We start from the raw sequence: 41,015 nt of genomic DNA on the forward strand, positions 1-41,015 counted from the left end.
GCCGGGTGTTTTTGCGGCTCGCGGGGAGGGGCGCCCCCCAAAATCCCCCGCGAAGAGCGGCGCCGAGGGGCAGCGCCGGGGTTCACCGCGGTTCGGGCCGCCAGTAGCCGACCACCAGCGCCACGACCAGCACGGCCGCGCCGCACCACGCCGTGACGCCCAGCCGTTCCCCGAACAGGGCCGCGGAGAGCACCGCCGCCGTCAGCGGTTCGAGGACCGCCGACAACGCACCCAGCACCGGGTGCGCGTCCGCCAGGCCGCGCAGGTACGCGGCGTAGGCGAGCGCGGTCGGGACGGCGCCGAGGTAGCAGGCCACCACGAGGACGTCCGCGTGCAGCGGCAGCGCCATGCCGGACCAGCTCGCGAGCGGAGTGAGCAGCACACCGCCGACGAGGCAGCCGAACGCCGTCGTGGGCAACGGTTCCAGGCCTTCGACCGGCTTCGCGGTGAGCATCGTCAACACCGCGAAGCCGGCCGCCGCGAGGAGGGCGAACACAAGACCGCCGACGAGGTGGGCGGGTTCGTCGGGCGACCAGCGGAGCAACACCAGCCCGGCGAGGGTGCCGGCCACGGAGACCAGCGTCCAGCCGCGGGGTTTCCGGGCGCCGGCGAGGGTGACGATGACCGGCGCGGCGCCGATCGTCGTCATCGTCGCGAGGCTGACCGAGCTGAGCTCGACGGCGGCGAAGTAGCTCGCCTGGAACAACGCGAACAGGCCACCCACGGCGAGCAGCCGGATGACCGCTTCCCGGCTGCGCGGCAGGGCACCGCCGTTGAGGAGGACGAACAGCGTCCCGACCGCGCCGCCGACGAGCAGCCGGTAGGCGGCGACGGCGAGCGGGTGGAGGTCGGCGAGCCGGCCGAGCAGCGAGCCAGCGAGGCCGCCGGTGCCCCACAGGACACCGGCGAGGACGAGCGCGGCCGACGAACGGGCGCGCACGGGTAGGGCGAGAGACATCGGAAGAACGCTCCTGCGTCGAAGGAAACGGAAGTCGACGACGCGGGGCGGCGGGCACACCGAAAAGCCGCGGGCACTCAGGCCACGCGGCGGAGGACCACCCCGCTCAGGCGCGGGGCGGTGGGGTGACGAACAGGATTCGGCGCACGAGGGCGAACGTAGTGGGGACAGCGGAACGCGGCCACCGGTTTTCCGGTGGCCGCGTCCGCTCGCTCAGTCCAGGTGGGCCAGCTGCTCCCGCAGCGTGTCGAGCCCCATGCCGCCCATCTTCAGGGCCTCCGTGTGGAACCGCTTGATGTCGAACGCGCCGCCGGCCCGGCCCTGGGCCTCCGCGCGCGCCGCCAGCCAGAGGCGTTCGCCGATCTTGTACGCCGGGGCCTGGCCCGGCCAGCCGAGGTAGCGGTCGATCTCGTCGCGGACGTGGGCCGGGTCCGTGATCGTCCTCGTCAGCATGAACTCCAGGCCCAGCTCGGGCGTCCACCGCGAACCCTCGTGGAAGCCGGTGCCCGACGGGATCTCCAGCTCCAGGTGCATCCCCAGGTCGACGACCACGCGCGCGGCGCGGAAGAGCTGCTCCGACAGCATGCCCAGCAGGTCGCCGTCGTCGGAGAGGTAGCCCAGCTCCTCCATCAGGCGCTCCGAGTACAGCGCCCAGCCCTCCGCGTGGCCCGAGGTGAACGCCATCAGGCGCTGGTACTTGTTCAGCACCTCCGACTGGTCGACTGCCGTCGCGATCTGGAGGTGGTGGCCCGGGGCGCCCTCGTGGTAGACGGTGCTCGTTTCGCGCCAGGTGACGAACTCCTCGCGCCCGGCCGGCAGGGACCACCACATGCGGCCCGGACGGGTGAAGTCCTCACTCGGCCCGGTGTAGTACGCGCCGACACCGCCGCCCGGCGGGGCGATCAGGCACTCCAGCGCCATCACCCGGTCGGAGATCTCGAAGTGCTTGCCGCGCAACGACTTCAGCGCGTCGTCGGAGAGGCGCTGCATCCAGGCCTCGAACTCGGCGCGGCCCTGGATGCGGTACCGCGGGTCGGCGTCGAGGTGCGCCGCGGCCTCTGCCGGCGTCGCGCCCGGCTTGACGCGGTTGGCGACCGCGCGCATCTCGGTCTCGATGCGGGCGAACTCCGCCCAGCCCCATTCGTAGGCTTCCCGCAGGTCCAGCGCCGCGCCGACGAAGTACCGCGACCACAGGCGGTAGACGTCCTCGCCGACGGCGTCCTTGACCGGGGCCTTCGGGGCCAGCTCCGCCCGGAGGAACCCGGCGAACTCCGCGAACGCCTCCTCGGCGGCCCTCGCGCCCTGGGCGAGATCGGCCTTCAGCGCTTCACCCTGCGAAGCCGCTCCGCCGATGAGCTCGCTGAAGTAGCCCTTCTCCTCCTGCAGGCCCGCCCACGTCTCGCACTGCTCCGCCACCTTCGCGACCTGACGCAGCGCCGCGACGCGCCCCGCGTCGGCTCCCGCCAGCAGGCCGGTGCGGACGCCCGCCAGCGCCTGCGGCACCTCGCCGATCCGGTCGGCGACGACCGACCAGTCCTGCTCGGTGTCGAGCGGCATCAGGTCGAACGCCATCCGAAGCTCCTGCACCGGGCTGGAGATGACGTTCAGGCTCGCCACGTCGAGGCCGGCCTCGTGGATCTCCAGCTCCAGGCCGACCCGCTCGGTGAAGACGGCTTTCGCGGCGCGCTCGGCGGCGTCCCGCGGCTCCGCGGCGGTCACGGCGGAGAGCGCCCGCGAGGCCAGTGTCGCGCGCTCACCGAACCCGTCCGCCGAGTAGTCGGTCAGCCGGTGGTCGTGCCCGATGATGCCGTGGGACGTCGCCGCGACCGGGTCCGCGGCCGCGTAGTCCTCGACGTAGCGGTCGCAGATGCCGTTTACGCCCTCGGTAGCAGTAGAAGCCATGTGGCGCACGCTACCGGTCCACCACGGGCCGGTGGTACGGACTTAAGTGCGAGCCGGGACCAGTCCGAGCCGGGCGATCACCTCGCGCGTGGCCTTGGATCGGTTGAACGTGTAGAAGTGCAGGTTCGGCACGCCCTCGGCGATCAGCTTCTCGCACAGCTCGGTGATCACGTCGATGCCCGCGGCGCGGAACGCCTTGGGGTCGTCGGCGAGCGGCTCGAGCCGGTCGAGCAGCTTCGCCGGGGCCGGCGCGCCGGACAGCTTGATCGTCGTCTGCAGGGTCCGCAGCGTGGTCAGCGGCATGACGCCGGGCAGCACCGGGACGTCGCAGCCGGTCGCGGCGACGCGGTCGCGCAGCCGGAGGAAGTCCTCGGCGTCGTGGAACAGCTGCGCGATCGCGAAGTCCGCGCCCGCGCGCAGCTTGCGGACCAGGTACTTCGTGTCCGTTTCGAGGTCGGGTGAGCGGGGGTGGCCGTAGGTGGACGCCGAGACGCCGACGCAGAAGTCGCCCAGCTCGCGGACGAGCTGGACCAGCTCTTCGGCGTAGTTGAGGCCTTCGGGGTGCGGGATCCACTCGCCGTAGACGTCGCCCGGCGGGTCGCCGCGCAGCGCGAGGATGTTGCGGACGCCGACCGAGGCGTACCAGCCGATCACGTTGCGCAGCTCGGCGACGGAGTGGTTGACCGCGGTGAGGTGCGCCATCGGCACCAGCGTGGTCTCGGTCGCGACGCGGGCGATGCTGCGGATCGTGCCGTCGCGGCTGGAGCCGCCGGCGCCGTAGGTGATCGACATGTAGGCCGGGTCGTACGGTTCGAGCTCGCGGATCGCCTTCCACAGGACGGCTTCGTCCGCCGTGTCCCGGGGCGGGAAGAACTCGATGGAGAACTTCGGCCCGTCGCCGCGCAACCGCTCGATCACCGATGTCATACCCGAATGTTAAGGGGCCGTGCCCGGCGGGCGGGAGACTAGACTGTGCTCTCACCCTGGGGAGAGCGCGATGAGAGACGACGACGCCGGCTGGGACGAGGATGTGCGCCTCGCCGTTTACCACGCTTTCGCCGATCGGGGCCGCGCGCCGACCGCGCCGGAGCTGGCCGACGCGGCGGGCGGGTCGCTGGCCGTCGCGAAGCAGGCGTTGCACCGCCTCGCCGACGCCCACCACCTGGTGCTCGACGACTGTGAGCACGTCGTGCTGGCGCATCCCTTCGCCGCGAAGTCGCTGGGCTTCTCCGTGATGGGTTCGCGCACGCTGTGGTGGGGCGGCTGCGCGTGGGACTCCTTCGCGATCCCGCACCTGGTCGAGGCCGAACCGGAGGTGCTCGTCGCGACCCGGTGCCCCGGCTGCGAGGAGCCGCACGCGCTGGTCGTGAACCGGGCCGCGCCGCCGGCCGGCGCGCAGGTGGCGCACTTCCTGGTGCCCGCCGCGCGGATGTGGGACGACGTGCTGCACACCTGCGAACACCAGCGGCTGTTCTGCGGCGAGTCCTGTGTGGACGAGTGGCTGGCGCGGACCGGGCAGGACAAGGGGTACGTGATGGACCTCGGCACGCTCTGGCGGCTCGCGCGCGGCTGGTACGCGGGCCGGCTCGAGCGCGGCTACCGGCGTCGCGAGCCCGATGGCGCGGTGGAGTACTTCGCCGAGGCGGGCTTGAGCGGGCCGTTCTGGGCGGCTCCGGCCAGAGTCTGATTCGCCACATCCGGGAGCCCCGGCGGCCCGGCCGGGCGCGGGTTCGGCGAGTATTACGGGCATGGACACGCCCGTTTCCGACGCCGAGCTGCCCGCCCACGTCGAGCGCGCGCTGGCCGGGTTCCTCGGCCGGGCGAGCGCGCGGATCGTCGGGACCGAGCCGACCGTGGCCGCCGGGATCGACGCGCTGAGCGGGTTCGTGCTGACCGGCGGCAAGCGGCTGCGCCCGACGTTCGCCTGGTGGGGCTGGCGCGGCGCGGGCGGCGACCCGGCGGGCCCGGACGCCGAAGGGGTGCTGCAGGCGGTGTCCAGCCTGGAGCTGATCCAGGCGTGCGCGCTGATCCACGACGACCTCATCGACTCCTCCGACTCCCGCCGCGGGTTCCCGACCGTGCACGTCGCGGGTGCGAAGCTGCACGCCGACCAGGGCTGGCTCGGCTCTCCCGCGACGTTCGGCCTGGCCACCGCCGTGCTGGTCGGCGACCTCGCGCTGGCCTGGGCCGACGACATGTTCGCCGACGCGCCGCTGCCCGCCGAGACGCTCGCCGCGGCCCGCCCGGCCTGGCGCGCGATGCGCACCGAGGTGCTCGCCGGGCAGTACCTCGACGTCCGGACGCAGGCCACCGGAGACGCCTCCCCCGAGGCCGCGTTGAAGATCGACCGGCTCAAGACGGCCGCCTACACCGTGCAGCGGCCGCTGCACCTGGGCGCCGCGCTCGGCGGGGCGTCCCCCGAGCTCATCGAGACGCTGCTGGAGTTCGGCGGCGAGGTCGGTGTCGCGTTCCAGCTGCGTGACGACCTGCTGGGCGTCTTCGGCGACCCGTCGGTCACCGGCAAGCCGGCCGGGGACGACCTGCGCGAGGGCAAGCGCACCCTGCTCGTCGCGCTCGGCCTGCAGCTCGCCGCCGAGAAGGGCGAAGAGGCCGCGGCCACCGTGATCGCGGACGCGATCGGCGACGCCGACCTCTCCGACGAGGAGGTCGAGACCGTCCGGATGGCGCTGCAGCAGGTCGGCGCGGTCGACGCCGTCGAGCGGCGGATCGACGAGCTGACCACCGCGGCGATGGCCGCGCTCGAGCGCGCGCACCTGGCCGAGCCCGCGCCGGCGGCGCTGACCGGGCTGGTCGTCAAGGCCACCCAGCGGACGTACTGACGTGCGGCGGACGGACGGGCCCACCGACCACGTGGTCGTGATCGGGGCCGGGCTGGCCGGGCTTTCGGCGACCCTGCACCTGCTCGGCGCGGGCCGGCGCGTCACGCTGCTGGAACAGTCCGACGTCCCCGGCGGCCGCGCCGGACAGGAGAGCTTCGACGGCAACTCCGTGGACACCGGCGCGAGTGTGCTCACCATGCCGGAGCTGCTGGAGGAGGCGTTCGCCGCGGTCGGCGAGCCGTTGGCCAAGAACCTGCGCCTGACCAGGCTCGACCCGGCGTACCGGGCTCGCTTCGCCGACGGCAGCACTCTGGCGCTGCACACCGACGGCGACGCGATGGAGGCCGAGATCCGCGCCTTCGCCGGCGCGCGGGAAGCCGCCGGCTACCGGGCGCTGCGGCGCTGGCTGACCGAGCTGTACACCGTGCAGAAGGACCGGTTCCTGGGCACGAACTTCGACTCGCCGCTCGATCTGGCCCGGCCCGAGCTGGCGAAGCTCGCCGCACTCGGCGGGTTCGGCCGGCTCGGCCCGCGCGTCGGCCGGTACCTGCGCGACGAGCGCGTCCGGCGGCTCTTCTCGTTCCAGTCGCTCTACGCGGGTCTCGACCCGGCCCGCGCGATCGGCGCGTACGGCGTCATCGCGTACATGGACACCGTCGGCGGCGTCTACTACCCCGAAGGCGGGATGGGCGAGATCGGCCGGGCGCTGACCACCGCCGCCGCGCGGGCGGGCGCGGACGTGCGGTTCGGCACCGAGGCCGCGTGGCTCGAGCGCGTCGACTCGCGGGTGCGCGCGGTCCGGACGCGCTCGGGTGAGCGGATCGCCTGCGACGCCGTCGTCCTCGCCACCGAGCTGAGCTCGGCGTACCGGCTGATCGGCGCGCGGCCCCGGCGGCCGGTGCCACTGCGGTACTCGCCGTCCGCCGTCGTCCTGCACGGCCGGACCACGCGGGCGTGGGACCTCGGGCACCACACGATCTTCTTCGGCGACGCCTGGGAGCGGACGTTCGCCGAGATCATCCGCGAGGGCAAGCTGATGAGCGACCCGTCGCTGCTGGTCACGCGGCCGACGGCGACCGACCCCGGCCTGGCCGGGCGCGGCGGTGAGATCGTCTCGGTGCTCGCGCCGGCGCCGAACCTGCGTCGCGGGCCGATCGACTGGGAGCGCATACGCGAGCCGTACCGCGAAGAGCTGCTTCGGACTCTCGAAGCGCGAGGGCTGACCGGGTTCGGCGACGACTTCACCGTCGACGAGACGATCACCCCGGCGGACTGGGCGGCCCGCGGGCTCGCGGCCGGGACGCCGTTTTCGCTGGCGCACACGTTTGCCCAGACCGGCCCGTTCCGGCCGGCGAACCTGGTGCGCGCGGCGGGCAACGTCGTGCTCGCCGGCTGCGGCACCACCCCCGGTGTCGGCATCCCGCCGGTGCTCATCTCCGGACGACTGGCAGCGGAAAGGATCACCGGCCAGTGAACGAACTCGACGCCGCGGGCATCTTCTCGCCGGACCTGCGGGCCGCGTACACGGAGTGCCGCCGCATCAACGCCCACCACGGGCGCACGTTCTTCCTGGCCACCCGGCTGCTGCCGGCGCGGGCCCGGCCGGCCGCGCACACGCTCTACGGGTTCGCGCGGATGGCCGACGAGCTGGTCGACAACCCGTCCCCGGGCAGCGACCCGGCGGCCGAGCTGGACCGCGTCGCGGCGATGGTGGACGTCGTCTTCGAGGGCGGCACCCCGGCCGACCCGGTGCTCGTGGCGCTGGCCGACACAGTGCGTCGCTACGGCATCGCCCGTGGCCTGTTCGACGCGTTCCTCACGTCGATGCGGATGGACCTCAAGCCGCTCGAGTACACGACGTTCGCCGAGCTCGGTGAGTACATGTACGGCTCGGCCGCGGTGATCGGGCTGCAGATGCTGCCGGTGTTCGGCACGGTCGGCGCCCTGGCCGACGCCGAGCCGGGCGCGATCGCGCTGGGCGAGGCGTTCCAGCTGACGAACTTCCTGCGCGACGTCGGCGAGGACCTCGACCGCGGCCGGCTGTACCTGCCGTTGACGGAGCTCGCGGCGTTCGGCGTCACGCGTGAGCTGCTGGAGCAGCGGCGGCCCGACCCGCGGATCCGGGCGGCGCTGGCGTACTTCGTCGCGCGGACGCGGGCGGTGTACCGGCGGGCCGAGGCGGGCGTTCCGTTGCTGCGCCCGGAGTCGCGGCCGTGCGTGCGGACGGCGTTGACGCTGTACGAGGGAATCCTCGACGAGATCGTCGCCCTGGACTACGACATCCTCACGCGGCGCGCGGTAGTGCCGAAGTCCCGCAGGCTGGTGGTCGCACTACCCCCCTTGGCCGTGGTCTGGGCGCGCGAGACCTTCGGGGGCGGTCGTAGGCTCGGCTCATGAGCGAACGACGCATCCGGATCGGCCTGCAGCTCCAGCCGCAGCACGCCGACTACGACGCCATCCGGCGCACCGCTTCCGCCGCCGAGGACCTCGGGGCGGACATCGTCTTCAACTGGGACCACTTCTACCCGCTGTACGGCGACGCCGACGGAAAGCACTTCGAGTGCTGGACGATGCTCGGCGCGTGGGCGGAGTCGACGTCCCGGGTGGAGATCGGCGCGCTGGTGACCTGCAACAGCTACCGCAACCCCGAGCTGCTGGCCGACATGGCCCGCACGGTCGACCACATCTCCGGCGGCCGGCTCATCCTGGGCATCGGCTCCGGCTGGTTCGAGAAGGACTACGACGAGTACGGCTACGAGTTCGGCACGGCCGGCGGCCGCCTCGACGACCTGGCGGAGTCCCTGCCGCGCATCGAGGCCCGCCTCGGCAAGCTGAACCCGGCGCCGACCCGCAAGATCCCGGTCCTGATCGGCGGCGGCGGCGAGAAGAAGACGCTCAAGCTGGTGGCCAAGCACGGCGACATCTGGCACGGCTTCGGCGACCCGGAGGTCGTCGAGCGCAAGGTGAAGATCCTCGACCAGCACTGCGCGGACGTCGGCCGCGACCCGGCCGAGATCGAGCGCTCGTGCGGTGTCCAGGGCGAGCCGGACGAGCTGGGCCCGAAGCTGCTGGACCTGGGTGTCACGACGTTCACCGTGGGTGTCGGCGGGCCGGACCACGACCTGAGCAAGCTCGAGGCGTGGGTCGCCTGGCGCGACAAGAACAACGGCTGAGATTTGTTTCCCGAAGGCCGCCTTGAGGAAGTTCAAGGCGGCCTTCACGGCTTTTGGGCCCGATGCGCCGCAACACGTTCCCGCGTAGCGCACCGCGACGAACAGAACCGCCGCGTACTCCCCCCGCCCGTATGCGCGAACGGCTTCCCGCACGACGCCGACGCGCACAACCCGCCCGGGACGTCCTGGCGCTCCGCCAGCAGCGATGCCAGCCCCAGCGCTGAAGACGTCACCAGCCAAGCTCCCCACGGCCCGTCGTCCGCCGCGTCCGCGTGCAGGTGCCAGCCGTAGCCCTCTTCGTGGTCCGTCAGCCGCGGAGGGCTCGCGTACGCCGCGAACAACCGGTTCAACACCGAAGCCGCCGAAGCCGCGTCGGGCGCCGCGAACACCTCACGCAGCTCGAGCGCCGCCGAACGCAGCTCCGCGACATCCGACGAAGACAACCGGACCGACGGTTCCCCGTGCGCACGCAGGACACGAGCCACCGAAGCCGGGTCGGGGTCCGGAACCAGCAGGACCTCCAGCAGGTCGACGGCGCGCTGGACGGAATCTCGGTGCGGGAAAGCCATACCCCACTGTAACGTCTTGACCATGATAAGGCGTTACCTGCTCGGGGCCACCCTCGCCCGGACCGGGGACGAGCTGTCCGGGCCCGCGCTGCTCCTGCTGGGACTGACCGCCGGTCCGCACGCCGGGTCCGCGCTGCTCGCCGGGCTGACCGCGGCCGCCGCCGTGGGTGGGCCCGTCTTCGGGGCTTTCCTGGACCGCAGTGCCGCGCCGGGACGGCTGCTGGCCGCCGCCCTTGCCGGGTACGCCGGTGGGATCGCCCTGGTCGCCGCCACCTTCGGGCACCTTCCGCTCGTCGCGGTGGTCGCCGTGGCCGTGGTCACCGGGCTGCTCAACCCCGCTGTCGCAGGCGGGTGGACCGCTCAGCTGCCCGGAGTCGCCGGCGCCGGGCTCCAGAAGGCCAGCCGGCTCGACGCGCTGACCTTCACCGCCGCCGCCCTCGCCGGGCCGGGGCTCGCCGGGCTCCTCGGTGACGCTGGGCTCGGGGTCGCCGTCGTCCTGGTCGCCGTGGCCGTCCCGGTGGCGTGGAGGCTCCCGAAAAGCAAGCCCGCGACGAGGACACACCTCAAGGACGGCTTCACGGTTCTGGTCACCAACACGCCGCTGCGGCGGGCGACCCTCGCGTCGACGCTCTCCTGCGCCGGCATCGGGATGGTCACCGTCTGTTACCCCCTGCTGGGCGCGGCGCACTTGCGCGGCCCGGCCGACGGCGCGCTGCTGCTGACCGTGCTCGCGACGGCGTCCCTGCTGGCCAACGCGGTTTTCGCCAAGCACCCGCTGCCGTGGGCGCCGGATCGCACGGTCTGGCTGAGCACGCTGGTCCTCGCGGCGAGCTTCGGCCTGGCCGCGCTCGCCCACGACGTCGTCGCGCTGGTCGCCGCGGCCGCGCTCGCCGGGTTCGCCGAAGGACCGCAGCTCACGGCGTTGTTCGCGATCCGGCACCGTGAGGCGCCCGCGCACGTGCGCGCTCAGGTGTTCACGACGGCCGCGAGTGTGAAGATCACCGGGCTGGCGGCCGGGGCAGCCCTCGCCGGGCCGCTGGCGACGTGGTCGCTCCCGGCGTGCCTCAGCGCCGCGGCGGCCGTCCAGATAGGCGCCGCGGCGGTGTATCTCCGCCGGTCAGAAGGCCATCGCCTGCGCGCGCCGCTTCACCTCGGTGCCGTGGCTGGTGCGCAGCGCGTTGACCGGGGTGCTGCCCGGCAGGGTGTCGTCGGCGGTGAAGAGCCAGCGGAGCATCTCGGTCCGGGAGAACCCGGAGTCGGCGAGCACCGTGATCGTGCCGGCGAGCCCCTTGACGACGCCGTCCTTCACGAAAAAGGCCCCGGGCACGCAGAGTTCACCATCGCGCTTCAGCGCGATCAGCTGCCCGTCGCGCAGCATCTGCCGGACCTTGTTGGTCGACGTCCCGAGGGCCGTCGCCACCTCCGGCAACGGGAGGACTGCGACAGCGGCGTCGAGGATGTCTTCGGCGACAGGAATCCCACTCACAGGTGACACTGTGCCACATTCCGTCCCCTCACCCGCTAGTGCGCACGGGTGACCCGCGAGGTCTCCTCCACGACGCGTGTGCGGTTCCGTACGATCCTTACTCGTGACACGCACCCATCCCAGCCTGGCCGGCACGCTCCTCGAGCGGCGCTACCGGGTGGACCGGCTGCTCGCGCACGGTGGCATGTCGTCGGTCTACCAGGGGACGGACACCCGGTTGGACCGCCCGGTCGCGATCAAGATCATGGATCCGCGCTTCGCCGACGACCGGTCCTTCGTGGACCGGTTCGTGCGGGAGGCGCAGTCCGCCGCCCAGCTGCACCACCCGAACGTGGTGGCGGTGCACGACCAGGGCGAAGAGGGCGGCCTCGCCTTCCTGGTGATGGAGCTCGTCGACGGCGGCACGCTGCGCGACCTGCTGGACGAGCAGGGCCCGCTGGACGTCGCGCTCGCGCTGAGCGTCGCCGAGCCCGTGCTGTCGGCGCTGGCCGCCGCGCACCGGGCCGGGCTGGTGCACCGCGACGTCAAGCCCGAGAACGTGCTGATCGGCCGGGCCGGGCCGCACAGCGGCGGCGGCGTGGTCAAGGTCGCCGACTTCGGCCTGGTGCGGGCCGTGGCCAGCGCCGGGACGACCTCCTCGAGCGTCATCCTCGGCACCGTCGCCTACCTCTCCCCCGAGCAGGTCACCACCGGCGCGGCCGACGCGCGCGGCGACGTCTACTCGGCCGGGATCCTGCTCTACGAAATGATCACCGGCCGCGCGCCCTACACCGGCGACACCGCGATCTCGGTGGCCTACCGGCACGTCAACGACGACGTCCCGCGCCCGAGCGAGCTGCGCCCGGACCTGCCGCCGGCGCTGGACGAGCTGATCACCCGCGCGACCCGGCGCGACGCCGCCCTGCGGCCCGCCGACGCCGGGGAGTTCCTGACCGAGCTGACCGCGGTGCGCGCCCAGCTGGGCCTGCTGCCGGTGACCGTGCCGATCCCGGTGGCGCACGGCCGTGGGGACGACGTCGCCGACACCGAGCAGACGACGCGGATCCCGGCGGTCCGCCCGGACGTCGACCGGACCATGCCGGTGCACCGCCCGAACGCGACGCGGGCGCTGAGCCACCCGGCCACCCCGGCCCCGGGGATCACCCAGCAGGTGCCGCCGGTGCGGCCGCCGCGCCGCCGGAGCGAGCCCGAACCGGAGAAGCCGAAGGACAACCGGAAGCGGATCGCGGTGATCGCCGCCGCGGTGCTGCTGTTCGGCGGGCTGATCACGGCGTTCGTCTTCATGCTCACCGACACCGGCGGCGACAAGACCGCCACGGTGCCGAAGCTGGTAGGGCTGAACCAGGCCGCGGCCGGTGACGCGTTGCGGGCGGCGAAGCTGACCCCGCAGTTCAGCCAGGAGTTCGACAACTCCGTGCCGTCGAACACGGTGCTGCGCGCCGAGCCGGCCGAGGGCACCACGCTGCAGCCGAACTCGACGGTGTCGGTCGTGCTGTCGAAGGGCCGCCCGGCGGTGCCGGACATCCGGCCGGGCACCGCGCTGCCCGACGCCGAGCAGGCGATCAAGACCGCGCAGCTGACGCCGGTCCGCGGGACGGACGACTTCGACGCCGACGTCCCGCAGGGCGCGGTGATCCGCACCGAGCCGGCCGCGGGCAGCCAGCTGAACATCGGCGGCCAGGTCACGATCATCGTGTCGAAGGGCCCGATCCCGCTGCCACCGGTCCCGGACGTCACCGGGCGGAGCAAGGACGAGGCGTTCCAGCTGCTGCAGCAGGCCGGCTTCGAGCCGTTCCAGGCGGGTGAGGAGTTCAAGCAGGAGGTCCCGGGCGGCGCCGTCACCCGGACCGACCCGCCGGCCAACTCCCAGGCCAAGGAAAAGCGGATCGGCGTCTTCGTGAACAACGCCGTCCAGGTGCCGGACGTCCGGTTCCGCTCGTTCGACGACGCCCAGAAGATCCTCGAGCAGGCCGGGCTGAAGGCCGACCGCGACGGCGGCCGGGGTGGCGGGCGCGGCGGCGGCTTCGACTTCGTCTTCCAGCAGGACCCGCAGCCGGGCACGTTCGTGCAGAAGGGCAGCAAGGTCAAGCTGAAGGGCTTCGGGGGATGATCGGCAGCCGTGGCCGCGTGACCGGCACGATCGGCCCCGGCCTCGTCGGCGAGGTGCTCCTGAACGTCCGGGGCGGCACGGAGGCGTTCTACGCCTACCCGGTCGACCCGGACGCCACCTTCACCTCGGGCACGCAGGTGCTCGTCGTCGACTTCGAACCCCCTCGCACGGTTTATGTCGAACGGTGGCAACCACTGAGCCGCTAGCGGCGTCGAAGGGCTACCAACAACAGAAGAGCGAGGGGTGTGGGAGGCCAATGAACATCCTGCTGATCGTCGGCATCGCCGTCGTGGCCGTGATCGTGATCTTCGGACTGCTCCGGATCCTGTACAAGGTGGCGGAGCCGAACGAGGCGCTGATCGTGTCCGGCTGGGGGATCCGGGTCGAGCGCAGCGAGACCGCGGACAGCCTGGGCTTCAAGATCATCACCGGTCGTGGCGTGAACGTCATCCCGGGGTTCCAGACCGCCCGGCGGCTGTCGCTGGACACCCGGGGCGTCAACCTGCAGGTCTCGTGCGTGACCCGGCAGGGGCTGCCGGTCACCGTGCGGGCCGTGGTGATCTACAAGGTCGGTGACGACTTCTCGTCGATCGCCAACGCCGCCCGCCGGTTCCTGGACCAGCAGAAGGGTATGAACGACACGATCCACGAGCTGTTCTCCGGGCACCTGCGCTCGATCGTGGGCGGGCTGACCATCGAGGAGATGATCCACAACCGGGACGCGCTCACCGGCGAGGTGCGCCAGTCCTCGGCCACGGAGATGATCAAGCTCGGCCTGATCGTGGACTCCCTGCAGATCCAGGAGATCGACGACGAGTCCGGTTACATCCTCAACCTCGGCAAGCCGCACGCCGCCGCGATCGCCGCGTCGGCCCGCATCGCCGAGGCACAGCGCGACCAGGAGGCCGCCGAGGTCGAGCAGATGTCCGCGGCGAAGAAGGCGGCCGCGGTCCGCGAGAGCCAGATCCAGCAGGCCGGCTACCAGGCCGAGGTCGACCAGGCGCGGGCGAAGATGTCCCAGTCGGGTCCGCTGGCCGAGGCGACCGCGCGCCAGGAGGTCGTCGTCCAGGAGACCCGGGCGGCCGAGCTGGAGGCGGCGCTCGCGGAGCAGCGGCTGCAGTCGCAGGTCCGCAAGCCGGCCGACGCGAAGGCGTACGACACGCGTACGACGGCCGACGCGGCCCGTGACGCTTCCATCGCGAAGGCCCAGGCCGAGGCGAAGGAGACGGAGCTGCGGGCGGCGGCGGACGCGACCCGCGTCAAGACCGCGGCCGAGGCCGAAGCGCAGGCGACGAAGGCCCGTGCGGAGGCGGCGGCCGGGGCGACCCGGGCGACCGGTGAGGCGGAGGCGGCCGCGGCCAAGGCACGCGGTCTCGCCGACGCGGAAGCCGCGAAGGCGAAGGGTCTCGCCGAAGCGGAGTCGGCCCGGGCGAAGGGCCTGGCCGAGGCGGACGCCATCAAGGCGCGCGCCGCGGCGCTGGCCGAGAACCAGGAGGCGGTCGTCGCCCAGCAGCTCGCCGAACGCTGGCCGGAGATCGTCGAGGCGGGCGCGAGCGCGTTCGGCAACATCGACCACATGGTCGTGCTCAACGGCGCCGACGGCATGTCCGACATGTTCGCCAAGGCGCTGTCGCTCGGCGGAACCGGTCTCGGCCTGGCCCGCCAGCTGATGGACTCCATGGGGAAGCCGACCGAGAAGGAGCTCGACGAGTCCGCCCGGCGCAACGGGGAACTCAAGTTGAGCGAGTAGTTCGTCACGCTGCGTACGGCTTCTGTGTCCCGGATCACGGGAGGCAGGGGCCGTACGCCCGTTCGGGGGCGGAAATTCCCGGGCGGTTGTCCTACCGTGGGCGCATGGTGCCGGACAGCTCGTCGCGGACCGCCCGATGACCTTCTTCAACGGCGGTCCTCGAGAGCGTCCCCTGTTCCCCGTCCCGGAGCAGGAGCTGTACGCGTTCAGCGGCCGGCACTGGACCGACGCCCCGCGCGAGCACATCGTCCCGGCCGTGCTGCCGTGGGCGCAGCCGCTGGGCCGGTCCGAGCGCACGGTCGTCGCGCTGCGGGCGGTCGAGGTGTGGCCGGAGGCGGTCACCCTGCGCATCACGGTGTACTCCCGCGACAGCCTGGTCGACGACCCCGGCGAGGGCTTGATCGACCACCGCCGGGTGCCCGACTACAACGGCCTGCTGATCGGCGTGCTCTACGCCGACGGGAGCCGGGCCAGCTCGGAGACCGTCTCCGTACCCTCGGCGAGTGAGCCGGACGGGCCGGTGCTGCGGGCGCAGGCCGTCGGCGGGACGCGGTTCGCCGTCGAGCACGAGGTGTTCCTCTGGCCGCTGCCGTCGGCGGGGCCGCTCAAGCTGGTCGTCCAGTGGCGCGACCGGGGCATCGAAGAGACGCGGACGACGCTGGACGGCGGTGCGATCCGCGCCGCGGCGAAGGACGCCGCGGAGATCTGGCCGGGGCTGGGCAAGCGGCAGGCGAACGGCCTGCCGGTGCGCCGGGTCGGCAAGCAGGTCACGCTCACCCCCGAATGGGGGACCGCGGCGGTGGTGCGGGCGGAGCAGCCCGATCCCGCCCCCGGTGAGTGAAAACTCCTGATCTGTGACCCCGGGCACCGCGGCCCGGGGTATCTCGAATGGATGAATGGGGTGGGTAGTTAGCGTCGTGGAAACACTTCGACCACCCGTTCGTCATGTCGGGCTGGTGCAGTGGAATCTCCTCCCCCCGACGCACGTGGCCGTGCACACCCGCGAACCCGGATGGGAAAGGTCGCTCATGGCAGGCTCGCCGCTCAGCGCACTCGATGTCGCTTTCCTTTGCCTGGAAAGCGAAACCACCCCCATGCACATGGGCGCGGTGGTCACCTTCACCCCGCGCGGCCCGGTGGATCCCGCTGTGCTGACCGAACTGCTCGCCGACCGGGCCGCCCGGCTGCCGAAGCTGCGCCAGCGGGCGCGCGCGGAGCTGTTCCCGCCGGGCTCGGCCAGCTGGGCCGACGACCCGGAGTTCGTTGCCGCGCACCACATCCACCACGCGCCGCTCAGTTCGCTGTACGAACCGGACCCGCTGGCGGCGTTCGCGTCGCGGTGGATCGCCGAGCCGCTCGACACCAGCCGTCCGCTGTGGGATCTCACGCTGGCCACCGGGCTGCCCGACGGCCGGTTCGCACTGCTGCTGAAGCTGCACCACGCGCTCACCGACGGCGCCGGGGCGTACGCGGTGGCGGCCGGGCTGCTCGACGGCGTCAAGCTGCCGGAGCGGATCGCGGCGCCGTCGCGGTCGATTCCCGCGCCGCGCTCCACTTTGGACACGGTGAAGGACGCACTGGGCACGGCGTGGGGCCAGGCGAACGAGACGGCCGGGATCGCGTCGTCGCTGGTGCGCGCCGCGCGGCCGCCGCTGTCGCCGGTGTCGGCGCCGCCGTCAGCCGAACGGCGGCTGGGGTTCGTCCGGCTGCCGCTGGCGGAGCTGCGCGAGGTGCGCCGGACCCACGGCGGCACGACGAACGACGTCGTGCTGGCGGTGCTTTCCGGCGCGCTGCGCGAATGGCTGGTGAACCGCGGCCACCGCGCCGACGGCCGCACGCTGCGCGCGCTGATCCCGGTGAGCGTGCGCGGCCGGGCGGGTGACCAGCTCGGCGGCAACAAGCTCTCGGGCTACCTCTGCGACCTGCCGGTCGGCGAGGACGACCCGGTCGAGCGGCTGCGCGTCGTCCGCCGCGCGATGACCCGCAACAAGGCGGCGGGCCCGAGCCGCGGCGCCGGAGCGCTCCCGCTGCTGGCCGGCCGCGTGCCGCCGCTGCTGCACCGCCTGGGCACCCGCCGGGCGGGCCAGGCCGCGCCGATGCTGTTCGACCTGGTGATCACGACGGTCCCGGTCCCCCCGGCCCGCCTGTCCCTGGACGGCGCCCGGCTGGCCGAGATCTACCCGTTCGTCCCGCTGGCCCCGCGCCACGCGGTCGGCATCGCGGTGGCCACCTACCGCGACGCCGTCCACATCGGACTGCAGGTCAACGGCGAGGCGGTCCCGGACGTCGGGTCGCTGCGGGACGCGGTGCTGAAGTCCGCGTCCCGCCTGCTCGACGCCTCCTGACGCCGAGCGCTGTCAGCCGCGGAGCATCTCCGCGACCAGGAACGCCAGCTCCAGCGACTGCTGGGTGTTCAGCCGCGGGTCGCACGCCGTCTCGTAGCGGCCGGAGAGGTCGATGTCCGAGATCTCCTGGGCGCCGCCCAGGCACTCCGTGACGTCTTCGCCGGTCAGCTCCACGTGGATGCCGCCCGGGTAGGTGCCCAGCTTGTTGTGCACCTCGAAGAAGCCCTGGACCTCGTCGACGATGCGGTCGAAGTGGCGGGTCTTGTACCCGGTGGACGACTCGTGCGTGTTGCCGTGCATCGGGTCGCACTGCCAGATGACCTTGTGCCCGGACGCCTCGACCTTCTCGACGATCGCCGGCAGCACCTCGCGGACGTTGCCGTTGCCCATCCGCGCGATCAGCGTCAGGCGGCCCGGCTCGTTGCGCGGGTCGAGCCGCTGGACGTACTCGAGCGCCTGCTCCGGCGTGGTCGTCGGGCCGATCTTCAGGCCGATCGGGTTCGACAGGAGCTCGGCGAACGCGATGTGCGCGCCGTCCAGCTGGCGGGTGCGCTCGCCGACCCAGAGGAAGTGCGACGACAGGTTGTACAGCTTCGGGTTGGCCGCGTCCGCCTTGTCGAGCCGCAGCATCGAACGCTCGTAGTCGAGCAGCAGCGCCTCGTGGCTGGCGAAGATCTCGGTCGACTGCAGCGACGTGTCGGTGACGCCGCAGGCCGACATGAACCGCAGGCCGCGGTCGATCTCGTTGGCCAGCGCCTCGAAGCGCTGCGCCGCCGGCGACGCCGACACGAAGTCCTTGTTCCAGTCGTGCACCTGGTGCAGGTCGGCCATGCCGGCGCCGGTGAGGGCGCGGACCAGGTTCATCGCCGCGCCCGCGTTGGCGTAGGCGCGGATCATCCGGCCGGGGTCGGGCACGCGCAGCTCGGGCTTGGCGACCAGCGAGTTGATGATGTCGCCGCGGTAGACCGGCAGGCCCAGCGCGTCGGTGGCCGCCGAGCGCGGCTTGGCGTACTGGCCGGCGATGCGCCCGACCTTGACGACCGGCAGGCTCGCGCCGTAGGTCAGCACGACCGCCATCTGCAGCAGGGTGCGCAGGTTGGAGCGGATGTGCGGCTCGGTGTTGGACTCGAACGTCTCCGCGCAGTCGCCGCCCTGCAGGAGGAAGGCCTCGCCGTTGGCGACCATCGCCAGCCGGTCCTTGAGCCGGTCGATCTCCGCGGGCACGGTGATCGGCGGCACGCTCTCCAGGACACCGCGGACCCGGCGGGTCGCGTCCGGATCGGGCCACTCCGGCTGCTGCGCGGCGGGGAGGGCCAGTGCTTGGTCGAGCCGTTCCCGCAGTTCGGGCGGGAGCGGCGGCAGTTCGGGCAGTGTGTCGACGGGGACGTCCACAGTCCAGTTCACGACACCCAGGATAAGGTTCCCGCCGCGCTTCGCTCCCCCCGGTCGGCCCATCACCTCCCCGGCGGGCAGGAGCCGTCGCTCGCCGGAAACACCCCGTCACGCAGATAGCGCAGCACCACGGCGTTCCCGCAGGCGTTGTCCCGCGTGAAGACACCGTGCCCGCCGGCGTCGACGGTCACCATTCGCGCCCGGTTCCCGAAAGCCGCTCGCGTTTCGCGTGCTCCCGAAAGCGGGGTCGCCGGGTCACGCCGGTTCTGCACGAGCAGCACGTCCGCCGGGCCGGGGCCGCCCACCCGCACCGGCGGCTCGGTGCGTTCGACCGGCCAGAACGCGCACGGGTTCACGTTCGCCGCGGCCGGGCCGAACATCGGGTGCCGCACCCGTTCGCGCTCGACCGCACGCCGGTAGTAGCCGACCTGCTCCGGCCAGTCGGAGTCGTTGCAGATCACCTGCAGCTGCAGCGCCGCGCGGGTGTCGCCGTCGAGCGGCCCCGCCGCGGCCCGCGCCGGGCCGGCCCATTCCGCGGCCAGCGCGGGGAAGAACGCGTCGTCGTAGAGCCCGTTCCAGGTGTCCGAGCGGAACTCCGGGCTCCGCACGGCCGCCAGCTCGGCGAACTTCGCCGTCACCGCTTCCGGGGTCCGGCCCAGGTGGTAGACGTCGTCACGCGCGGCGGCCCAGGCCTCGAAGTCCGGGAACCGGTCGGCGAAGCCTTCGGCGAAACGCTGGTTCGCGACGACGTCGAGGCCTCGCGGGCCGAGAACGCTGTCGAGCACGATCCGGTCGCTGCGGGTGGGGAACATCGACGTGTAGGCGGCGCCGAGGTAACTGCCGTACGAGACGCCGTAGTAGGAGATCTTCTTCTCCCCCAGCGCTTCCCGGATCCGGTCCAGGTCCCGGGCCGTGTTCGCGGTGGTCATGTGCGGCAGCAGGTCCGCCGTCGCCGCTTCGCCGCACTTCTGCGCCACCACACGCGCCTTCGCCGCGGTGGTGACGACGTCACGCGGGCCGTCCGCGTACGGGCCGAGCACCGCGCCCCGCTGCTCGGGGGTCATGTCGCAGGTCACCGGCGTGCTGTAGCCGGTGCCGCGTGGGTCGAAGCCGATGACGTCGTAGGCGTCGGGCAGGCCGGTGCCGCCCATCCGCGCCAGCAGCTGCGCGGGCATGGCGAGCGCGGGGCTGCCCGGGCCGCCGGGGTTCATCAGCAGCGCGCCGCGGCGCTTGCCGGGGACGGCGGTGTGCCGGGAGAGCGTCAGCTCGATGGTGCGCCCGGGATGGGCGTAGTCGAGCGGCACACGCAGGGTCGCGCATTCGAGCCCGGCGGTGGGCGACGGCGACATGCCGTAGTCCGGGCAAGGGGTCGTCCAGGTGAGCCGCGGCGCCGCGGCCGCCGGCGGCGCGGCGAGCAGGGGCAGGAAAACCAGGAGGGCCGACAGTCTTCGCATGCTCCGAGCCTGGCCCGGCAAGCCCGCGCGGACGTCAGCCCAGGGGCCGGACTCCGTTGTCCTCCCCCGGGCTGACGCGCCTCACGCGGCTTGCGCGCGGTTGTAGAGGTTCTGCGCGTCGGCGCCGAAGTACGGCCCGAACATGTAACCGGGCAGGAAGACGTAACCGAAGCTGTTCACCGAGGCCTGGACGCCGGTGCCGGTCGCCTCGCTGAACGACAGGAACCACGGGCCGCCGCTCGAGCCGCCGGTCATGGTGCAGCGCATGCCGTGGTCCTTCGTGAGCAGGAAGTCGGTGAAGGTGGTGCCGCTGCAGTAGTCCAGCTTGGTGCCGTCGTAGGGCGCCTCGGCCGGGTAGCCGAAGGTGTACATGCTCTGGTTCTTCGGCTGGTTGAAGGCGATGCCCTGCGCGCCGACGACGTCGGTGAGCCGCTGCCCGTTCAGCGGGTTCACCACGGCCATGCCGACGTCGTAGTTCATGTCTTCACTGGCTTCCCACTGTGGTGTGGTCAGGGTGGTCTTGGCCGCCCACTGGCCGTAGGGCGCGTTGCCGTTGTCGTACCCCGGCACGAAGGTCCACTGGGTGTGCCAGGTGCCCTGGTACTTGACGCAGTGCCCGGCGGTGACGACCACGCTGCCGTTGGTGCTGGTGACGGCGTCCCCGGAGCAGGACGCGTTCTGGCCGTTGAAGACGAAGAACACGCGCCCGGCGGTATGGGTGACCTGGCCGCCGCCGGTCCAGACGCCCCCGCCGTTGGGAATGCTTTGGATGATGGCGGCTTGCCCGCGCGCGACGTCCTTCGGGGTGAAGGCGGGCACCTTGACGAGGTTGTCCATCGGGACGGCCGACCGCATGGCCTCGGGCGTCCAGAAGGGTTTCGGAGCGGCCTGGGCGGGCACGCCGACCAGGGCGAACGCTAGGGAGAGGACTGCGGTCACGACCGCTGTCCGGAGAGCCGTGTGCTTCAAGACGCCCACCTTCCGCCGAGGTGAATTACCGCGAAACCGGCACGGTTACTCGAAAGTAGTTGTCCGTGTACGCAGAGCGCAGCCACCGTTCGGCGTAATGGGTCGAAACGGTCGAAAGCCCCCTCACCAGCGGCGAGGGGGCTTTCGGAACCCTGCGATCAGACGACGGCGAGCGGCAACGCCGTCGGGTGGACCGGCGCCGGCAGGTCCGACGCGCCCGTCAGGTACGTGTCGACGGCGTTGGCCACCGAACGACCCTCCGCGATCGCCCACACCACCAGGGACGCGCCGCGGTGGGCGTCACCGCAGACGAACACGCCTGGGGTCTCGGTCTGCCAGTCCACGCCGCACGACAGCGTGCCGCGGCGGGTCAGGGACAGGCCCAGACCTTCCAGCAGCGGCATCTCCTCGACGCCTTCGAAGCCGATCGCCAGCAGGACCAGGTCCGCCGGGAGCGTCTCGATCTCGTCGTTGACCGGGATGACCTCGCGGCGGCCGGTCGACGGGTCCTTCTGCACCCGCACCTGCTGGAGCTCCACCGCGCTCACCCGGCCCTCGTTGTTGCCCACGAACCGCTTGACCGCCACCGCGAACTTCCGCTCGCCCGCCTCTTCGTGCGCCGGGTACGTGCGCAGGATGTACGGCCAGGTCGGCCACGGCGAGCGCTCGTCGTCCCTTGTGGACGGTGGGGTCGGGTACTGGTCCAGCTGGGTCACCGAAAGCGCGCCCTGGCGGGTGGCCGTGCCGTAGGAGTCGGCGCCGGTGTCACCGCCGCCGATGATCACCACGTGCTTGCCGCGCGCGTCGATCGACGGCGGGCCGTCACCCTCGACGAACTTGTTGGCCGGCACCAGGTGTTCCATCGCCAGGTGGACGCCGGCCAGCTCGCGGCCCGGGGTCACCGTGTCGTCGCGGCCGCGCAGCGCGCCGACCGCGAGCACCACCGCGTCGTACTGCGCGCGCAGGTCCTCCACCGTCAGGTCGACGCCGACCTCGCAGCCGGTGACGAACCGGGTGCCCTCCTTGCGCAGCTGCGCGAGCCGGCGGTCGAGGACCTTCTTCTCCATCTTGAACTCGGGGATGCCGTAACGCAGCAGCCCGCCGAGCCGGTCGTCGCGCTCGAAGACGGTGACCTCGTGGCCGGCGCGGGTCAGCTGCTGGGCGGCGGCGAGCCCGGCCGGGCCGGAGCCGACCACCGCGACCCGCTGGCCGGACGACACCTCCGCCACCTGCGGCTGGACGTAACCGGCTTCCCAGGACTGGTCGGCGATCGTCTGCTCGACGCGCTTGATCGCCACCGGCCCGCCCGAGTCCGGCGAGATCGACAGGACGCAGCCCGCCTCGCACGGCGCCGGGCACAGCTTCCCGGTGAACTCGGGGAAGTTATTGGTGGCGTGCAGCCGGTCGCCGGCCGCGGCCCAGTCACCGCGGCGGACCAGGTCGTTCCACTCGGGGATCAGGTTGCCGAGCGGGCAGCCCGAACCACCGGAGTGGCAGAACGGGATGCCGCAGTCCATGCACCGCGACGCCTGCTTGCGCACCTTTTCGTTGCGCTCGCCCGGGTCGACGTCCGCGTAGACCTCGCCCCACGAGTGCAGCCGGTCCTCTTTGGACTTCTTCTTCGGCTCTTCGCGGCCGTACTTGAGAAAACCGGTCGGGTCAGCCACGAGCGGCCTCCATGATCGCCTCGTCGACGTCGCGGCCGGCGGCGCGCGCCGCCTTCGCCGCGTCCAGGACCCGCTGGTAGTCGCGCGGCATCACCTTCGTGAACGCCGCCGAGCGGCGCGGCCAGTCGCCGAGCAGCGAGGCCGCCACCGCAGAGCGGGTGAGATCGTAGTGCTGTTGCACGGTTTTCTTCAGCCAGGCGAGGTCGTCCGGGCCCGGCTTGAGCAGGTCGACCATGTCCTGGTTGACCTTCTTGCGGTCGACGTCGAGCACGAACGCCATGCCGCCGGACATGCCGGCCGCCAGGTTGCGCCCGGTCGGGCCGAGCACCACCGCGCGGCCGCCGGTCATGTACTCGAAGGCGTGGTCGCCCACCCCCTCGGCGACGACGGTGGCGCCGGAGTTGCGGACGCAGAAGCGTTCGCCGACCTGGCCGCGCAGGAAGATCTCGCCGGCGGTCGCGCCGTAGGCGATCGTGTTGCCGGCGATCGTCTGCGCCTCGGCGGCGAACGCGGCCGCCGGGTCGGGGCGGACGACGATCCGGCCGCCCGAGAGGCCCTTGCCGACGTAGTCGTTCGCGTCGCCGACCATGTCGAGGGTGATGCCGCGCGGCAGGAACGCGCCGAGCGACTGCCCGGCCGACCCGGTCAGCTTGACGGTGATCGTGCCCTCGGGCAGGCCTTCCCCGCCGTAGCGGCGGGTGATCTCCGAGCCGAGCAGCGTGCCGACGGTCCGGTTGACGTTGCGCACCGGCAGCTCGATGTTCACGCTGTGCGCGTCTTCCAGGGCCGCCTCGGCGAGCTGGATGAGCGTGCGGTCCAGCGCGTGCTCGAGGCCGTGGTCCTGGCCGCGGGTGCGCCGCTTGGCGCCGCCGTACGGGGTCTCCGACGGCATTTCGAAGATCGGCGCCAGGTCCAGCCCGGACGCCTTCCAGTGGTCGACGGCCTCGTCGGTGTTGAGCAGCTCGGCGTGCCCGATGGCTTCGTCGAGGGTCCGGAAGCCCAGCGACGCCAGGGTTTCCCGGACTTCCTCGGCGACGAACTTGAAGAAGTTGATCACGTGCTCGACCTGGCCGGTGTACCGCTTGCGCAGCTCGGGGCTCTGCGTGGCGACGCCGACCGGGCAGGTGTCGAGATGGCAGACGCGCATCATGATGCAGCCCGCGACGACGAGGGGGGCCGTCGCGAAGCCGTACTCCTCGGCGCCGAGCAGCGCCGCGATGACGACGTCGCGCCCGGTCTTCATGGCGCCGTCGACCTGCACGGTGATCCGGTCACGCAACCCGTTGAGCAGCAACGTCTGCTGGGTCTCGGCGAGGCCGATCTCCCACGGTGTGCCCGCGTGCTTGAGCGAGTTCATCGGGGACGCGCCGGTGCCGCCGTCGTGCCCGGAGATGAGCACGACGTCCGCGTGCGCCTTGGACACCCCGGCCGCGACCGTGCCGACGCCGAGCGAGGACACCAGCTTCACGTGGATGCGGGCGTGCTCGTTGGCGTTCTTGAGGTCGTGGATCAGCTGCGCCAGGTCCTCGATGGAGTAGATGTCGTGGTGCGGCGGCGGGGAAATCAGGCCGACCCCCGGCGTCGAGTGCCGGGTGCGCGCGATCCACGGGTACACCTTGTTCGGCGGCAGCTGGCCACCCTCGCCGGGCTTCGCGCCCTGCGCCATCTTGATCTGGATGTCGTCGGCGTTGACGAGGTATTCGCTGGTGACACCGAACCGGCCCGAAGCGACCTGCTTGATCGCGCTGCGGCGTTCCGGGTCGTAGAGGCGTTCCGGGTCCTCGCCGCCCTCGCCGGTGTTGGACCGGCCGCCGAGCCGGTTCATCGCGATGGCCAGGGTTTCGTGCGCCTCGGCCGAAATCGAGCCGTACGACATGGCGCCGGTGTTGAAGCGCTTGAAGATCGCTTCGGCGGGCTCGACCTCGTCGAGCGGGATCGGCTCACGCACGCCGTTGCGGAAGGAGAACAGCCCGCGCAGCGTGCCGCCTTCGCGGTAGAGGCGGTGCACCTCGTCGGTGTAGGAGCGGTAGACCTCTTCGCGGCCGGTCTTGGACGCGTGCTGCAGCAGGAACACCGTCTCCGGCGTGAACAGGTGCAGCTCGCCCTCGCGGCGGTAGGCGTACTCGCCACCGGTGTCGAGTCCACGGTGGACCCGTTCGGTCGGGTTGTCCGGGTACGCGCGGCGGTGCCGCACGGCGACCTCTTCGGCGAGCACCTCGAGCCCGACGCCGCCGAGCTTCGACGACGTCCCGGTGAAGTACTCGTCGAGCAGGTCCTGGCCGAGGCCGAGGGACTCGAAGACCTGGGCGGCGGTGTACGCGCCGACCGTCGAGATGCCCATCTTGGACATGATCTTCAGAACGCCCTTGACGAGCGCCTGCACGTAGTTCCGGATCGCCTTGCCGGCCTCGATGCCGGTGACCGCGCCCTGCCCGATCATGTCCTCGATGGTCTCGAAGGCCAGGTACGGGTTGACCGCCGCGGCGCCGTAACCCAGCAACAGCGCGATGTGGTGCACCTCGCGCGCGTCGCCGGACTCGACGACCAGCGCGACGCGCAGGCGTTCCTTGGTGCGGACCAGGTGGTGGTGCACCGCGGAGACCAGCAGCAGCGACGGGATCGGCGCCATCCGGTGGTCGGAGTCGCGGTCCGACAGCACGAGCGTGCGCGCGCCGGCCGCGATCGCCTCGGACGCCTCACGCCGGACCCGCTCGATCGCCGCGGCCAGCGCCTCGGCGCCGCCGTCCACTTCGTACAGTCCGGAAAGGACACTGCACGCGAACCCGGGGAGGTCGCCGTCGTCGTTGATGTGGATGAGCTTGGCGAGCTCGTCGTTGTCGATGACGGGGTACGGCAGCTTGAGGTGGCGGCAGGAAGCCGGTCCCGGCGCCAGGAGGTTGCGCTCCGGGCCCATGATCCGCGCCATGCAGGTGACGAGCTCCTCGCGGATCGCGTCCAGCGGCGGGTTGGTCACCTGCGCGAAGTTCTGCTTGAAGTAGTCGTAGAGGAGCCGAGATCGCTTCGACAGCACCGCGGGCGGGGTGTCGGAGCCCATCGACCCGATCGGCTCGGCGCCCTTCTCGGCCATCGGCGCGAGCAGGATCTTCAGCTCTTCTTCGGTGTAGCCGAAGGAAAGCTGGCGGCGCAGCACCGAGTCGTGGCTCTGCACGACGTGGTCGCGGTCGGGCAGCTCGGCGATCTGGAGCAGCCCGGCGTGCAGCCAGCCCTCGTACGGGAGGTCCTTGGCCAGCGCGGACTTGACCTCCTCGTCGTCCACGATCCGGCCGGCCGCGGTGTCGACCAGGAACATCTTGCCGGGCTTGAGGCGGCCCTTGGCGACGACGTCCTTCGGCGCGACGTCGAGGACGCCGGCCTCGCTGGCGAGGACCACGCGGTCGTCGGCCGTGCGCCACCAACGCGCCGGGCGCAGGCCGTTGCGGTCGAGGACCGCCCCGACCAGGCTGCCGTCGGTGAAGGTGACGCAGGCCGGGCCGTCCCACGGCTCCATCAGGCTGGCGTGGAACTGGTAGAACGCGCGGCGTTCGGGCTTCATCGTCGCGTGGTTCTCCCACGCCTCCGGGATCATCATCAGCACCGCGTGCGGCAGCGAGCGGCCGCCGAGGTGCAGCAGCTCCAGGACCTCGTCGAACGACGCGGAGTCCGACGCGTCCGGCGAGCAGATCGGGAACAGCCGGCTCAGGTCGCCGTCGATCAGCTCGGACTCGAGCAGCGCCTCGCGGGCCCGCATGCGGTTGCGGTTGCCGCGGATGGTGTTGATCTCGCCGTTGTGGGCCACGAACCGGAAGGGGTGGGCCAGCGGCCACGACGGGAAGGTGTTGGTGGAGAAGCGGGAGTGCACCAGGGCGATGGCGCTTTCCAGCCGCTCGTCACGCAGGTCGGCGAAGAACGCGGGCAGCTGCTCCGGCGTCACCATTCCCTTGTAGACGATCGTCCGCGAGGACAGCGACGGGAAGTACGTGCCACAGCCGGAGTTCGCGCTTTCGTGCTCGACGCGCTTGCGCAGGCAGAAGGCCAGGCGGTCGAGCTCCACGCCCGCTCTTCCGTCACCGGCCACGAAGAGCATGGCGAAGTGCGGCATGACCGAGCGGGCGGTCGGGCCGATGTCGGCGCGGTCGGCGTCCACGGGCACCTCGCGCCAGCCGAGGACTTCGAGGCCCTCTTCGACGGCGATGCGTTCGGCCAGCTCGACGGCCTTGCGGCGCTGCTCGGCGTCTTCGGGCAGGAACGCGATGCCCGCGGCGTAGGTGTGGTGGCCGTGTTCGTCGGGTTCGGGGAGCGCGAAGCCGGCTTCGGCGCGCAGCAGCGTGTCGGGCAGCTGCAGCAGGATGCCCGCGCCGTCACCGCTGGTCGGCTCGGCGCCCGCGGCGCCCCGGTGGTCCAGGTTGGTCAACGCGGCCAGGCCGTCGGTGACGATGCCGTGGGAACGGCGCCCGCGGATGTCGGCCACCATGGCCACACCGCAGGAGTCCTGCTCGGTCTCCGGGTCGTAGAGACCCTGCTTGCCGGGCATGGCGGAGAAGATCATGAAGGGACCTCCTTCGTCGTCTGTTCGTGCGGGCCGGGCTACCGGCCGGGGAGCGCACGGGACGACGATGGCCCGCTTGTTAGCGCGACTTTAACACCTGGGAAACACGCCAGCAGCACTTCGGAGCGCGCCGAACGGCGTCGGACGGTAACGATCTGGCTGCGCGGAACGACATAGTTCCTGATGGGTTCCCAGTAGTTCGTTCTGCTAAGTATACGGCTGGGAAACGTCCGTCAAGCCTAACGTGACCGGCCCGACGCAGCACAGTGGAGCTGTGTCGCCGATCACTAGAACGTGTTACGTTTCCGGCCATGATCCTCGACCGGTTCCGGCTCGACGAGCAGGTCGCGGTGGTCACCGGCGCGGGACGCGGGATCGGCGCGGCCACGGCCGTGGCCCTCGCCGAAGCGGGCGCCGACGTGGTCATCGCGGCCCGCACCGCTTCCCAGCTTTCCGAGGTCGCTTCGCGCGTTACGGCGCTTGGCCGCCGTGCAGTGCCCGTGCCGGGCGACCTCTCCTCACCCGAGGCCACGGCGGCGCTGGCGTCGACGGCGGTGACCGAGCTCGGTCGCCTCGACCTGGTGGTCAACAACGTCGGCGGCACGTACCCGCGGCCCCTGCTGGAGTCTTCGGTGGACTTCATGGAAGAGGCGTTCCGCTTCAACGTGGCGACGGCCCACGCGCTGACGGTGGCGGCGGCCCCCTCGCTGGCGGAGTCGGGCGGCTCGATCGTCAACATTCGTCGGTGATGGGCCGGGTCAGCGGCCGCGGCTTCGCGGCGTACGGAACGGCGAAAGCGGCCCTGGCCCACTACACGCGGCTCGCGGCGGCGGACCTGGCCCCGAAGGTGCGGGTGAACGCGATCTCCGTGGGCTCGGTCCTGACGTCGGCCCTGGAGATCGTGGCGGGCAACCCGGAGCTGCGCTCCAAGATGGAGTCGGCGACGCCGTTGAAGCGCCTCGGCGAGGCCGAGGACATCGCGGCGACGGTGGTGTTCCTGGCCTCGCGGGCCGGCGGGTACATCACGGGCAAGGTGCTCGAGGTGGACGGCGGGCTGCAGGCGCCCAACCTGGACCTGGGCCTGCCGGACCTTTCGTGACCCCGGGACTGTCGGTAGCCCCCGGTTAGCGTGGAAAACGAGCGCCCCAATGTGGCCTTCGGTGCGTCTGACGCAACCAATGTGGCCTTGGGGCGCTGGCGGCCATCACCGGGTGTCCTGGTGACGGACTTCGGAAAGCTCGAGCGCTCAGCTCTCGTCGGTCTTCTTCGGCTCTTCCGCCGGGGCCTCTTCGGCGGGCTTCTCCGCCGGGGCCTCGGCCGCCACCTTGGCGTGCTCGGGCTCCTCGCCCGCCGGGGCGGCGTCCTCGACCGGCGTCTCGTCCGGGCTCGGCGCGTCCTTGCTCCGCAGCGTCTCCGGCAGCTCTCGAGGCCCGCGCTTCCCGGCGACCACGAAGTACACCACCGCCGCTGCGAACAGCAGGATCGACGTCCAGACGTTCACCCGCAGGCCGAGGATGTGGTTGGCCGTGTCGGTGCGCATCATCTCGATCCAGCCGCGGCCGACCGTGTAACCCGCGACGTACAGCGCGAACGCCCGCCCGTGGCCCAGCTTGAACCTGCGGTCCGCCCAGACCACCAGCAGCGCGACCAGCAGGTTCCAGATCAGCTCGTACAGGAACGTCGGGTGGACCGGGCTCTCCGGCAGCGGGATGTGGCCCGTCGCGACGCCGTTCAGCAGGTTTTCCGGGTCTTCCGGGTTGAAGCGCTGGAAGACCTCCATGCCCCACGGCAGGTCGGTGTGCGCGCCGTAGAGCTCCTGGTTGAAGTAGTTGCCGATGCGGCCGATGGCCTGCGCGACGACGATGCCGGGGGCGATCGCGTCCGCCATCGCCGGCAGCGGGACGCCCTTGCGGCGGCACGCGATGAGCGCGCCGACCGCGCCGAGGGCGATGGCGCCCCAGATGCCGAGGCCGCCGTCCCAGATCGCGAAGGCCTTCCAGGGGTTCTTGCCCTCGGTGAAGTACAGCTCGGGGTCGGTGACGACGTGGTATAACCGGCCGCCGACCAGGCCGAACGGCACGGCGAACACCGCGACGTCGATGACCGTGCCCTTGGTGCCGCCGCGGGCGACCCAGCGCCGTTCACCCCACCAGATGGCGATGATGATGCCGGCGATGATGCACAGGGCGTACGCGCGAATCGGGATCGGTCCCAGGTGCCAGACCCCGCGGTCGGGGCTCGGGAACGTCGCGAGGTAGGCGGTCATCACGCGGTCACCGTAGCGCTAAGGCGCCGGCGCCTCCAAGGCGGCCAGGTAGCCCGCCACCAGCGCGTGCGCGACCTGGGTGACGGCCTGGTCGCGCGGGAGGAAGCGCTCGTCGTGGAGGCTGGGCACGCCGGCCGTGTCGCCGAGGCCGACGAACAACATCAGCCCGCGGGTCGGGCCGCCGCAGTAGTGGGCGAAGTCGTCGGCGCCGAAGGAGCGGAACTCGTCGTCGACGGTGAACCCGCCGTGGCGGAGCCAGCCCTGCGCGGCCGCCGCCAGCGCCGGGTCGTTGTCCAGCACCGGCTCGCACGGGTTGATCTGCAGCTCGGCCGTGCAGCCGTGGGCCTGCGCCGTGCCGTGGACGATCTCCGCGAGCGTCGCCAGCGCGCGCTCGCGGTCCTTCGCGCGCATCAGGCGCAGCGAGCCGAACGCCGACGCGCTGTTCGGAACGACGTTGGCCGCCGCACCGCCCTGGATGCGGCCGACCGAGCAGACCGCGCCGTGCACCGGGTCGATCCGGCGCGACGCCAGCTGCTGCAGGCTCACGACCAGCTGGGACAGCGCCAGGATCGGGTCGCGCAGCAGGTGCGGGTAGCCGGCGTGGCCGCCCTGGCCGTGCATCGTCACCTCGAACTCGTCGGTGGAGGCGTTCACCGGGCCCGGCACCGCCGACACGACCCCGTGCGCGATCCGCGGCTGGACGTGCGCGCCGATCACCGTGTCCACGCCCGCTTCGGCCAGCACCCCGGACTCGACGACGTCGAGCGCGCCGGGCGGCGACGTCTCCTCCCGCGGCTGCAGCAGCGCCAGGATCGGGCGCGGCACGCCGACGCGCACCGCCGCGCGGCCGACCGCGACCAGCGCGGCGAGGTGGACGTCGTGGCCGCACGCGTGCATCAGGTCCGACTCCGACGCCCACGGCACGCCGGTGCCTTCCAGCACCGGCAGCGCGTCGAGCTCGGCCCGCAGCGCGATCGCCGGGCCTTCGCCACCGGGTAGCCGGATCGCGCGGCCGGTCTTGGCGACCCGGGTCCCGTCACCCGCGCCGAGGGCTTCGGCGACCAGGCGGGCGGTGTCCTCCTCGTCGCCGGAGCCGCGCGGGTCGGCGTGCACGGCGTGCCGGAGCTCGACGGCGGCGGGCAGTTCCTCGGCGATCGCCCGTGTCCACCGGGCCCACAGGTCACTCACACGCGCTCCAAGCGGTAGATCCTCTTCGCGTTCTCGTGTCCCACCAAAGCACACATCCGGACGGCGTCCACTTCGGACATTGCGCCGTTCGCCAGCGCGGCACGCAGGAAGTCGGACAGTCCCCGCCGGAACAGGGCCGTGCCCAGGTGGTACAGCTCGGCGAGGCCGAACGCGTCGGTGGAGAAGAGCACCTTCCCGAACGGCGCCAGCTCCAGCAGCTCGGCGAGGATCGCCGGGGCCCGGAACCCCGCGTTGTGCGTGATGAGCCCGGCGTCGACGAACACGTGCTCGAAGACCTGCGCCAGATACGCGGCGTTGCGGTGGAAGGGGTAGTTGTGCAGCAGCAGGATCGGCACCCCGCGGTCTCGGGTGGCCCGCAGCAGGCCGGTGAGCAGCAGCGGATCGCACCGGTGCAGGTCGACGTCGGCGTCGCCGTAGCCGACGTGGAACTGCACGGGCAAGCCGAGGTCGAGCCCGCTGAAGACGAGGAAGCGGTGGAGGACCTCATCGGCGAGCCGGGCCTCTCCGGAGCGCAGCCACCGCCCCGCGGCGGCTGCGACCTCAGCCGGCGTCGGCGGCTCTGCTTTCAGTTCGAGGCCGACCCGGTAGGCGGCGATCGACTTGAGCCCGACGGCGGTCTTCGCCCGTTTCCCCAGCTCATCGGCGAAGGCCGTGGCAAACCCTTCAGCCGTGCTCCCGCGGATCACGGCTTCGGCGACCTGTTCCAGCCGGACGACGTCGTGCGCGCGGGCGCCGGCGAGATCCGCGAAGTCCCCGGTCGTGGTGAGCGCGTCGGGGAGGAAACCGCCGTCCAGCAGGAAGTCGGTGGTGCCGGTGGTCCGCAGGAACCGCCTCGCCACCTCGGCCGCGCCGAGCTCGGCGCGGCGTTCGAGGTAGACGTCGGGTTCGGCATGCTTCGGCAGGTCGAGGACGGGTGCACAGCGTTCGCGCACGGCGAGCCCGATGAGCGAGTCGAAGAGGCTGGTGCCGAGCGGCGAGGTGGTGTCGGCCTCGGTCAGCATCGCTTCGAAGTCCGCGCGGGCCACGTTTTTCGTGATCACGCCGTGGCAGTGGTGGTCCACCAGCGGCAGGTCCGCGACGAACGGGAGCAGGTCGGTCATGGGCCTCCGTTCGTGGTGGTCAGGCTCTGCTCCACCTTACGAGCGAGGGCGGGTGTGGACAGGACGAAGATCCACCGACGAGCAGGTAGCGGACGCGCGTAACAAGATCGCTGATCGGGGCGACCTGTGCCGAAACGCCGCCTATTCCCTCGGAGGACGTCATGACGCCCCGCACATTCGTCGCCGTCGTCGCAGCCGCCGTCGTCCTGGGTGCGCTGGTCCTGCTCGGGGTCCCCGTGAAGGCGACCGCCACGGGTGGGCAGTCCGTGGCGTGCGGGACCGGGTTCCACACCGACATGAGCCAGGCCGCGCACGATTCGAACGTCAACGCTTTGACGAACGCCTACGCCGCCGACGCCGGTGCCGGCTGGAGGCTCTCCGACGGCACCGCCGGTTACCAGGCAGCGTGTGACAGCGCGCTGTCGACGCGGCGCGGTTTCGGCTGGGGCCTGCTCGCGCTCGGCGGGATCGTGTTGGCCGGCGCGCTGGTGGTACGCCGCCCCGAACGGGCCGGGCGTCCTCCGGCAGCCGCGGCGTGACGAACACACCTCGGCACCTCCTCTGAGCGAGCTCCGGCGCGGACAGCCTGTGCGAGCTGCGCGTCCGCCCTTAGGCTGCTTGCATGGCCGTCCATCTTCTCGTGACCACGACCACCCCGGACCGCGCCTCGGGCACGAAGATCGCCGGATCGGCCGTAGCCGCGCGCCTTGCTGCCACCGCGCAGGTCACTGGCCCCGTGGTGTCGTTCTTCTGGCACGCCGGCGAGCAAGGTGAAGGCGAAGAGTGGAACGTGACGTTCAAGACCACGGACACTCGCTACGCCGAGTTGGAGGCGCACATCATCACTGAACACCCTTGGGCCAAGCCCGAGGTGACCGCGGTCGAGCTGGTTCGTGGTTCCCCGGGCTACTTGCGGTGGATCGAGACGTCGACCGGGGCCGAAGCTTAGGCGCCCAAGCGGGTCAGCAGGTCCGCGACGGCAGGCGTCGCCCGATACCGCGCCAGCCGCCGGGCTACCGTGCCGATCCGGATGGCCGGGCGTACCGAGCTGACTCCGGCAGCCAGGTCCGCGGCGCGACCAAGGATCGTGACAGCCTGTTCGATCTCGCGGGCTTCCAAATAGGACGTGGCCAACCACGTCAGGTAGAGCGCCTTGTCCCGTGCGTGGGTGTCGTCGAACCCCGACAGCACCCGTTCCGGCACCGGTACAGCCCGCAGCGGCCGGCGCAGCTCGGTCCAGCATCGGCCGGCCATGATGTCGATCTCGGCTTCGTCCACCCAGAACACCCAGTCCGGTTCCGTTCGGTGATCCGGGGCTTGCAAGGCCTCGCGTGCCAGGTTCAAAGCCCGGTCGGCCTCGCGTGCCTCACCGACCGTCGCGTGTGCCCAGGCCTTCCGCTCGAGCAGCAACGCATTCACCTTTGGCGTGGCCATCGGCCGAGCGACGTCGCACGAGTCGGTGGCCAGCGCGATCCCGCTCCGCGAAGGTGTACTGGTCTGCTGGTACGCGGCGTAGGCCAGGGCGTTCCCTGCCAGGTCAAGCGCACCTGCCTCTTCGGCGGCCTGCCGGCTGTCGCGATACAGCCGCTGGGCAAGGGCGTGCTGACCGTGGTCGAAGGCGGCCCAGCCCGCCTGCTGCTGTTGCTCGGCCAACAGCGCTCGCAGCTGTCGGCCGATTTCGATCGTGTGGCTGGAGTCGCGGAGCAGGCGCTCGGTGAAATCGACCTCGACGGTGTACACCGGGAACGTCTCTGCTCCGCCTATGACGTTGTCGAGGCGTCGGAGGCGAGCCGTCCTACGACGCAGCTCATCGATATCGGAGTGTCCGATGCGACGACCGGTCGGCTGTTCCGTACGGGCGAGCGGAATCGCCAACGTCGCCATTGCTCCGATGAACTCACGCCGCTGCACTACCTCTCCCGTCTTCGCCTTCCGCCGTTCCGCACGGGTCACCGAGACAGCTCGTCGGATCGCCTCGTCGTCAACTTCGAAGGTTGCGGCGATGTGCTTTTGCCAGAACGGCGACATCAGGCGTCGCTCGGACTCCCACCGCGAGATCTCGTTCCGGGTGACGGCGCGTCCCGACAACTCGGACAGCACCTCGGCCTGATCCGCCTGAGAACGGCCTGCCTGCTTCCGCAGGAGCCGGAGCAGAAGGCCTATCCCTTGCTGCTCCATACGTACTCCTCGTGGTCCGGCGCCACCAGCGTCCTGGCCCCCAGTTCTGGCCACCCCTCCGAATGGCCACCCTCACGGGCTCCTCCTACCAGCCATTATCGCTCTTAGCGTCGACCTCGTGACACCACACGAAAGTGGAATTCCAGTACCCGGTCAGCCGTGTCCGGGCTACGCCCGAACCATGCCTGGCAAGCGCGGAGGCCAGTACACGCGGCGTCGGTACCTGGGCAACGAAACCGGTGTCAGCCCGCTCGCACTGTTCACGGCGTGGCTTGACGGCGCGCCCGGATTCGCCCGCCCGGCGCCCCCGCCCCGGCCGCCGCTTCCGCTGAAGTTCACATGCCGGGAATGTGGCCACGTCACCAGTCCGCGTGCCCTCCGCGGCCACAGGTGCTCCGCCGAGTACCGCCCATGACCTCCGGCCGGACAGCCGATGCGACGTAACCCCGCCGGTCCAGGACCCACGAGGCCCGGGCCGGGCAAAGACAGGCCCAGCTCGCCCACGCGTGACAACCCTGCCCCGCAACCTCGCCCAATCCAACCGCCACCTCCGAGGCGTTAGGAAAGCCGTTGACCAAGAACCCACTGCCTCGCCGCCTGGACCGACGCAGTTGCCTCGTCGGAGGTCAGGACGGAAAGGTGGTCTTCGGCTTGCCGGGAAGCCGACCCCCGCTACAACCGACCGGCCCCACCCGACCGGGCGGCACGTACCGGTCGAGCGTGTTCCGCCGGCCGCCGGAACCGCCGGTGCAAGACGACGAGGACTAGCATCAGGCCATGCGATCGACCCGGGAAATGCGCAGGCTGGCGATGGTGCTGCTCGCGGGACCTGACGATGCCCGCTTCTCAAGCGACGATCTGCGCGGTGCGGCGAATCTTCGCGGAAATCGGCTGAACTCGCTGCTGACACGACTGCTCGAACGCGGCTGGCTCGCCGATGGCTGGGATGAGTCCTCGGCTGCCGAGGCCCAGCGCTACTACGTGCTCACCGACATCGGTCGGCGCGAGCTGGCCAAGCCGCTGTAGTCCAGTCCTGGTCGAGCGGCACCTCAGTCATGCGCCGCCGTCCACCGTGCTCAACCTCTCCCCCACCCGACGAGCGAACCCCGGCGCGGCCAGCACCAAGATCACCGCCAGCACCAGCACCGCCCCCGCCACCACGGGGAACCACCGCGCCGGGCCCTCCGTCGGGTACGGGACCACGTTGACGTACACCGTGTACCCCAGCACCGCGAGCGCGCCGATCGGGAACACCAGGTGCCACGCCGGTACTCGCATGCGGCGCTTCACGAACAGCAGGAGGATCGCGCCGATCGTCGTCAGCAGGTAGATCACCAGCAACACCAACGTGCCGATCGAGCCGCTCCAGGCGAACGTGTCCGACGCCGTTGCTCCGAAGAACAGCGCGCACACCAGGATGATCAGCACTGCCGCGCCGGTGACCACGCTGACCGCGGTGACCGGGGTGCCCCGGCGGGACGTCCGGCCGATGCCGCGGCCGCCGAGTGCGTCGCGGCCCAGGGCGAACAGCAGCCGTGAGCCGCCGACGATGCAGGCCAGGCAGCAGCCGAACGCGCTGATCGCCGCGCCGACGCTGATCACGTCGCCGACCCAGCCTCCCGCGTAGCGGCTGCCGAGGTCGCCCAGCAGGGACGGCGAGTCGTGGAACGTCGTCGCGTCCGTGCCGAACGCCATCATCTCGACCGCCGTGACCACCACGAAGTAGACGCCGCCGAAGATCGCCGTGCCGAGGATCGCGCGGGGGATGTTGCGCTTCGGGTCGTGGGTCTCCTCGCCGAGCGTTGCCGCGGCTTCGAAGCCGGCGAAGGACAGGAAGCCGAACACCGCGCCGAGGAACACTCCGGACACTCCCGTGTCCGGGACGAACACGTCCAGGGTGAAACGCGCGCCGTCCGGGGCGTTGCCCGCGACGAGCCGGACCAGGATCACCGCCGTGACCAGCAGGATCACCGCGATCGTCGCGCCCTCGACCGCGAGCAGCGTGCTCGTGCCGCGGCGCGCGGGAACCACCGCGAGCAGCCAGGCGCCGGCCAGCGCGACCGCCGTCAGCACGAACGGCCCCCACGACGGCGGGTTCGGCCAGATCCCCACCTGCGTGAGGAAAGCCGTGCCGAGCGTGCCCGCGGCCGAGCTCGTGACGACGGCGTAGAACGTGTAGGTGCCGAGAAGGCCGATGCCGGAGACGACACCGGCGCGTGGGCCGAGCGTCGCGCCGACGAACGCGTACACCGAGCCGGCGTGCTGGTAGTACTGGCAGAGCTTGACGAAGCCGTACGCGACCAGCAGCACGCCGACCGCCGAGAGCAGGAACGCGAGCGGGACGGCGCGCCCGGCCGAGGCGGCGGTCTGCTGGGGGTTGATGTTGGCGGCCATGCTCGGGGCCATCAGCGCGACGGACAGGCCGAAGGCCTGCCAGACGGACAGCGACCGGCGCAGGCCTGGACGGGTTTCGACGGTGTCTGACACGATCTTCACCTCTTTTCTGCGGTGAAACTCAAGTGAACATCGACGGGAGCAGGATGAGCCAGCTCGATCGGGCAGAACTCGCACAGCAGGGCGCGCTCCGGGCCGACGGCCTGCGCGCGGCCGGCGTCGAGCTGGTCGCGCTGACCTTCGTGGACAACAGCGGCATCGCGCGGGTCAAGGCCGTCCCGGTGGACCGGCTGTGGTCGGCGGCGGCGTGGGGCGTCGGCGCGTCGAACTCGTTCGACTTCTTCCTGGCCACCGACGACATCACCGACGGGACCTACAGCCGCGGCCCGGTCGGCGACCTGCGGCTGCACCCGGACCTCGACGCGCTCGTGCCGCTGGCCGCGCAGCCGGGCTGGGCGTGGGCGCCGGTCCGCAAGTACGACCAGGAAGGCGAGCCGCACCCGCTGGACGCGCGGGCGCTGGCCGCCACCGCGACGGCCCGGCTCGCTGCCCTGGGCTACCACGTGCGGACCGCGTTCGAGATCGAGTGGGTGATCACGGCGGAAGACGCGCCGGACGACCCGCGCTCGGCCACGGCGGGCCCGGCCTACGGCTTCGCGCGGCTTTCCGCGCAGGCGGGCTACCTGCGGGAGCTGGTGTCCACTTTGTCCGCTCAGGGCGTGGTGGTCGAACAGGTCCACCCGGAGTACGCGGCCGGGCAGTTCGAGCTGTCGGTGGCGCCGGAGGAGCCGGTGCGCGCGGCGGACGTCGCGGTGCTGACCCGCGAGACGATCCGGATGGTCAGCGCCCGGCACGGGCTGCGCGCGTCGTTCACCCCGAAGTTCGCGCCGGACGGCGTGGGCAACGGCGGCCACGTCCACCTGAGCCTCTGGGACGGCGACCGCAACCTGTGCGCCGGCGGCGACGGCCGGTTCGGCCTGACGCCGACGGCGGAGGCGTTCGGCGCGGGGATCTTCGCCCGGCTGCCGGCGTTGCTGGCGATCGGCGCGCCGTCGGTGGTCAGCTACCTGCGGCTCGAGCCACACCACTGGGCCGGGGTGTTTTCGGTGTGGGGCCTGGAAAACCGCGAGGCGCCGCTGCGGCTGGTGCAGGGCCCGGCCGGGCAGCGCGACCGGACGGCCAACTTCGAGGTCAAGTGCTTCGACCTGACCGCGAACCCGTACCTGGTGGTGGCGGCGCTGCTGTTCGCGGGCCTGGCCGGCGTCGCCGACGAGGCGTCGCTGCCGGAGCCGGTGGACGTCGACCCGGGGACGCTGCCCTCGGCCGTCCGCCTGCCGACCTCGCTGGCCGAAGCGGTGACGGCGTTCGAGGCGGACCCGGCATTGACCTCGGCGTTCGGCGCCGAGTTCGCGACGACGTTGATGGACGTGCGACGCGGCGAGATCGCGCGGCTCGGCGCGCTGCCCCCGGCTGAGCTCTGCGCCCTCGTGCGTTACCTACATTGACGCGGCCACTTCTTCGCGCAACTGCGGGAGTTTCGCGTAGAGGCGGTCGCCGGGGCATTCGGTGTTGTAGAAGTCGCGGTGCCCCTTGATCTCCTCGACGCCGATGCCGTACTGGCGGCAGATGTAGGCGCAGAACACCACGAGCGACGCCCACTGCGCCTCGGGCGGCTCGACGCTGGTGTAGAGGCCTTCGTTCTCGATGCCGATGGCGTTGGTGTTCTGGCCGGGGCAGTGCGCGCCCTGGATCATCGTGGTGCGCCCGCGCAGGGCGTCGAGGCTGCCGTGCCGCCCTTCCAGCCGGTAGCCGCCGCGGCTGACGGTGAAGTGCTGGCCGGTGTCGGACCAGCCGTTGTTGTCCATGTGGTCGTGCTGGTCGTCGCGGGCCACCTGGAAGGCGTGCGCCAGCGAGTAGTCGGTGCTGTTGGCGCTCGCGATGTGGTGGATGAGGATGCGGTTCGCGGGGTGGTCGAGGGTGGTGAGCGCGTCGGCGGGCGGCCGGGCGCCCCACTCGGCGCAGCTGTGGATCCGGGGCGCGGTGGCGGCCTGGGCGGCCCGGGGCAGCACGAGACCGGTCGCGCCGGCGACGGCGAGCCCGGCGGCGCCGCGGAGGAAGGTGCGCCGCGGGAGGTGGCTGAGGTCCATGCGGCGGACTCTGCCGCGGCCGCGTACAGCTTTTGTACAAACGTCAGCGCCGGTGGAGCCGGACGACCTCGGCGCGCGCGTGGGCGACGCGGGTGGTCTCCTGGCCGCCGGCCCGGGCGATCTCCCGGGCGAGGTCGCTCGCGGCGGCCATCCGGTGCCGCGCGACGCGGCGGCTGCGGACGTGCTTGCGGTAGGCCTTGCGCTGCTTCCGCAGGCCGCTGACGGCGTCGAGCAGCGGCGGGTCGACGACCCCCGCCTCCGCCTCCGGGCCGAGCAGCTCGCGCGTCCAGCCGCGTTCACGGCGGGCGGCGTGGCGCAGGACGTAGAACAGGAACGTCAGCTCGACCGCCGCGATCACGAACGGCAGCACGCCGACGAGCGGGCCGTTGCCGCCGAGGCCGTTCATGTCGTCCCAGGCGAAGTGGAAGACCATCGCCGTCAGCATGGTCAGCACACCGCGGACGACGTTGCGGTCGGCCCGGTCCCGGCCCAGCACCCACATCAGGCCGGCGCAGAAGATGGCGCTGAACAGCGCGTGCGACACGATCCCGGACGCGCCGCGGACCACGAAGATCTGCAGCGACGAGCTCAGCTGGTCGGCGCCGAAGGTCTGGGCCGCGCCGTTGTAGACGTAGAGGACGTCCTCGAAGACCTGGAAGCCCAGGCCGAGGAAGGCGCCGATGATGAAGCCGTCGTAGACGCTGCGGACCAGCCGCGGCGCGAGCCCGATCAGGAGCACCAGCCCGAGCGCCTTCGCGAACTCCTCGTCGATCGGCGCGGTCAGGCCGGCGGCCCAGTTCGAGGCGAACGCGGTGCCGCCGAGCTTCGTCCAGATCTCCAGCAGGGCCGTGTTGGCCGGGAGCGCGACCCAGAACGCCGCCGCGATCCCGCCCCAGGCGAACGCCGCCGCCAGCAGCCCGCCCGGCTGGGCGGTGTAGCGGTTCTGGTGGCGCAGCAGCAGCAACCAGGGCACGAGGTAGAGCCCGAACAGCAGGATCCCGCCGGTCAGGGCCGGGGTGTAGAACTCACCGCCGGTGCCGAAGTACCGCAGCATGGCGAGCGCGCCGCCGCCGACGCCGGCGAGGTAGACCCAGAAGGCCAGGTTGTGCGGCTGGAAGAACCGGAACGGCTGCCCCCAGCCGGACTCTTCGATGGCGGTGAGCTGGGCCGCCTTGGTCCCCGGTGGCGCGGTCACCGGCCCGCTCCCGGGGTGATGCTGCGCAGGACGCCGTTGATCTCGTCGCGGAAGCGCTCGAACTGGCCCGGCGCGGTCCGCACGCGGAAGAGCAGCGCGGGCGCGGCGTCGGCGTCCTGACCGGGCGCGGCCATCTTGAAGGCGACGTCGAGGGCGTCGCCGCCCGGCCCGGTCCCGCTCTGCCCGACGCCGGTCAGCCCGGCGGCGGTGGTCACGGTGCCCCGGGCGCCGTTGACGCCGGGCACGTCGCCTTCGGAGCGTTCGACCTGGTCGAGGAAGTCTTCGGCGGAACCGCGGTAGGGCGCGCCGCGCAGGGCGATGGTCGCGCCGCCGGTGGCGAGGTCGGTCTGCAGGGTCGCCGGGTTCGTCGCGGCGGCGCCGAGGAGCGTGCCGTTCTGCAGCTGCCAGCCGACGGGCGGGACGGCGCTCGCCCCGTCCCCGAGGTCGAGCCGGTCGCCGGCCCGGATCTCGTTGTGCCACGGGATGGCGGCGTTCAGCGCGGGCAGCCCGTAGGCGAGCAGCACGGCGATCACCAGGGCGACCAGCGCGGGTGTGAAGGTCCGGCGGTCGAGCCCGAACAGCCGGTGCTCGACGGGCACCCAGCCCGGCGGCGGTGTGGTGGTCACCCGGTTCCCCTCTCGTCTGTGGTCACCATCAGAACACGGAGAGCGAGATCCGGCCTCCCGGCGTCAGCCCGCGGTCGCGAGTTCACCCGCCCCGCTGTAGAGCCGGATCTTGAACCGGATGTGCTCCTGGTGTTCCCGCAACCGCTCGATCTGCCCGGCGACGCGGGTTTCGTGCTCACGGAGAACTTCGAGACGCTCGTCTTGCGTCGCGTCACCGGAGCGGAGGAGTTCGACGAACCGCAGCATCTCCGCGACCGGCATGCCGGTGTAGCGAAGGCAGCGCAGGAGCTGGAGGAACTCGACGTCGTGGTCGGTGAAGGTGCGACGCCCGCCGGCGGTGCGGCCGACCTCGTGGAGCAGGCCGATGCGCTCGTAGTAGCGGAGGGTGTCGATGGTGAAGCCGGTCTTTTCGGTCACCTGAGCCGGGGTGTAGGACGTCACCGCCCCAGAGTGACACCTGGAGTGCACTCCGGGTCAAGGGGCGGGGTCCGGTCTGGGCTCTGCCGCGGAGTGGTCGCGCACGACAGCGCGGCTCGACAGCGCGGCTCGGCAGCGCAATGCCGTGAGTGACTCATTCATGCCCTCCGACGCCATGAAAGAGTCATTCACAACACCCGAACCGCAGCCCAGACGTCCCCAATGACCAAGGCCGGGCAGTTAAGGCTTCAGATGTGATGTCAACCCCGTGACACAAGGCAACGGAGCTTCCGCTAGAACATCGTCGACCAAGATCAACGTT

General features: G+C 71.8%; 34 protein-coding genes and 1 pseudogene. 15 read left to right on the forward strand and 20 right to left on the reverse strand.

Going from position 1 to position 41,015, the window contains the following annotated elements; genetic code table 11:
* Positions 1-82: 82 nt before the first annotated feature.
* The 3 genes from ACZ63E_RS43910 to ACZ63E_RS43920 form a co-directional block, all read right to left on the reverse strand.
* Complete coding sequence (locus tag ACZ63E_RS43910; protein ID WP_465342257.1) at positions 83-958, reverse strand: DMT family transporter; 876 nt, start codon at positions 956-958, stop codon at positions 83-85.
* A gap of 213 nt (positions 959-1,171) precedes the next feature.
* Positions 1,172-2,860: a DUF885 domain-containing protein gene (locus ACZ63E_RS43915; RefSeq protein WP_465342258.1), complete on the reverse strand. Its 1,689-nt coding sequence runs from the start codon at positions 2,858-2,860 to the stop codon at positions 1,172-1,174.
* Between the two features lie 42 nt (positions 2,861-2,902).
* The gene (locus ACZ63E_RS43920; protein ID WP_465342259.1) at positions 2,903-3,787 is read right to left on the reverse strand and encodes a methylenetetrahydrofolate reductase; all 885 of its coding nucleotides are present in this window, start codon (positions 3,785-3,787) and stop codon (positions 2,903-2,905) included.
* 70 nt (positions 3,788-3,857) lie between these two features.
* Here ACZ63E_RS43920 and merB point away from each other — a divergent pair, with 70 nt between their 5' ends.
* The 5 genes from merB (at position 3,858) to ACZ63E_RS43945 (ending at position 8,873) form a co-directional block, all read left to right on the forward strand.
* Positions 3,858-4,547: an organomercurial lyase gene (merB, locus tag ACZ63E_RS43925; RefSeq protein WP_465342260.1), complete on the forward strand. Its 690-nt coding sequence runs from the start codon at positions 3,858-3,860 to the stop codon at positions 4,545-4,547.
* A gap of 61 nt (positions 4,548-4,608) precedes the next feature.
* Positions 4,609-5,700: a polyprenyl synthetase family protein gene (locus ACZ63E_RS43930; protein WP_465342261.1), complete on the forward strand. Its 1,092-nt coding sequence runs from the start codon at positions 4,609-4,611 to the stop codon at positions 5,698-5,700.
* Between the two features lies 1 nt (position 5,701).
* Positions 5,702-7,174 (forward strand): phytoene desaturase family protein, encoded by a 1,473-nt coding sequence (crtI, locus tag ACZ63E_RS43935; protein WP_465342262.1) that lies wholly within the window; start codon positions 5,702-5,704, stop codon positions 7,172-7,174.
* Entirely contained in the window at positions 7,171-8,097 is a 927-nt protein-coding gene (locus ACZ63E_RS43940; protein WP_465342263.1) for a phytoene/squalene synthase family protein, read from the forward strand. Before crtI ends, ACZ63E_RS43940 begins: the two co-directional genes overlap by 4 nt.
* On the forward strand, positions 8,094-8,873 hold the full coding sequence (locus tag ACZ63E_RS43945; RefSeq protein WP_465342264.1) for an LLM class F420-dependent oxidoreductase: 780 nt from the start codon (positions 8,094-8,096) through the stop codon (positions 8,871-8,873). Before ACZ63E_RS43940 ends, ACZ63E_RS43945 begins: the two co-directional genes overlap by 4 nt.
* A gap of 44 nt (positions 8,874-8,917) precedes the next feature.
* Here ACZ63E_RS43945 and ACZ63E_RS43950 read toward each other — a convergent pair whose 3' ends face one another.
* The 3 genes from ACZ63E_RS43950 to ACZ63E_RS43960 all read right to left on the reverse strand — a co-directional run bounded on the left by ACZ63E_RS43950 (position 8,918) and on the right by ACZ63E_RS43960 (position 10,928).
* Entirely contained in the window at positions 8,918-9,442 is a 525-nt protein-coding gene (locus tag ACZ63E_RS43950; protein WP_465342265.1) for a CGNR zinc finger domain-containing protein, read from the reverse strand.
* A gap of 663 nt (positions 9,443-10,105) precedes the next feature.
* A complete protein-coding gene (locus ACZ63E_RS43955; RefSeq protein WP_465342266.1) occupies positions 10,106-10,360 on the reverse strand; it encodes a hypothetical protein in 255 nt (84 codons plus the stop codon).
* A 199-nt stretch (positions 10,361-10,559) separates the two neighbouring features.
* Entirely contained in the window at positions 10,560-10,928 is a 369-nt protein-coding gene (locus ACZ63E_RS43960) for an Rv2175c family DNA-binding protein (protein ID WP_465342267.1), read from the reverse strand.
* A 103-nt stretch (positions 10,929-11,031) separates the two neighbouring features.
* Between ACZ63E_RS43960 and pknB the strand changes: the two genes are divergently transcribed.
* The 5 genes from pknB to ACZ63E_RS43985 all read left to right on the forward strand — a co-directional run bounded on the left by pknB (position 11,032) and on the right by ACZ63E_RS43985 (position 17,133).
* Positions 11,032-13,038: a Stk1 family PASTA domain-containing Ser/Thr kinase gene (gene pknB, locus ACZ63E_RS43965; RefSeq protein ID WP_465342268.1), complete on the forward strand. Its 2,007-nt coding sequence runs from the start codon at positions 11,032-11,034 to the stop codon at positions 13,036-13,038.
* Positions 13,035-13,244: a hypothetical protein gene (locus ACZ63E_RS43970; RefSeq protein WP_465342269.1), complete on the forward strand. Its 210-nt coding sequence runs from the start codon at positions 13,035-13,037 to the stop codon at positions 13,242-13,244. Before pknB ends, ACZ63E_RS43970 begins: the two co-directional genes overlap by 4 nt.
* Positions 13,245-13,294: 50 nt before the next feature.
* Complete coding sequence (locus ACZ63E_RS43975) at positions 13,295-14,788, forward strand: SPFH domain-containing protein (protein WP_465342270.1); 1,494 nt, start codon at positions 13,295-13,297, stop codon at positions 14,786-14,788.
* A gap of 136 nt (positions 14,789-14,924) precedes the next feature.
* Positions 14,925-15,629, forward strand: a complete 705-nt coding sequence (locus ACZ63E_RS43980; RefSeq protein ID WP_465342271.1) for a hypothetical protein — start codon at positions 14,925-14,927, stop codon at positions 15,627-15,629.
* Positions 15,630-15,882: 253 nt separating this feature from the next.
* Positions 15,883-17,133, forward strand: coding sequence for a wax ester/triacylglycerol synthase family O-acyltransferase (locus ACZ63E_RS43985; RefSeq protein WP_465342292.1), 1,251 nt, complete (start codon positions 15,883-15,885; stop codon positions 17,131-17,133).
* A 12-nt stretch (positions 17,134-17,145) separates the two neighbouring features.
* Here ACZ63E_RS43985 and ACZ63E_RS43990 read toward each other — a convergent pair whose 3' ends face one another.
* The 5 genes from ACZ63E_RS43990 to gltB all read right to left on the reverse strand — a co-directional run bounded on the left by ACZ63E_RS43990 (position 17,146) and on the right by gltB (position 27,161).
* Entirely contained in the window at positions 17,146-18,588 is a 1,443-nt protein-coding gene (locus ACZ63E_RS43990) for a class II 3-deoxy-7-phosphoheptulonate synthase (protein ID WP_465342272.1), read from the reverse strand.
* Positions 18,588-19,979 carry an alpha/beta hydrolase gene (locus ACZ63E_RS43995; protein WP_465342273.1) on the reverse strand — a complete coding sequence of 464 codons (1,392 nt, stop codon included), beginning with the start codon at positions 19,977-19,979 and terminating at the stop codon, positions 18,588-18,590. Before ACZ63E_RS43995 ends, ACZ63E_RS43990 begins: the two co-directional genes overlap by 1 nt.
* 81 nt (positions 19,980-20,060) lie before the next feature.
* A complete protein-coding gene (locus tag ACZ63E_RS44000; protein WP_465342274.1) occupies positions 20,061-20,948 on the reverse strand; it encodes a trypsin-like serine peptidase in 888 nt (295 codons plus the stop codon).
* Positions 20,949-21,106: 158 nt separating this feature from the next.
* Positions 21,107-22,615, reverse strand: coding sequence for a glutamate synthase subunit beta (locus tag ACZ63E_RS44005; RefSeq protein ID WP_465342275.1), 1,509 nt, complete (start codon positions 22,613-22,615; stop codon positions 21,107-21,109).
* The gene (gene gltB / locus ACZ63E_RS44010; RefSeq protein ID WP_465342276.1) at positions 22,608-27,161 is read right to left on the reverse strand and encodes a glutamate synthase large subunit; all 4,554 of its coding nucleotides are present in this window, start codon (positions 27,159-27,161) and stop codon (positions 22,608-22,610) included. The genes ACZ63E_RS44005 and gltB overlap by 8 nt, the downstream gene beginning before the upstream one ends.
* 311 nt (positions 27,162-27,472) lie before the next feature.
* Between gltB and ACZ63E_RS44015 the strand changes: the two are divergent.
* Positions 27,473-28,260 (forward strand): annotated as a pseudogene (locus tag ACZ63E_RS44015) (SDR family oxidoreductase).
* A 147-nt stretch (positions 28,261-28,407) separates the two neighbouring features.
* On the opposite strand, the gene lgt reads toward ACZ63E_RS44015, so the two are convergent.
* The 3 genes from lgt to ACZ63E_RS44030 are packed head-to-tail and all read right to left on the reverse strand — an operon-like array spanning position 28,408 to position 31,736.
* Entirely contained in the window at positions 28,408-29,427 is a 1,020-nt protein-coding gene (gene lgt, locus ACZ63E_RS44020) for a prolipoprotein diacylglyceryl transferase (protein WP_465342277.1), read from the reverse strand.
* 18 nt (positions 29,428-29,445) lie between these two features.
* The gene (locus ACZ63E_RS44025; protein ID WP_465342278.1) at positions 29,446-30,615 is read right to left on the reverse strand and encodes a M20 metallopeptidase family protein; all 1,170 of its coding nucleotides are present in this window, start codon (positions 30,613-30,615) and stop codon (positions 29,446-29,448) included.
* Positions 30,612-31,736: an amidohydrolase family protein gene (locus tag ACZ63E_RS44030; RefSeq protein WP_465342279.1), complete on the reverse strand. Its 1,125-nt coding sequence runs from the start codon at positions 31,734-31,736 to the stop codon at positions 30,612-30,614. The genes ACZ63E_RS44025 and ACZ63E_RS44030 overlap by 4 nt, the downstream gene beginning before the upstream one ends.
* Before the next feature lie 161 nt (positions 31,737-31,897).
* On the opposite strand from ACZ63E_RS44030, the gene ACZ63E_RS44035 reads away from it, so the two are divergent.
* The gene (locus ACZ63E_RS44035; RefSeq protein ID WP_465342280.1) at positions 31,898-32,275 is read left to right on the forward strand and encodes a hypothetical protein; all 378 of its coding nucleotides are present in this window, start codon (positions 31,898-31,900) and stop codon (positions 32,273-32,275) included.
* A gap of 83 nt (positions 32,276-32,358) precedes the next feature.
* Positions 32,359-32,685 carry a divalent-cation tolerance protein CutA gene (cutA, locus tag ACZ63E_RS44040; RefSeq protein WP_465342281.1) on the forward strand — a complete coding sequence of 109 codons (327 nt, stop codon included), beginning with the start codon at positions 32,359-32,361 and terminating at the stop codon, positions 32,683-32,685.
* Here the strand turns inward: cutA and ACZ63E_RS44045 are convergent.
* Positions 32,682-33,914 carry a hypothetical protein gene (locus ACZ63E_RS44045; protein ID WP_465342282.1) on the reverse strand — a complete coding sequence of 411 codons (1,233 nt, stop codon included), beginning with the start codon at positions 33,912-33,914 and terminating at the stop codon, positions 32,682-32,684. The two genes, cutA and ACZ63E_RS44045, sit on opposite strands and share 4 nt — an antisense overlap.
* Before the next feature lie 777 nt (positions 33,915-34,691).
* Between ACZ63E_RS44045 and ACZ63E_RS44050 the strand changes: the two genes are divergently transcribed.
* Entirely contained in the window at positions 34,692-34,940 is a 249-nt protein-coding gene (locus ACZ63E_RS44050; RefSeq protein WP_465342283.1) for a helix-turn-helix transcriptional regulator, read from the forward strand.
* Between the two features lie 27 nt (positions 34,941-34,967).
* Here ACZ63E_RS44050 and ACZ63E_RS44055 read toward each other — a convergent pair whose 3' ends face one another.
* Positions 34,968-36,401, reverse strand: coding sequence for an APC family permease (locus ACZ63E_RS44055; protein ID WP_465342284.1), 1,434 nt, complete (start codon positions 36,399-36,401; stop codon positions 34,968-34,970).
* A gap of 53 nt (positions 36,402-36,454) precedes the next feature.
* On the opposite strand from ACZ63E_RS44055, the gene ACZ63E_RS44060 reads away from it, so the two are divergent.
* Positions 36,455-37,813 carry a type I glutamate--ammonia ligase gene (locus tag ACZ63E_RS44060; RefSeq protein ID WP_465342285.1) on the forward strand — a complete coding sequence of 453 codons (1,359 nt, stop codon included), beginning with the start codon at positions 36,455-36,457 and terminating at the stop codon, positions 37,811-37,813.
* On the opposite strand, the gene ACZ63E_RS44065 is transcribed toward ACZ63E_RS44060, so the two are convergent.
* From ACZ63E_RS44065 to ACZ63E_RS44080, 4 genes are all read right to left on the reverse strand, one after another.
* The gene (locus ACZ63E_RS44065) at positions 37,805-38,455 is read right to left on the reverse strand and encodes a peptidoglycan recognition protein family protein (RefSeq protein WP_465342286.1); all 651 of its coding nucleotides are present in this window, start codon (positions 38,453-38,455) and stop codon (positions 37,805-37,807) included. The two genes, ACZ63E_RS44060 and ACZ63E_RS44065, sit on opposite strands and share 9 nt — an antisense overlap.
* Positions 38,456-38,498: 43 nt before the next feature.
* Complete coding sequence (locus ACZ63E_RS44070) at positions 38,499-39,650, reverse strand: PrsW family intramembrane metalloprotease (protein ID WP_465342287.1); 1,152 nt, start codon at positions 39,648-39,650, stop codon at positions 38,499-38,501.
* Positions 39,647-40,276 (reverse strand): hypothetical protein, encoded by a 630-nt coding sequence (locus ACZ63E_RS44075; protein WP_465342288.1) that lies wholly within the window; start codon positions 40,274-40,276, stop codon positions 39,647-39,649. The genes ACZ63E_RS44070 and ACZ63E_RS44075 overlap by 4 nt, the downstream gene beginning before the upstream one ends.
* 63 nt (positions 40,277-40,339) lie before the next feature.
* The gene (locus ACZ63E_RS44080) at positions 40,340-40,717 is read right to left on the reverse strand and encodes a MerR family transcriptional regulator (protein WP_465342289.1); all 378 of its coding nucleotides are present in this window, start codon (positions 40,715-40,717) and stop codon (positions 40,340-40,342) included.
* Positions 40,718-41,015 lie beyond the last annotated feature (298 nt).

This window comes from Amycolatopsis sp. NPDC104819 (assembly GCF_055583145.1).

Bases quoted from the DNA above. Each gene is read 5' to 3' on its own strand.
- ACZ63E_RS43945 (WP_465342264.1), top strand. From the start codon at position 8,094: ATGAGCGAACGACGCATCCGGATCGGCCTGCAGCTCCAGCCGCAGCAC.
- ACZ63E_RS43990 (WP_465342272.1), bottom strand. From the start codon at position 18,588: ATGGGCCGACCGGGGGGAGCGAAGCGCGGCGGGAACCTTATCCTGGGT.
- ACZ63E_RS44065 (WP_465342286.1), bottom strand. From the start codon at position 38,455: ATGGACCTCAGCCACCTCCCGCGGCGCACCTTCCTCCGCGGCGCCGCC.
- ACZ63E_RS43995 (WP_465342273.1), bottom strand. From the start codon at position 19,979: ATGCGAAGACTGTCGGCCCTCCTGGTTTTCCTGCCCCTGCTCGCCGCG.
- ACZ63E_RS43980 (WP_465342271.1), top strand. From the start codon at position 14,925: ATGACCTTCTTCAACGGCGGTCCTCGAGAGCGTCCCCTGTTCCCCGTC.
- merB (WP_465342260.1), top strand. From the start codon at position 3,858: ATGAGAGACGACGACGCCGGCTGGGACGAGGATGTGCGCCTCGCCGTT.
- gltB (WP_465342276.1), bottom strand. From the start codon at position 27,161: ATGATCTTCTCCGCCATGCCCGGCAAGCAGGGTCTCTACGACCCGGAG.
- ACZ63E_RS43985 (WP_465342292.1), top strand. From the start codon at position 15,883: ATGCACATGGGCGCGGTGGTCACCTTCACCCCGCGCGGCCCGGTGGAT.
- ACZ63E_RS44060 (WP_465342285.1), top strand. From the start codon at position 36,455: ATGAGCCAGCTCGATCGGGCAGAACTCGCACAGCAGGGCGCGCTCCGG.
- ACZ63E_RS44050 (WP_465342283.1), top strand. From the start codon at position 34,692: ATGCGATCGACCCGGGAAATGCGCAGGCTGGCGATGGTGCTGCTCGCG.
- ACZ63E_RS43970 (WP_465342269.1), top strand. From the start codon at position 13,035: ATGATCGGCAGCCGTGGCCGCGTGACCGGCACGATCGGCCCCGGCCTC.
- ACZ63E_RS43915 (WP_465342258.1), bottom strand. From the start codon at position 2,860: ATGGCTTCTACTGCTACCGAGGGCGTAAACGGCATCTGCGACCGCTAC.
- ACZ63E_RS43950 (WP_465342265.1), bottom strand. From the start codon at position 9,442: ATGGCTTTCCCGCACCGAGATTCCGTCCAGCGCGCCGTCGACCTGCTG.
- ACZ63E_RS43920 (WP_465342259.1), bottom strand. From the start codon at position 3,787: ATGACATCGGTGATCGAGCGGTTGCGCGGCGACGGGCCGAAGTTCTCC.
- ACZ63E_RS44035 (WP_465342280.1), top strand. From the start codon at position 31,898: ATGACGCCCCGCACATTCGTCGCCGTCGTCGCAGCCGCCGTCGTCCTG.
- ACZ63E_RS44030 (WP_465342279.1), bottom strand. From the start codon at position 31,736: ATGACCGACCTGCTCCCGTTCGTCGCGGACCTGCCGCTGGTGGACCAC.
- ACZ63E_RS44045 (WP_465342282.1), bottom strand. From the start codon at position 33,914: ATGGAGCAGCAAGGGATAGGCCTTCTGCTCCGGCTCCTGCGGAAGCAG.
- cutA (WP_465342281.1), top strand. From the start codon at position 32,359: ATGGCCGTCCATCTTCTCGTGACCACGACCACCCCGGACCGCGCCTCG.
- ACZ63E_RS43975 (WP_465342270.1), top strand. From the start codon at position 13,295: ATGAACATCCTGCTGATCGTCGGCATCGCCGTCGTGGCCGTGATCGTG.
- ACZ63E_RS43910 (WP_465342257.1), bottom strand. From the start codon at position 958: ATGTCTCTCGCCCTACCCGTGCGCGCCCGTTCGTCGGCCGCGCTCGTC.
- ACZ63E_RS43930 (WP_465342261.1), top strand. From the start codon at position 4,609: ATGGACACGCCCGTTTCCGACGCCGAGCTGCCCGCCCACGTCGAGCGC.
- lgt (WP_465342277.1), bottom strand. From the start codon at position 29,427: ATGACCGCCTACCTCGCGACGTTCCCGAGCCCCGACCGCGGGGTCTGG.